Genomic DNA, 57,671 nt, shown 5'->3' with positions numbered 1-57,671 from the left:
TTCATGAACCACTAGTTCCAATTCCTTGATATATCCGTTGGAACACATATTGGCAATGGAAAGATACTGGGATAGCTTTGACTTGATTTCCAGTTTCATACAAAATCCTCCGCTTCTGTTGGTGCGCACTGGATTGTGTGAATTCCGGTGATATCAGGCACTCTTATCACTGTTACGCATACAATACAGCGCTGGATTATAGATTATGACCAGTATATCAGTGCGGAATAAAGATGACAATTTGCAAATTGAATAAAGATTAACGAGATAAACAAGGGAAGAATGTATATTAGTAATAAAAATAAATTAAAAATTTAATATTGCATTATTTCATTCTATCATCCATTCCACCGCTGACGCTGGCGGCACAAATAGTCATGAAAAAGGGGGTGCGTCTTCCACCACTTTGTTTATAATTGTTACAGGAGCTACACTACAAAGCACGGTGAGGTGAGTCGAAGGCTTTCTTTCAGGGATTAAATCAGCAATCTAATCAGTGTAAGTCATATCTTTCAAGCACAAATAAGTGGTACTTCGAGTCCGCAACCTAAGAATTGTGACCGGATCAATGTCACCATTGCCAACCCTAAGTGGGTTAAAGCCGTAAAAGGCAACAAGGATGATACCAAGGATTCCAAATGGATCGGCGATCTTTTCCGGCTCGGCCTTGTCCCCGGCAGTTTTATTCCCTGTAAGGACATCCGTATCCTCCGCGAATACACCCGCTACCGCTTTAAGCTGACCTGCTGCAAACGCAGCGAAAAGAACCGTTTCCAAAACGCTTTTACCGTCTGTAATGTTGCTCTTGATGCAGTTGTTACCGATATGTTTGGCAAATCTGCATCTGCTATTACTGATTATTTGATCACTTCTGATGAATTTGACCCTGATACGTGTAAATCTTTTCTTCAGAAATCCTTAAAGAAGAAAGCCAATGCCGTGGTCGAACCCCATTGAAGGTTACCAGATGACCCCTTCCCAAAAGGAACGTATGCTCATGGTGCGTTCTCATCTTGCTTTTGTGCAGCAGTCCATTGATTCCCTGGACTCCAAACTGGATGAGTTGGTTGCTCCTTATGAAAATGCTATTTCCTTGCTCTGTACCATTCCCGGAATTGACAGGGCTTCCGCCATTACCATCATTTCCGAGATTGGTACTGATATGACACAGTTTAACTCTTCCGAGCGGTTATGCTGCTGGGCGGGCCTGACGCCCGGCAACAATGAATCTGCCGGTAAGAAGAAGTCTGTTCGGATTACACGTGCCGGAGTCTACCTCAAACCAGCACTGGTGCAATGTGTCCATGCTGCCGTAAAATCCACGACTACTCCTTACTACAAAAACAAATGCGAACGCATTGCCAAAAGAAGAGGTAAAAAGAGAGCAAAAATCGCCATCGCAAGGATGCTCCTGACTGCTGTTTACCAGATGCTTTCAACTGGAGAAACATGGAATCCATGCGATTTATATAAAACTGATATGCCGCAGAAAATGCAGGATAAGCAGAAAGCCAAAGCTGTAAAACAAGCCCTGAAACTGCTCGTATCAGAAGGAGTGATTTCTTCTGAATCCATACCAACAGCAGTTTGAAATTTTCAGTTTGTAGGATACCTTGTATTAGTGCGCCCTTTTTTAAGAGCAAAAGTTATATTTTTCAACCTATCCTTTATAATGATAGTACGAGCAAAGGAGCTGGTGGATGACGGTACCATACAGTGCATCAAGGCAGCTCACGGCGATCCCAACAGGGTACATGAACTGAACTACCACTGCAAGGATGACCTGACTGTATTCTACGGACATGACTATGCTGCCATGGAAGGCCTCTTAGCCGGAGAAGACGGCTGGCTGTCAGGCTTCCCGGCCGTACTTCCAAAACAGTGCCGCAGACTCCAGAATGCCTGCTTCGCAAAAGATGTGGATGCAGCCATCGCAGCCCAGAACAATATTTAGCCATACATTGATTATTTCTTCTATGATAAGGTCAACGGGGTTCCCCACTGGCAGGAAATCTGCAAGTACACATTACAGGCACAGGGCCTGGATGTAGGTCTGCCCCGCAAGCCATTGGGCGAACTGGATGACGCCAATAAGAAAAAGATCGAGAAATTACTTGCAGACATGGAGTAATTGACGAAAATGTAATAGGGTACGGTCATTTATGATATCGGTGCATGTATTGGAAACAGGTGATACATGTACCGATTTTTTAAGGAGAGGGATTTACGAAATGTGAAGTGTGCGTTAAGCAGGTGCCGGATACCGCCAATGTGGAGGTGGACCCGGTGACCGGAGTGCTTAAGCGGGACGGAGCCCAGTCAAAGCTGAATCCATATGATCTTTATGCCATGGAATCTTCTCTTGGGATGAAAGAGCGCAGGATGGGGGAGTATGATCTGATTCTCTGCGGCAAACAGACCACGGATGGGGATACGGCGCGGGTTGGGCCGGAGGTGGCCCAGTGGCTGGGAATACCCCATGCATCCAATGTCCTGGAAATCAGGGAGACAGGACCTGGATGGATATGAACAGATACAGGCCATGGATTTGCCATGTCTGATTACCATGGATATGGATCTGGCCTGTACAACCCTGACACAGATAGCAGTGATGTTTGTCATTATAACTGCCGGTATCCTGTGCAGCCGCTTCGGAGTCATCCTGGAGGCGGCCTGGCTGTAGTGTCTTTGGCGGAGATGCCTTCTTTGACGGAGATGCCCTCTTTGATGGAGATATCCCCGGAGCGGTTCCGTGGGAGGATATTAGAATGGCTGATGGAACCCTATTAGTAAAATCAATGAATATTTCTCTCTGTTTTGGTTTGACAAGCCAGATAAAATTTGCTAGTATAAGATACTAATAAGAAACGGACAGTTCACGGACTATCAATATTCTGGCAAAACATATCAAACCAAACACGCAGAAAGAGAGGAAATTTATAATGGGTACAATTATCGGCGAAGGCATAACCTTTGATGATGTGCTTCTGGTACCGGCATTTTCAGAAGTGATTCCCAACCAGGTAGACCTGACCACACATTTGACCAAGAAGATTAAACTGAATATCCCGCTGATGAGCGCCGGCATGGATACGGTAACAGAGCACCGCATGGCCATCGCTATGGCCAGGCAGGGAGGTATCGGTATTATCCATAAAAATATGTCCATTGAAGCCCAGGCAGAGGAGGTGGACCGGGTAAAGCGTTCTGAGAATGGTGTTATCACAGACCCGTTTTTCCTCTCGCCGGAGCACACCCTTAAGGATGCTAACGATTTGATGGCAAAATTCCGCATATCCGGCGTGCCCATCACAGAGGGCAAGAAGCTGGTGGGCATCATTACCAACCGCGATTTAAAGTTTGAGGAGGATTTTGACCGTCCCATTAAGGAGTGCATGACCACAAAGAACCTGGTTACCGCCAGGGAGGGCGTTACCTTAAAGGAAGCAAAGGCCATTCTGGCAAAGGCAAGGGTGGAGAAGCTGCCAATTGTGGACGATGATTTTAATTTGAAAGGCCTCATTACCATCAAGGATATTGAAAAGCAGATTAAATATCCATTGTCCGCAAAGGACGCACAAGGGCGTCTTCTGTGCGGCGCTGCCGTGGGAATCACTGCCAATGTGCTGGAACGCGTGGGAGCACTGGTGGACGCAAAGGTGGACGTGGTGGTTCTGGACTCCGCCCATGGCCATTCTGCCAATGTAATCCGCTGCGTGAAAATGATTAAGGACGCATATCCGGACATTCAGGTAGTGGCCGGAAATGTTGCCACGGCAGAGGCCACCAGAGCACTGATTGAGGCTGGGGCTGATTCCGTCAAGGTAGGTATCGGACCTGGCTCCATTTGTACCACCCGCGTGGTGGCAGGCATCGGCGTGCCTCAGGTTACGGCAGTGATGAACTGCTACAGCGTTGCCAGGGAGTACGGCGTACCCATTATCGCGGACGGAGGAATCAAGTACTCCGGCGATGTGACAAAGGCCCTTGCGGCAGGCGGCAGCGTGTGTATGATGGGAAGCATTTTTGCCGGATGTGATGAGAGCCCGGGTACCTTTGAGCTGTACCAGGGACGTAAGTATAAGGTATACCGCGGCATGGGCTCCATCGCTGCCATGGAAAACGGAAGCAAGGACCGCTATTTCCAGACAGATGCAAAGAAGCTGGTTCCCGAAGGCGTGGAAGGACGCGTGGCTTATAAGGGAATGGTGGAGGATACCGTATTCCAGCTCTTAGGCGGCCTGCGCTCCGGTATGGGATACTGCGGTGCCCAGGACATCACGACCCTTCAGGAGACAGCCCGGTTTGTAAAGATTTCCGCTGCGTCCTTAAAGGAGAGCCATCCTCATGATATCCATATTACCAAGGAGGCTCCCAACTATTCAATTGAAGAATAGGGATGTGGGAATAAAGATCGAAGCGTAAGGAGAATAGGTTTATAATGATACCCGTCGAAACTGCTCCGACGGGTATTTTAGATCGCCGGTATGGGCGGACTCTAACGGGAGGACAGGCATATGGAACAAAAAAGCAGGCTGACAACGCTTTGCTATATAGAAAATGAGGGGGCATATCTGATGCTCCACAGAATCAGCAAAAAGAACGATGTGAATAAGGATAAGTGGATTGGAGTAGGCGGGCATTTTGAAGGGGACGAGAGTCCGGAGGACTGCCTGCTCAGGGAAGTGAGGGAGGAGACAGGCCTCACCCTTACCTCCTGGCGGTTCAGGGGGTTGGTAACCTTCAAGGCTGAGGGCTGGGATACAGAATACATGTGTCTGTATACAGCGGACAAATATGAGGGAGAGATGATTACCTGCAACGAGGGGACGCTGGAGTGGGTGAGGAAGGAGGATGTGCTGTCACTGAATCTGTGGGAGGGGGATAAAATCTTTTTTAAGCTGCTGAATGAGGATGCCCCCTTTTTTTCACTGAAGCTGGCTTATAAGGGAGACCGGCTGACTGAGGCTGTCCTGAACGGAAAACAGATGGAGCTGTTTGATGTTCTGGATGAGGACGGAAAGAAAACAGGAGTGGTACGGGAACGGAGCCTGGTCCACATGGACGGGGTTCCCCGCGGGACCGCCCATATATGGGTTGTGAGGAAAAATGAGGATAAAACATACGACCTTCTGTTGCAGAAGCGGAGCCGGGGAAAGGATTCCTACCCGGGATGTTATGACATTTCCTCGGCAGGCCATGTGCAGGCCGGAGATGAATTCCTGCCGTCCGCCATCAGGGAACTGAAGGAGGAGCTGGGGATTGAGGCCAGGGAGGAGGACCTGGAATTTGCGGGGTTTCACAAGGGATATATGGAAGACATGTTTTACGGAAATATGTTCAGGGACAGTGAAGTCAGTGCTGTGTATGTGTACAGGAAAACGGTGGACGCGGACCAGCTTACCCTTCAGAAGGAAGAGGTGGAGAGCGTCATGTGGATGGAACTTGGCCAGTGTGTGGAGGCGGTGAAAAATCACGGGATTCCCAATTGTATATATCTGGATGAACTGGAGATGATTGAACGGTATTTGTGCCGGAGCCAGGAGAAATAGTAGATAACAGGATACAGGGAGCGCGAATGGACATTAGGCATACCGCCGAGGGGAGTTTATTTTCACCTAAACCGTCGTATAATGAAAAAAACACAAAGGAGGTAAGTGCAGATGCGATGTCCAAAATGTTCAGGCCAGATGGAAATAAACCGAATCAGAACACACCTTGTATGGGTGGATGAACCGGACCGTATTTCCGATTCCAAAAACCAGCTGGGGCCAACAGTCGCACATGTATGCAGGGAATGCGGATACATAGACTTTTATAGAGATATGACATCCGTGAACTAAGGCATGTCTGTGCTATGCTCCGGAGCGGTTATGAAACACATTCCGGCAGGAGGGCAGGATAAGGCATAACGAAACAATGGAATGAAGACATGGGGAACCACTGTATAACGGAATGTGGGAGGATGGAAAGAAAAATATCTGCCTGTGCAATTAAAGAAAAAATATATATATCGTAAGTTTATCGTCAGAAATAGATGTTTTTTGTAACCATGAAGTATGGTATAATATCTCTAGTTTTGTTCAGAATGACCTGCTATATGGGAGAGATATTATGAGACTTAAGAAATGGAAATCATTTTTATGTATATGCACCAGCTGCACCCTGTTAATGAGTACAGCAGCTTCAGCTAATCCGGCCGCCATCACGCCTTTGGAAGAAAGTCAGGTATCTTCCTTTCAGTCCGGGAACCAGACCTATGACCAGGCAGCGGTTTCGTCCCAGGGACCGGGTTCGGAATCCGGAAGTGATGGAGGGGTCATTTCATCTGACGGGCCATCCTCGGCCGGAAGTCCGTCCCCATCCGGAAGTCCGTCCCCAACCGGAAGCCCGTCTCCGTCAGGGAGTCCGTCTTTATCCGGAAGTCCGTCGCGGAATCCGACAGCTGGCCAGGCTGCCGGGGGGAACAGCGGGGGTGCTGTATCACCTGGAGAAACGGCAGGAACAGCGTCCGGGACTTTTGACCAGACAGCCGCGGCTTCCGTGCAGAAGCCGGAGATAGCTTCGGAGGGAGCCGTGCTAATGGATGCTGCCGCGGGAACCGTCCTGTTTTCCAAGAACGGGGACAAACAGTTCTATCCCGCAAGTATCACCAAGCTGATGACAGCCCTGCTGGTGGCGGAGAACTGCAATCTGGATGACAAGGTCACATTTTCAGCAACAGCTACCACGAACCTGGAAGCGGGCGCTGTATCCATCAATATGACGGCAGGGGATGTGATGACTGTGCGCCAGTGTCTTTATGCCCTGCTTCTCAAATCAGCTAATGAAGTGGGAAATGCTCTTGCGGAACATGTGGCTGGCAGCAACGCCAAATTTGCGGAGATGATGAACGCCAAGGCAGCGGCCTTGGGATGTACCAATACACATTTTACAAATCCTCACGGCCTCAATGACTCCAACCATTACACCACACCCCATGATATGGCTCTGATTGCAAGGGCAGCGTTTCAGAATGATGTGGTGAAGACGGTGGCGTCCACGCGTACATATACGCTGCCTGCTACCATAAAGAATCCTTCCGGGCTGACCGTGACCATCGGACACAAGATGCTGAACCCCAACGACGCCAGGTATTATCCGGGCGTTATCGGAGGAAAGACCGGTTATACGTCCAAAGCGGGAAATACACTGGTGACGGCAGTGGAGAAGGACGGAGTCAGATTGATTGCCGTCATCATGAAGAGCAAATCAACTCATTATACGGATACGAAGGCATTGTTCGATTACGGATATGAACTGGTGAAGGCAGGTGCTTTAAGCGGCAGCGGAAGCAGTACAGGCAGTTCAAATAACGCGGGCACGACGGGCAGTTCTTCCGGCACGGGAAATGCCGGTCCGGGAACATCCTCAGCCAAGGGCTGGGTACAGGACAGCAACGGATGGTACTATGTGAAGGATAATGGAGCCAAGGCCGCCAATGAGTGGGTTACGGTAGACGGAGTTTCCTACTGGATTGATTCCAATACATATATGGCCAAGGGATGGCGCCAGGTAAATGGCAAATGGTATTTCCTGCGCTCCAACGGAGCCATGGCCAAGAACCAGTGGGAAAAGGTGGAAGAAAACGGCCAGTGGTTCTATCTGGGCGCGGACGGCGCCATGCTGACCAATACAACCACACCGGATGGATCGCGGGTGGATGAGAGCGGGGCGTGGGTGCAGTAGACTTTATATATTACTATGATTATATGTGCGGTAGATGGTTGAAAAGTCATCTGCCGAATTTTTCAATTATGATGTACTGAGGGAAAATCGGAAGTACAGCATCGTACAAAATATAGTTCTGCTCGGATTTATATTCCAGGAATCACGTTTTTGGACAGTGAGGAATCCGCGCCCGTCACTCTGCCTGTTCCGGAGGATTATAAAGAATTAAGCGAAACCATTCCGTGGAGAGACGGTTCTGTGCGTATACTGGGCATCACCAGATATAGGAGCCCCAGACGGCGGAAAACCGGAAGGGACAGGGAAATGCTAAAGTGGGGGACAGGCCGGCGGTATACATCGATGTGACGGCAGCGCATGAAGATAAGGAGCTTGCGTTAAAGGGTCTGCTCTGCCAGAGAAAGTTAAGCGGGGGCGGATGGGAACGTGAACGAAGATAACACTGAAATTCCATGGGGCGGCGTTTTACTGGACTCAGCCTTATGAGATGGAGATTGCAAAAGACAAAATAGTATGAAGCCGGATATTCATGTCCGCCGGCAAGCCGCCAACAAGTCAGACTCAGTCTGACTTGTTTTTCTTCCACTCCCGTTGTAGAATAACCTCAGAAGAAAAATCTCCCAAGAAAAAATCCCCTACAGAAAAGTGAGAAAAGATTCATGAAATCCATACGAAAAGAAATAACAAGGAACCATCTGATTCTGCTGCTGGTGGCCTTTATCTTCATAGCCTCCAATGCCCTTGTGAATGTGGACTCCTCCCGCCGCTACAACGGGCTTTTACAGGATTACCAGCAGGTAAACGGGCTGCTGGCAGTCAATAACAGGAGACAGACCTATTTTAAGCTGTACAGCAAGAGCCACGACGAGGGAACGCTTAAGCAGTATTACGACGAGTGCGGGTTGTTTGACAGCCAGCTGCGGGGACTGGATGATAAGATGCAGAATGACCGGAAGTGCAAGATGATGTACCGGATTGTGGGTCAGGTAGCTGAGTACAGGCGGGAGATGGCGGAGTCCTACATCCGGCCTGACGGGGACTATTATCCCAGCCTGATGGCTGATTTGGACGAGGTGGATTTGGAGATTGAGCGGTGCCTGAACCAGTTGATGAGCCAGTACCTGGAGTACCTGAACACTGCCTTTGCCAGCCACAGCAGGACGCTGGGACTTACAAACAGTATACTGATCGTGTTTTTCATGGCAGCCAGCCTCTTTGGCATGGTGCTGAACCATCAGATGAGTACCAGTATCCTGAATTCCATCAAGCGGCTGACGGACGCGGCCAGGGAAATTATGAACAATAATCTGGAGGCAGCGGATATTGAGGAGACGCCTTATGCGGAGCTGAACCAGGTATCCGCCACATTTGACCAGATGAAGCGGCAGATCAGGACCATGATTACGGAATTACATGAGACCCACCAGATGAAGGAACGGCTGGCTGAGGCGAAGATACGGGAGCTGCAGATGCAGATGAATCCCCATTTCCTGTTTAATACCCTGAGCCTGGTAATCCGCAGTATCCAGCTGGGAGAACGGGATACCTCCATCCAGCTGGTCAAGGCCATCTCCAAAATCCTGCGAAGCAGCATTGAGATCAATACGGTATCCATCCCGCTGGACGAGGAGATTGAGCTGCTTCAGTCATACCTGTATATACAGAAGCTGCATTTAAAGGGACGGGTGACCTTCTGTCTGGATGTTCGCAAGTCATTTATGGGCGAGGATGTGATGATTCCGCCGCTGACAATCCAGCCTCTGGTGGAAAACAGTATCCAGCACGGGCTGAAGGACCGGGTCAGCGGGGGGAAGGTGGATATACTGATTACTGAGAAGCCTGATTATATTGAGGCTGTGGTGGCGGACAACGGCGTGGGATTTCCGAAGAACCCGGACCAGCCCTCGCTCCGGGAGACGCCCATCCCCAAAACCTCCATCGGACTGAAAAACGTGGAGGAACGGTTAAGGTTATTTTATCGGAAAGAGGACGTGCTGCAGATTGAGAGGACGGAGGGAATTACGAAGATTACGCTGAAGCTTTATAAATCAGACAGGCATTAGGAGGAAAGGGTTATGTTGCGTGTAATATTGGCAGATGACGAGCAGTACGAGCGGAATTATCTGGAGAAGGTCATAAAGGAGAGTTATCCCGGTCTGCTGGAGATTGTCTGCAAGGCAGTGGATGGTATGGATTTGCTGGAGAAGCTGGAGGAGTGCAAGCCCCAGATTGTGCTTTTGGACATCAAGATGCCGCGGATGGACGGGCTTAAGACAGCGGAGGAGGTGCGCAAAAGGTATCCGGATATCCAGATTGTGCTGATATCCGCCTACAGTGATTTCTCCTTTGCAAAACAGGCAATCAAGCTGGGGGTGACGGATTATCTGCTGAAACCCTATTTGGACTCAGAGCTGAGAGAGACACTGGATAAGGTCATTGCACGGGTAAGGGAACGGGAGGACACCTTATCCATGCTGTCCTATTCCAATTATCTGGCGGAGGATGGAGAGGCGGCTTTTGATTTCTACCGGGATTTGGAAAAGGATTTGCTGTGGGATGTGTTCTTTGGCCGAAGGGACAGGGATAAGCTGGAAAAAGAGTTTGCCATGTGGGGGGTGGGAGCCGGGTGGTTTAAGGTAGTGCTGATTTCCAGTCCGGCCCTGATTAACATGGGAGGATTTTCCCAGGAGGTGCTGAAAAATTATTTTCACATGGCAGGGGTGACTGTGCTTAATAGCATCTGGATGGACCAGATGGTTATCTGCCTCTATTCACAGCAGCAGGATGCGTTTACGGAGCTGACCGGCTGTATTACCCGCGCCAGGGATTACCTGGCAGAGGAGAGGAAGATTCCTGTGGCCTGCGGTGTCAGCGGCGCTTATGAAGGCATGGAACGGCTGACGCAGGCTTATGGGGAGGCTGCGTCCTTTATCAGGGAATATTCCGCGCAGGAGGCGCGCCTTGCCTTTGACAGCATGACGAAGGGCATGAAACGGATCTGCGGCCTGGAGGAACGGATTATCCGGTCCCTGTCAAGGGAGAACCAGAGCCAGACCAGCGATCTTCTTACAGAGATGATTGAGGAGCTGGAGACGCTTTTAGGATATCAGGATGTTTCGGTAAAGCTGAATTTTGGCCGCAGCCTGATGACCATTATCCGGGGAATTAACCAGATACCGGGTATACGGGTCAAGACCTCAGAGGCAGCCAGACGTTTTGAAAAGCTGGGACAGCTGAATTTTAACGGGGATAATTTAAAGTATCATGTGGACTATTTTTCAGAAATGAAGATTCAGAGGGAATGATGTTTTGGAAGAATCAGGAAATGATTGGCCCGGGTCAGGAGGAACGAGTTGAAAAAACAGTTGTTGATAGGGGCCGCGGCTGCTGTGCTGATTGCAGGACTGGCGGGCGGCTATGGGATTTTGGGAAATAAGGGAGCCGCGGGAGCGGACAATGAACCGGAGATCGTGCTCTGCTACGGCGAGGTGAATCCGGAAGGCCATGTGCTGACAGATTCGGCCCAGTATTTTGCTGACAGGGTCAGTGAACTCACAGGCGGCAGGGTGATGGTTGAAATCTATCCCTCCGGCCAGCTGGGGGACGATGCGCGCTGTTACCAGTCCATGGAGATGGGAGCTTTGGATTTGTACCGGGGCAACAGCATGTCTCTGGCGGACAGCGGGAATCCCATGATGTCTGCCCTGGTGCTGCCCTATGTTTTCCGGGACAGGGACCACTTCTGGAAGGTGTGCGGCAGTGACCTGGGCAGGGAAATACTGGATAATATCCAGGACTGTACAGGAATGATTGGCCTGGCTTATCTGGATGAAGGGGCCAGGAACTTCTTTACCACCGACAGGCCGGTCCGCAGACTGGAGGATATGAAGGGACTGAAAATCCGGGTCCAGGTGGCGTCCATGATGGGCGACACCGTGGAAGCGCTGGGGGCGGAGGCAGTGCCCATTGCCTATGCGGAGCTCTATACGGCCCTGGAGTCAGGGACCATTGACGGGGCGGAGAACCCGCCGGTGAGCTATTATTATAATAAGTTTTATAAGGTTGCCCCTTATTATGTGAAGGACAGGCATACCTATACGCCCGGAGTGATTCTGGTGAGCAAAATCACCTGGAAAAATCTTAAGGAGGAATATCAGGACGCGCTGGTACAGGCTGCAAAGGAGACCCAGGAGTATAACAGGACAGCCATAGAGGAAGCGGACCGGAAGGCATATGAGGCGCTGGAGAAGGAGGGGGTCATCATTCTTGAGCCCGAGGATCCGCAGGCCTGGATCCAGGCAATGGAGCCGGTATACCGGAAATACGGAGGGGAATATCTGGACCTGATTGAAAAGATCCGGCAGATACGATAGACACATACACTATGACAGGAGGAAGGCCGCGATGGCAACAGGACTTATGAAACTGCCCGAAAACAGGGTACGGAGAAATTACACAGGGGGAGCGGGAATTGACCGGCTCCATGGAAAAGCCCGGTGGGCGGACAACAATATGCCGGAGGAATGGGTGGGCTCCATGGTGGAAGCCTCCAATCCGGGAATGGAACCCATAGCACACGAGGGACTGGCCGTGGTGGAGACCGCGGATGGACCCAGATTCCTGCGGGACATAATAGACGATGACCGGGAGTTTTACCTGGGCACTGCCGCCTGCGGGGAGGGAGGCTGGCGCCTCAGCTTCCTGTTTAAAATTCTGGATTCAGCCATGCGGCTCCACGTACAGGCCCATCCCGCCACCCGGTTTGCCAATGAAGTGATGGGAATGCCCTATGGAAAGCTTGAGTGCTACTATATTCTCAATGTAAGGGAGGGCATCAGTCCATACATCCGCCTGGGATTCCAGCATACGCCCGGAAGGGACGGCTGGAGGGAGATTGTGGAGAAACAGGACAAGGCCCGAATGGACGGCTGCTTTGAGAAGATTCCGGTACAGGTGGGGGAGGTCTGGTATATTCCGGGCGGAATGCCTCATGCCATAGGCGAGGGAATTACCATGCTGGAAATTATGGAGCCATCTGATTTGGTGGTGCGGTGCGAATTTGAACGTGAGGGAATCGTTGTGCCGGAGGACGGCCGGTTCATGGGACGGGGGCTGGATTTTTGCCTGGATATTTTTGATTATACAGAGTATTCCAAAGAAGAAATCATGGAAAAATGCAGGATAGAGCCCCGGGTACTGGAGGAAACAGACGCCTTCCGGCGGGTGCGCCTGGTGGATGAAACCCTGACCTCCTGCTTCTTTGTGGAAAAACTGGAGGTGACCGCACCGGCTTTGGTAAGATATAACCAAAAATTCAATCTGGGTGTGGTGTGTGCCGGAAGCTGCGCCATGGAACAGAATGGACAGGTGCTCAGTCTGAAGGCAGGGGACAGCTTCCTGATTGCAGCCGGGGTGGAGACATACCAAATCCGGCCGGAAGGCAGCGCCCAGCTGGTGATGGTGTATCCGGGAAAGGATATGAACACGCTCTAATCCAAATTCAGGTTGCGCACGGAATTGCGGATAATCAGGGAAGCTTTTAATATGGGAAGCTCTGCCCGGACGCCGGATTCCAGATAACCATGGATGAAGTCAATGGCGGTTCCCGCCAGCTTGCGGACAGGGACGCTGACCGTTGACAGGGGCGGCGTCACAAAATTGGCCATGATACAGTCATCGTAGCCGAATACGGACAAATGGTCCGGAATCCGCAGCCCAAGTATATAACAGGCCCGGTAGATATTGAAGGCGGTCATGTCATTGCAGGCAAAGATCCCCTCAGGGCGGTCGGGTTTTTGGAGCAGCTGCAGGATCCGGCCGGGAGTAGTCCCCATATCCTCCGGGTTAACGTCAAAGAGCATGTGGCCGGGACGGCAGTCCAGCCCGTGCTCCCGGAGGGCCTGGGCCATGCCGTCATAGCGTTCCCGGTAGGTGAGGTTGTCAAAGCTCTGGAAGATGCCGCCGATATTTTTGTGCCCCAGCTTAATCATGTAGGAAACCGCCTCGTAGGCGGCTTTTTTGTTGTCCAGGCGGAGACAGTGTTCCATGTCATCCTCGTAAGAACGGTTTAAATACACATAGGGGATGTCATACTTTGCCAGGTTCATGATATGGTCATGCTGGCTGGTGACAGGGGTAATGATGACCCCCGCTATGTCCATTCCGATTAAATTTTCTAATATCTGTTTTTCTTTTTCCAGACTGTATTCCGTGTTGTTCAGGTAAATGATATAGCCTTTTTCTGACGCGCAGGACTCCAGGTACTGTTCCAGCTTGGTGTAGTAGATATTGGTCAGGGAAGGCAGGACCAGGGCCAGGGCCTGTCGGCGTCCGGTCTTCAGGTTGACGGCCAGGGTGTTGGGGCGGTATCCCAGTTCTGCAACTGTTTCCAGTATTTTCTGTTTTGTCTCTTCTTTCAGGTATCCTTTGCCGGAAAGGGCGCGGGATACCGTGCAGACGGAATAGCCGCATTTTTTTGCCACGTCTTTGATTGTTACCATATTCCGGTCCACCTCCCTGTGATTCTCTGAAAATGTATACACAGCTATTGTAAAGGTTTCTTGAAATAATGTCAAAATGAAAGCGGAAAAAAAGCGGGAACTTTTAAAAAATAATTTGAATTGTGAATACTGCATAAAAATAACGTTAAAATTCTGTTAAACTTTTTTGCAGAAAATGCTTGATGGAAAATATGTAAACGTTTATACTAAATGAGGAAAATATGTAAACGTTTAGCGAAAGCTGTTACGCTGGACAACTTAAGGAAAGGGGATAACAATGAAAAAGATAGTATTATTAGCAGGTGTTCTTACCGCGGCAATGATGGCAATGACTGCATGCAACGGCATGCCGGGTATGGGAAATACTCAGCCAGCTGCAACACAGGCCCGGGGAGGGGACAGCAGTGAGGCTGCCGCAAGTGATGACAAGGTATATGAGTTAAAGATTTCCACTTCCCAGACAGAGCAGGCCCTGATTACCAGGAACTACCAGAAGCTGGCTGATGTGTTAAATGAGAAATCAGGCGGCAGGCTGAAGGTAACCGTGTTCCCGTCCGGTCAGCTTGGCAGTGACGAGGACGTGCTGGAGCAGGCCATCCAGGGCGCCAATGTGGCTGTTAACACCGATGCTTCCCGCATGGGACAGTATGTGAAGGATTTCTCCATTCTGATGATGGGCTACTTCGCAGATAACTACGATGAGTGCTATAAGATAACACAGACCGATACATTTAAGGGCTGGACAGATTCCCTGTCCAAGGATCACGGAATTAAAATCCTGTCCTTTACATTCTACGACGGCCCGCGTCATTTCATGACCAACAAGCCAATCAATACGCCGGATGACCTGAAGGGCATGAGAATCCGTACCATCGGACAGGAAGTATGTACCGAGACGATCCAGGCCATGGGCGCCACTCCGATTTCCATGTCATGGGGCGAGGTTTACAACGGAATCCAGTCCAAGGCATTGGAGGGCTGCGAGGCACAGAACACATCTACATATCCATCCAGACTGTATGAAGTGTGTAAGTATCAGTCCAAGACAGGACATTTCCAGCTGATGCAGGGATTAATCTGCGGCCAGAGCTGGTTTGAGAGCCTGCCGGAAGATTTACAGACACTGCTGGTTGAGACCTCCATCGAGGTTGGCCAGGAAACAGCTGCTGACGTAATGACAGAGGCTGACGAGGCTGAGAAGGCAATGGTTGAGGCAGGAATGACCATCGTAGAGCCGGACCTTGCGCCATTTAAGGCAGCCGTTGATCCTGTATATGAGAAACTTGGCTATGCTGAACTGAGAGATAAACTGTACAAGGAGATTGGTAAGACCAATTAATCCCCGGGTACTTTCCGCAATACAGAAAGGAAGCTTTTAAATGAAAAAAATTTCTGCTGTTATTTTAAAGACAGAGGAGCTTCTGGCCGGTGCAATGTTATGCATGATTGCCGTTCTGGTGTTCTGGTCCGCAGTGGCCAGAACCATCGGAATGCCGGTGAACTGGGCCCAGGATGTTTCGCTGCTGGCATTTGGATGGCTGACCTTTATCGGCTCTGATATCATCATCAAGAGCGGCGGCCTGATTCGAATCGACATGCTGTCCAACCGGTTCCCCAAGGCGGTCCAGAAGACTCTGATGCTGGTGTTTGACTTTTTCATGCTGCTGTTTTTATTGATTCTGATTGTTTACGGATTCCTGCTGGTGTCCCAGAGCTGGAACCGTACCTTTAATACCCTGAAGATGAGCTATGCCTGGTGTACCCTGGCGGTACCGGTGGGCTCCCTACTGATGTTTTTCAGCATGATAGGCAAGGTGCTCGGTGATATCAGGAAACCAATGAAAGAATGGGGGGTTAATTAGTGTTAAGTGCGGTTGGATTTTTCTTAATTCTCCTGTTCCTTGGAATGCCGGTGGCCTTTGCGATAGCGGTGTCCGGATTTTCCTTCTTCCTAATGAGGCCGGAGATTCCGTGGACCATTCTGGTGCAGAAATCCCTGTCCACCACCCAGTCCTTTACCATGCTTGCGATTCCGCTGTTCATTTTTGCCGGTAACCTGATGAACAACACCGGCATCACATCCCGTCTGGTAAAGCTGGCAAACGTGCTGACCGGCCATATGTACGGTTCCATTGGACAGGTTTCCGTGGTTCTCTCAACCCTGATGGGCGGCGTATCCGGTTCCGCGGTTGCGGATGCAGCCATGGAATGCCGTATCCTTGGGCCTGAGATGACAAAGAGAGGCTATGCACCGGGCTGGGCCGCTGCAATCAACTGTCTGTCAGGACTGATTGTAGCCACAATTCCGCCGTCCATGGGCCTGATTCTGTACGGAACCGTGGGCGAGGTTTCCATTGGACGCCTGTTCGTAGCCGGATTCCTTCCAGGTATCATTATGTGTATCTTCATGATGCTTGCCACCTCCTGGTCCGCGCGCCACTACGGATATCAGCCGGACCATGATAAGCCATCACCTCCAGGGGTTATCATCAAGTCCTGTTTTGAGAGTATATGGGCGCTTATGTTCCCAATCCTGCTGATTGTGCTGATTCGTTTCGGCGTCATGACCCCGTCGGAATCCGGTGCCTTTGCCGTGTTCTATGCACTGTTTGTAGGTATCTTCATTTATAAGGAACTGAACCTTGAGAAGTTTAAGAAGTGTATCGTGGACAGCGTAAAGGATTTATCCGTGATTACCATGATTCTGGCTTTCTCCGGCATATTCAGCTACGGCGTTGTATTTGACCAGCTGCCAAAGACTTTGACAACTCTGCTGGTAGGTCTGACCAGCAATAAATACGTGCTTCTGCTACTGATTTTAATTATGCTGACTGTGTTCGGTATGTTTATGGAGACTACGGTCATCACCCTGATCGTTACCCCGATACTGATTCCAATTATCACACAGTACGGCATTGACCCGGTTCACTTCGGCATCATCATGATGACCATTGTTACCATGGGCTGTTCCACGCCTCCGGTTGGAGTTGCACTGTACACCTGTTCCAATATCATGGACTGTTCGGTGCAGGAGACCACGAAGTATTCGCTGCCGTTGTTCATAGCTATCCTGGCAACGCTGGCTATCTGCGTATTCTTCCCGGATTTGGTGCTGTTCCTGCCGAATATGATTTATGGTACGGGTATGTAATCCGTTGTTTTATAAGTCCTGCATGGGCTGCCTTAAAAGGGCAGGCCGCGCAGGGCTTTTTGTATTATTATTTCTTGCTTGAAAGACAGGCTTTTACAGAGGTATCTTCTATTTCCACCGGTACCTGCCTGTTGACAGACTAGTACAGCATTGCCAAAATAATAATGAATAGACGTTGCTTTTTTATTGTAGTCGGTGCATAATAATTCTATCACTAAAGAATGGATGGGTTATTATGCGAAGGAAAACAATTGATACTATCCCGGTTTTATCTGATGCCATGAAAAACATATTATCTGCTTTTTCAAAAAGCCGCTCCCTTCCGTCAGGACTGGTCAAAAGAGCCAGCATTGTCCTGCTTGCGTCACAGGGGGAACTCAACCAGAATATTGCACCACAGGTCGGGCTTCATTATAATAATGTTGCCACCTGGCGCAGTCGGTTCCTCGCGGCGCTCCCAGCCTTGCGGAGGATTGAAATGGACGACCCGAAAAAGCTTGAAGATGAGATACGGGCAGTCCTGTCCGATAAAAAACGCCCCGGTGCCCCGTCTGTTTTTACGCCGGACCAGATCATGCGGATCATCGACCTTGCCTGCAGCAGCCCAAATGATTTTGGGTACGAAGTAAGCCAGTGGAGTCTCCCGCTGTTAGTGGCAGAAATTAAAAAGCAGGGGATCGCTGAACAGATTTCTGAGAAATCTGTCAGCCGTTTTTTAAAAATGAGGTAGATTTACATCCCCACAAAATCCGTTACTGGCTTCATTCTTCGGAAAAGACGGAAGCCCCGGAATCTTTTGCGCGGAAAGTAAACGAAATCTGCGGCCTGTACCAGAGTGCCCAGGAACAAAGCCGGGAAGGTGCACACATTGTTTCCACGGATGAAATGACCGGGGTACAAGCGCTGGAACATAAATATCCTGACAAGCTCCCATTACCCGGCCAGTGCGCCAAAATGGAGTTTGAGTATATCCGCCATGGCACGACCAGCCTCATCGGGTTCTTTGATGTTGCAACGGGCCGTATGGAAATGCCGTATTTAAACTCCACACGCACAGAAGAGGATTTTGTGGAAGCCGTGAAAGCATTGGTAGGGACAGACCCGCAAGCCCCATGGACATTTATATGCGATGGCCTAAACACCCATAAATCGGAAGCCCTTGTCCGCTTTGTGGCAGAAGCCTGTGCCCTTGGCGTGGAACTGGGCAAAAAAGGGAAAACAGGGATCCTTAAAAGTATGGAAAGCCGAGCGGATTTCCTGCATGACCCTTCCCACCGGATCCGCTTTGTCTATACTCCGAAACACAGTTCCTGGATGAACCAGATTGAGATATGGTTTGGCATCATTAACCGGAAGCTGCTGAAGCGGAAAAGCTACCTATCAATAGAAGAACTGGAAGCAAGCATCCTGCGCTTTATTGAACAATACAATCTTACAGCACACCCATTTAAGTGGACATATGCCGGGATACCATTAGTAATTTAATCACTGATATTTAAGCAATGCTGTACTAGGATAAGCTCTGAAGATCAAGCGGCGGATGGCCGGCATGGGCCGGTCAAAGAAATAACCCTGAAGCAGGGTAAAGGAGTGGTCAAGCTTTACGGAACCCACGGGTAGGTTTCGGATCAACAGCAGTATGGAGTAGGCAATCCCGAAATCATCCAGGGAAATGCGAAAACCAAATGACCGCAGTTTCTCAAAACACCCGGCCAGGGTGTCGAAATCGTCTGCCCTTGAACTCTTTGTCAGTTCAATGCAGAGATATCCGGGATTCAGCTCATATTCATTGGCTTTCTGAATCAGGTAATCCACAAACCCCGAATCCTTAAACTGAAGATAGGATACATTGAAACCAGCCATCAGTTCCGGAAAATCGGTCTGCCACTTTCTGGCTTTTTGGAATACCTGGTCTACGATGAAACGCCCTACCACATGTATATCTCCGCTGTATTCCAGTTGCCGGATGATTTCTTCAAAGAGGGATTCGGTGTCCTTTCTGGAACCGCCGGGAGACTGGATGATAAACTCGTCTCCCTCCAGACGGTAGACACCGCGGTCCGGTCCGCACAGGAGCTTAAGCTTCCGGCTGAAGCGGTAGAGGACATTGTCTCCAAAGCTGTAACCGAATTTATTGATAATTTCACGGAAATGGTCCAGGTCGATGAGAAGCGGGGAGCCGTATTTATTCTTGGCATCCAGGTATCATATATACTGAACCCGTATGAGGGTGCATCGTGGACATCCGTGCCGCCGGCAGTATACCAGTCATATAGTCTATGAGACAAAGATTGTTTATGAATTTACATCAGGAGGTAATCATGAAGGGAACCTTACTCGTAAAGAACGTTAAGCATCTTGTTACATGTGACGGGGATGACAGACTGCCTGACGGTGCGGGCGTATTAATCCGGGACGGAGTCATTGGCGGAATCGGACAGGAGACAGCGGAGGATGTGATTGACGCATCTAATATGGTGATATATCCCGGACTTATCAATACACACCATCATTTTTATCAGACATTCAGCCGTAATTTACCCAGGTACAGAACAAAGATATATCAGTCATTCCAGTACATAAGGGGCCGCGCTTACCGCAGGGCTCCTTTTTGGCGCGTTCGGAAGAATCATGGTTCCCATGCTTTTTCACAGTATTTTCAAACTTATTAAAGGTTGGCTAAAGGTTTCTCCGTTATGATAGCTGGTAGAAAATACAGATGCCCGTACCGGGCAAAAGGAGGAAATTATGGAGGAAGCAATGGTAATCAGAAAGGGCGGGACAGGTAAGCGGTTTGGACTTCTGGCGGTCCTCATGGCGGCTGTGTTCCTGGTATTTATGGGTGCTCATACGGTTTACGGGGCCGGCGGCCTGGACCTGAATACGGACTATCCGGGCATATCCGTGAAGCCGGGAGACAACCTGAATATTCCCATCACGCTGGAGAACCACACAGGGGCCAGTCTGGATGCGGATCTGGAGGTCTCTGCCATGCCTGAGGGATGGGAGGGTTATCTCCAGGGCGGCAGCTATCAGGTAAGCCGCATCCATGTAAAGAACGGAGACGACGGCTCCCAGGTGACCCTTCATGTAACGGTTCCAAAGGAGCTGACAGAGGGAACCTATACAGTGGAGGTGAAGGCGTCAGCGGGAGAGGGCCTTACAGCCAGTCTGCCTATCTCGTTTATGGTAAATGAGATGAATGCGGGAAAGGGAAGCTTTACTTCGGAGTACCCCCAGCAGGAGGGAACCACGGGCACTAATTTTTCTTTCAGCACCACTCTGATTAACAACGGGCTTAAGACACAGTCCTACAGCTTGTCATCCAATGCGCCGTCCGGCTGGGGAGTAAGCTTTACCCCCACCGGTGAGACTGCCAAGGTGGCTGCCCTGGAGGTGGAGTCCGGCGCCAGCAAGGGCATGACTGTGTCGGTGACGCCGCCGGAAGGGGTTGCGGCAGGGGAATATGACATATCCTGCAGCGCTGTGTCGGCAGAGGAGACATTGGACACCAGCCTGAAGGTGGTCATTACAGGCAGCTACGGCCTTAAGGTTTCCACCCCGGATGGCCGCCTGAGCTTTGACGCCTATGCGGGCCGGACCTCGGATGTGACGCTTAACATCACCAATACCGGCAACGTGGATCTGGAAAATGTGACCCTTAACTCATCCCTGCCCACTGGCTGGACCGTGACCTACAATACGGAGAACAACGTCATCACGTCCATTCCGGCCGGAAGCACCACGGAAGTCATTGCCCATGTAAAGCCCTCCTCGGAAGCAATCACGGGGGACTATGTGAACACATTTACGGCAGCCTGCGAGCAGACCCAGTCAAACGCCGACTTCAGGGTATCGGTTAAGACAAAGACGGTCTGGGGCGTGGTGGCAGTCATCATCATACTGGGTACGGCCGGAGGCCTGGGCTATGTGTTCCGCAAATATGGCAGAAGGTAGTCCTTATGGATCGTTCGCTGGAAAGGGGGCATTGTTATGGATAATGAGGAAGAAATGATGATATGGACTGAACACCTGTCCAAATCCTACGGGGAGAAGGAAGCGGTCTGTGATTTGACACTGGAAATCCGGCGGGGAGAGATATTCGGGCTGCTGGGACCAAACGGAGCCGGAAAGACCACCACCACCCTTATGCTGCTGGGGCTGACGGAGCCCACCGGCGGCAGTGCGTACATAGACGGAAAGGACTGCGCCAGGCAGGCCATCGAGGTCAAACGGATGGTGGGGTATCTGCCGGATAATGTGGGGTTTTATTCCGACATGACGGGTCGGGAGAATCTTCGGTTTACAGGCCAGCTAAACGGCCTGCCCGGCGATGTGACAGACAGGCGGATAGAGGAACTGCTGGAAAAGGTGGGGATGACGGAGGCAGCCGACCAGAAGGCGGGAACCTATTCGCGGGGCATGCGGCAGCGGCTGGGAATCGCTGATGTTCTGATGAAGGACCCGAAGGTGGTCATCATGGATGAACCTACTCTGGGAATCGACCCGGAAGGAATGAGAGAGCTTATGACCCTGATACGCGGCCTGGCGGAGGATGATAAAAGGACCATTCTCATATCATCCCACCAGCTTTATCAGATTCAGCAGATTTGCGACCGGGTGGGGCTTTTCGTGGAGGGCAGGCTCATTGCCTGCGGAAGAATTGACGAGCTGGCAGGGCAGATACGCCGTGAAGGGCATTATGCCCTGGAGGCAGCTGCCTTTCCCGATGACAGCGGATTCGAGGAGCTGTTAAGAAGCCTTGGCAATGTGGAGCAGGTGGAGCGGTCCGGCGATTTCTACGTGGTCCATTCCAGAGCAGACCTGTGCAGGGAATTAAACCGCAGGGCACTGGAGAAGGGCTACACCCTGCGCCACTTAAGACAGAGGGGGAATGACCTGGATGAAATTTACCGCAGATATTTTGAGAAAGGAGAGCAGAAAAATGGTGGTCTCAATCAAAAGAAAAATAAAGGATTCCTTTCTTTCGGAAGGGAACAGCGGTAAGAATATGTCAGATGGAGGTGCGCGGGTGAGACCATGTAAGGGTATGGGCGGCATGACGGCCCTGTACCGCAAGGAGATGTCGGACCACATACGCAGCAAGCGGTTCCTGATTGTGCTGGGACTGATTCTGCTGACCAGCTGCGCCAGCATATACGGGGCTCTGACCAGCCTTTCGGACGCCATTGCGTCTGATGCCAGCTACATTTTCCTGAAGCTGTTCACCCTGAGCGGAAGCTCCATCCCGTCTTTTACCTCCTTCATTGCTCTGCTGGGGCCTTTTGTGGGGCTGAGCCTGGGGTTTGACGCCATCAACAGCGAGCGTTCTGAGGGCACGTTAAACCGCCTGGTGGCGCAGCCCGTTTACCGGGATGCGGTTATAAACGGGAAATTCCTGGCCGGCGCCACAATCATCTTTATCATGGTCTTTTCCATGGGACTTATCGCAGGCGCCGTGGGGCTTTTGGCCACCGGGGTGCCGCCTGCTGCCGAGGAAGCGGGGCGGGTGCTGGTGCTGCTGTTTTTCACCTCTGTCTACATCTGCTTCTGGCTGGCTCTGTCCATCCTATGTTCCGTGCTGTGCCGCCATGCAGCTACCTCAGCCATGATCGTGATTGCGTTGTGGATCTTCTTTGCGCTGTTTATGACGCTGGTGGTGAGCATTGTGGCCAATGCCCTGTTTCCCATGGGGCAGACCGCGTCGGCAGGGCAGATTCTGGACAATTACAGCTGCCAGATGAGCCTGAACCGTTTGTCGCCCTATTACCTGTACAGTGAGGCGGTTTCCACCATCATGAATCCCATGGTGCGCTCCACCAACATCATCCTGCCCCAGCAGCTGTCGGGCGCCATCACCGGATATCTGTCACTGGGACAGAGCTGCCTGTTAGTGTGGCCCCATCTGACGGGCCTGCTGGCGCTGACGGCTGTGGTGTTCGCCGCTTCCTACATCAGCTTCATGAGAAGGGAGATACGCAGCAGGTAAAAGCGCATACGGGTTTGTGAATTATCTGTGAAATCCACCTCTGTTCTCTTGCGGTTCGTACCGAATTGAGAGAGAATACAGGTGGATTTTTCAGACATGACTCAAAACAGGGAGAGGATATAGATGCGGGTCTTGATTGTGGAGGATAACAGGCGGCTGGCAGAGTCCATCCGTGATATATTGAAGCACTGGTATGACTGCGATATCTGCGGGGATGGAACTACCGGCTGCTGGCTCCTAAAGGACGGCGGCTACGACGCCGCTGTCCTGGACCTGATGCTGCCGGGAATGGACGGAATTACCCTGTTAAGGGAAGCCAGAAAAATGGGATGCCAGGTTCCCGTTCTGATACTGACAGCGAAAAGCGAGCTGGAGGACAGGGTGACGGGGCTGGAAAGCGGCGCTGATTATTATTTGACAAAGCCCTTTGACATGCAGGAGCTTCTGGCTGTGATGAAGACCATCTTAAGGCGCAGGGGGGAGATGATACCCGAAAGCCTGAACCTGGGAAACATATCCTTAAGCCAGGCGGACTATACCTTAAGAGGGCCTGGAAAAAGCATACAGCTGGGAAAAAAGGAGTACGACATCATGCGTATTCTGATGGTGAACCGGGATATGGTGGTTTCCAAGGAAACCCTTCTGTCCAGGGTATGGGGAAATGACGCGGAGGCAGTGGAGAACAATGTGGAGATTTACATATCGTTTCTGAGAAAGAAGCTGGATTTCCTCAAGGCGGATGTGATGATTGTCACCATACGCAAGCTGGGATACAGGATAGTGGAAAAGAACAGCAGGGAGGTGCTGTAATGAGGGAAATAGGCAGGCTTCGGCTTAAGTTTATTATTTATAATATGCTGGTGGTGACAGCGGTCATAGGGATAACCTTCTGTGCGGTGACCTCTGTGGTGAAGCACAGGGTAAATGACCAGGGAAGCCTGGCCCTGTCCAGGGTGGTGTCCGGGGAGGAGCAGTCCCTGATATTTGCCGCCATGTCTCCGGCCAGGATTCCGTTCGTCACTGTTCTGGTGGGGGAGGACGGCGCGGTGACGCTGGGGGAAGGATACGATGCTTACTGGGAACCGGAATACCTGGAGCAGATGGCTGTGCTGGGCATGACCGGGGAGGAGGACATGGGGATACTGGACGCGTATCATCTGAGATATTTAAGGATCAGCCAGCCCGCAGGTCATATGATTGCATTTGCAGATACCACCTATGAGGATTCATTGAGAAACGGAGTCATGAAATACGGCGCCATGGCCTGTGTGGCTATCTGGCTGGGATTCTTCGCGCTGTCCTATTTCTTTTCCCGGTGGGCCGTGAAGCCGGTGGAGGAGTCTGTCCGCATGCAGAAGCAGTTCGTGGCGGACGCTTCCCACGAGCTAAAGACACCGCTGACCGTGATTACGGCCAATGCGGAGCTTTTGCAGGAGCGGTATGCCGGCATATCGGCGGAAGCGGATAAGTGGATGGAGCATGTGAACCAGGAGTGCAGGGAAATGCGATCCCTGGTGGAAAGTCTCCTGCTTCTGGCCAGGAACGATTCCTGTGTACCGGGGAAGGGGGAATTTACCCGGTTCAGCCTGAGCGATTTGGTTATGGAGAAGATACTGATCTTTGAACCTGTGTTTTATCAGGAGGAGAAGGTGCTGGAATATAAGATAGAGGATGATGTGCTGATGATGGGTAACCCATCCCGGATGGGACAGTTAATCAAGGCTCTTATGGACAACGCGGTGAAATATTCCGTGCCAAGGGGGCGGGCGGAGGTAAGGCTGGAGCCGGCCGGCCGGAACAGGGCCAGGCTGTGGGTGTGCAGCCAGGGAGAACCTATACCTGAAGATAAGCGCACGTTAATTTTCCGAAGGTTTTACAGGGACGACAGCGCCAGGAGCAGCACAAACGGTTATGGCCTGGGACTGGCCATAGCGGCAGAGACAGCCAGGAGCCACAGGGCCAGGATTGGAGTGGAGTACAGGGATGGGATGAACTGCTTTTATGTGACGGTGAAAAGGAAGAGAGCGTAAAAGAGTGGTATTAAAAAGGGGAATGGTATTCTCCTTTTTATTTTAACAGGAATGTGTTAGAATGTTTTTATATATCGGAACAATACACGCAAAGGGCTGCCTGCGGCGTCATGCAGGGCAGGCTTACTGTGGTGCGCACACTTCCCGACGGCAGGAACTTTGCCATGGGAGTGCGCTTTACATCCACCTGTGTCCGCACGTCGGAAGGGTTTAAAGTGACTTCCATTCACGCCTCCGCGCCCGCTGATTTTCAGGAGGAGGGCGAATTCTTCCCCCTTTCCTTTGCGGAGTCCGTAAGTGAGGAATATGCCCGCCGTATGGGCAGAAGCGCCCTGGAGCTGCTGGGAATGCTGGATGCCTGTCTGTAAATAGATATGGTTGTGTATATTAGATAAAAAAACAGTAGACATGTTCAGAAATCACGACAAAATTACTTGAAATGCGGTTTTTACCCTCCTTCTTTTCTGCTATGATGAAATCATCAGAAATGAGAAGGAGGGTATTATTATGAAGAAAAAACTGGCACTTTTGTTGGCATGCTCCATGGCTTTAAGCCTTACTGCCTGCGGAGGCGGTAACAAGGCGGCAGAAACCACGGCCGCGCCTGAGACCACCACGGCAGCTGCTACGGAGGCTGCAAAGGAGGAGAGCAGGGATGACGCGGCAGAAACCACGGCGGCTGAGGCTGCGGGCGGGGATATGGATGCCCTCATCAAGGCGGCCAAGGCCGAAGGCGAACTGACTGTATACGGTTCCTGCGAGGAGGAATATCTGTCTGCCGCCTGCCAGAATTTTGAGAAGCTGTACGGAATCAAGACAAAATACCAGAGACTTTCCACATCAGAGGTTTATACCAAGATATCCGAGGAAGCCGGCAAACCATCTGCCGACGTATGGTTCGGCGGAACCACAGACCCCTATAACGAGGCAGTAGCTGACGGCCTTCTGATGGAGTATGACGCCATCAATGCCAAGAACCTGATTGGCGACCAGTACAAGGATCCGACCAACTGCTGGTACGGCATCTACAAGGGCATCCTGGGCTTCATGGTCAATACGGAAGAACTGGACCGCCTGGGCCTGGAGGCGCCCAAGACATGGGATGACCTGACCAAGGAAGAGTACAAGGGACTCATCATGCTGTCCAACCCCAACACGGCCGGTACGGCAAAACTGCTCATCAACACCATGGTTCAGATGAAGGGACATGACGAGGCCATGGAGTATTTCAAGGTCCTGGACAAGAACATTTCCCAGTACACCAAGTCCGGTTCCGGCCCATCCAAGATGGTAGGCCCGGGCGAGTGCGTAATCGGTATCGGATTCCTTCATGACGGCATTTACCAGATTCTTCAGGGCTATGACAATATCCAGCTGATCGTTCCTGAGGACGGAACCTCCTTTGAGGTAGGCGCTACCGCCATCTTCAACGGATGCGCACATCCAAACGCAGCCAAGCTGTGGATTGAATATGCTTTGTCTCCTGACTGTGTGGACCACGCCAAGGAGAACGGCTCCTATCAGTTCCTGGTATTAAGCAATGCCACCCAGCCTGAGGAAGCTACGAAATTTGGTCTGGATATGAACAATACCATTGACTATGATTTTGAGGATGCAAAGGAAAACAGTGCCAAGTATGTAGAGGACTTCTTCGCAGCTCTTGGAAGCTCCTCCGACAGCGCGGACTCCAGCCGTTTCTTGACAGAATAGGCAGGGCTCCTGCCGGTGTCCGGCACTTGGAAACGTAATGTAGTGTGAGCTTGCAAACGGGTGCTGCGTAATGGTTGTCATCATTCATTACGCAGCATTTGTTACATTATGGTCCTGGCTTGGCAGAAAGGACTGTAAGAAATCAAGAGGAAAGAATTCCTCGGGAAAGGGGGCCTCATTGTGGCCAGAAAACAGAGCGCTGATCTGGAGCGCAAGAAATTTTTTTCAGACCCCATACTGGTAAGCATGATTGTGGTACTGCTGGTATTCCTGGCATTGTTCATCCTGTACCCCCTTCTGATGCTGCTGGTAGACAGCTTTTATTCGGAAGGTAAGATTACCCTGGAGGTATTCGGGAGGGTGCTGAGCCTGGAGCGGTTCCAGAAGGCTTTTAAAAACACCCTGGTGTTAGGCATGATTACGGGAATCGCATCCACTGCCATCGGTCTGCTGTTCGCCTATGTGGAGGTGTATGTAAAGCTTAAGACAAAGGTGCTTGAGAAGCTGTTTGCCATGGTTTCCATGCTTCCCGTGGTTTCCCCTCCTTTTGTGCTGTCACTGTCCATGATTATGCTGTTTGGACGAAGCGGCATCATCACCCGATCCCTGTTGGGAATCTATGATTCCAATGTATACGGGCTTAAGGGAATCGCCATTGTGCAGACGCTGACCTTTTTCCCCGTATGCTATCTGATGCTTAAGGGACTCTTAAAGAATATCGATCCCTCCCTGGAAGAGGCGACCAGGGACATGGGAGCTACCCGGTGGAAGGTGTTTACCAGCGTTACATTTCCCCTTCTTCTTCCCGGACTGGGCAATGCATTCCTGGTAACCTTTATCGAGTCTGTGGCGGATTTTGCCAACCCCATGCTGATTGGAGGTTCCTACGACACACTGGCCACCACCATCTATCTGCAGGTGACAGGAGCCTATGACTCCACCGGAGCCGCGGCCATGTCCGTAGTGCTTTTGTCCCTGACCGTGGTCCTGTTCCTGATCCAGAAGTATTATCTGGAGAAGAAAACCGCAGCCACCCTTACGGGAAAGGCTTCCCGCATGAGGATGCTCATAGAGGATAAGAGCGTAACGGTTCCCCTGACCATTTTCTGCGGCGCCGTGTCAGTCTTTGTCATGCTGATGTACATTATGGTGCCCTTTGGCGCGCTGTTCACCCTTTGGGGCAGGGATTACAGCCTGAGCCTTAAATGGTTCCAGTACATGTTTAAGACCAGCGGACTTAAGGCTTTTAAGGACTCCTTTGTCCTGTCCCTGATTGCAGCTCCCCTGACAGCCTTCCTGTCCATGGTCATCTCTTACCTGGTGGTAAAGAAACGGTTTAAGGCCAAGGGATTTATCGAATTCGTATCCATGCTGGCTATGGCGGTGCCCGGCACCGTGCTGGGTATCGGATATATCAGGGGTTATGCCAATGGCCTGTTCAGGACCGGCGTCATGAGCGGCCTCTACGGAACCGGCCTTATCCTGATTATCGTATTCATCGTGCGAAGCCTTCCCACCGGCACCAGGAGCGGTATCTCAGCCCTGCGCCAGATTGACAAGTCCATCGAGGAATCCGCCTACGATATGGGCGCTAACTCCGCCAAGGTGTTTATGACCGTAACGCTTCCTCTGATTAAGGATTCCTTTTTCAGCGGCCTGGTGACGGCCTTTGTGCGGAGCATCACGGCAATTTCGGCCATCATTCTTCTGGTGACGCCTGACTTCTTACTCATCACCTGCCAGATCAATGAGCAGGCTGAGAAGGGCAATTACGGCGTGGCATGCGCCTATGCAACCGTACTGATTATCATAACCTACGGCGCGGTACTTATCATGAATACCCTGATGAAGTTCTTCGGAGTCAGCAGGAAGATAAAGCAGGAGTAAGCGCCAGTGGCATGCATCGCACGTAAGCGTCTGAAGGACAGGCGCTAAGTGCTCATAGCGGGCCGCTGCGCTAAGCGGTCAAAGGACGCCCGCCAAGCGCCAGTGGCATGCATCGCACGTAAGCGTCTAAAAGACAGACGCTAAGTGCTCATAGCGAGGAGGAAAGTTGATATGGATAAACAGAAAAAAGGTGTTCGTCTGGAACACATTTCCAAAATATATACAGATCCAAAGACAGGGAAGGAATTCTATGCAGTGCAGGATACCACCCTGGATATTGAGCCCGGCAGCTTTGTGACACTTCTGGGGCCTTCGGGATGCGGCAAGACCACTACCCTGCGCATGATCGCGGGATTTGAGAGCCCGGATGAGGGGGATATTTACCTGGGGGATGAGGCCATCAATGCTCTGACGCCCAATAAGAGGGATACGGCCATGGTGTTTCAGAGCTACGCCCTTCTGCCCCATTATAATGTATTTGACAATGTGGCCTATGGCCTTAAGATACGCAAGCTCCCCAAGGAGGAGATTTATGAGAGGGTCATGAGCATCCTCAAGCTGGTGGAGATGGAGGGCATGGAGTCCCGCATGACCAACCAGCTCTCCGGCGGCCAGCAGCAGCGCGTGGCACTGGCCAGGGCCCTTGTCATCGAGCCCAGCGTACTGCTCTTTGACGAGCCCTTAAGCAACCTGGACGCCAAGCTGAGGGTCACTATGAGGACGGAAATCCGTAAAATCCAGCAGAAGGTGGGCATTACGGCCATCTATGTGACACATGACCAGTCCGAGGCCATGAGCATTTCCGATAAAATCATTATCATGAGCAAGGGAAAGGTGGAGCAGATTGGGACGCCCAGGGAGATTTACTACCATCCCAATTCCAGGTTCGTGGCAGACTTCATCGGTGAGGCCAATTTTCTGGAGGCTAAGGTCAGGTCCGCAAGCGGTGAAAAGGCGGTTATCGACGTTGTGGGACAGGAGCTTACGGTCAACAATTTTGCAAAGGCGGGGCCGGGGGATGACGCCGTGCTGGTTATCCGGCCCGAGGGGGCAACCCTGGCGGAGCAGGGGCTTTTGGAAGGCACTGTCACCCTGTCCACCTTCATGGGATCCTATCAGTACTATCAGGTCATGGTGGGGAACATGGAGATTCAGATTACGGATTACAATCCCGTGAACCGCAGGATATACGAGGTGGGGGAGAAGGCATACCTGGATTTCGATCCCAAGGGGGTTTACATCCTGTAGACACATTGGTATAATGTCGAAAGGTATAATGCCCGGGCCGGTTTGGTTCCGGATGGCCGGAAGAAGGTCGGCTGCCGGGCCATGCGCCCCCCGGACAGCATGGCCGGAGGATGTGGTTTGGCAGGCAGTATGAGGAATCAGATGGGTATGAAGAAGAGTTGGAACAAATATATTACAGTGATAGGGATGTCCCTCTGCCTGGCCGGCTGCGCAGGCAGCGGGACTTCTGCGGCTGCGGGCCATGCGGCAGGCGGGGACCATGTGACAGGTGCGGATTATGCGGCAGGCGGGGACCATGCAGGGGATGAGGAGCTGGTGATTTACTGCCCTCATCCCCTTGAGTTCATCAACCCCATTGTGTCGGAATTTGAGGGACGGACCGGAATACGGGTCTTTGTCCAGACCGGAGGCACGGGGGAGCTACTTAAGATGGCGGAGGAGGGGAGCGATCCTCCCTGCGACATCTTCTGGGGCGGTTCCCTTTCCACTACCAGTCCCAAGAGGGAGCTGTTTGAGCCCTACATAAGCCGCAATGAGGATATGGTGCGGGATGAGTTTAAGAACAGGGAAGGCAATATGAGCCGGTTCACGGATATTCCCAGCGTAATCATGGTGAATACAAACCTGATTGGTGATGTGGAGGTGGAGGGCTACGGGGATCTGTTAAAGCCGGAGCTGAAAGGCAGAATTGCCATGTGCGACCCTGCCACGTCGTCCTCGGCCTACGAACATCTCATCAATATGCTTTATGCCATGGGGGACGGGGAGCCGGAGCAGGGCTGGGATTACGTGGAGGACTTCTGCCGGAATCTGGACGGTATCCTGTTAGGCGGATCCGGGGAGGTGTACCAGGGGGTGGCCCGTGGAAAATACGCCGTGGGCCTTACCTTTGAGGAGGCGGCCGCCCACTATGTGGCGGACAAGGGGCCGGTAAAGCTGGTGTATATGAAGGAGGGGGTTATCTCCACGCCGGACAGCGTCTGTATCGTAAAGGGCAGCCGCCATGTGGAGGAGGCCAGGGATTTTGTGGACTTTGTAACGGGTAAGGACGCCCAGACCGTTATCTCCATGAGGCTGGACCGCCGTTCCGTGAGAAAGGATGTGGAGGAACCTTCCTACCTGCCGGATAAGGAGGATATCCACATCATATACAGCAGGGAGGAGGAGGTGAATTCCAGAAAGGGGACGTGGCTGGAGCATTTTGCCTCTATTTACAACAGGGTGCTTGAGGAGGACGCAGGCATATCCGGGGAGGTGGGGAGCCAGTGAAGAAAGAACGGTATTTCCGCCATGAACTGGAGCGCATGTTTATCGCCTACGCCATTGTCCCGGCGGTTGTATTTACCCTGGTGTGCGGCCTGCTCTTTATGACGGTGCTGCTCCACGGGAAAAAGAGCGGCAATATTGAGCACAACCGGTATGTGGCCGGTCTGCTGGACAACGTGCTGGCGCGGTATGAGGATGGTGTGGAGGAAATGGCTTCCCAGCCCGGCCTCTTTGACAGAGTCCGCGACCAGGACGGAAAGGCTGAGCTGTCTGGGAAATTTTACGGCATCACCAACAGTCTGGGACTGGAGGGTGATTTGTTTGTCATGGACAGCAGCAGGAGCATCCTTCTGTCCAGCCGCAGTGACCTCCCTCCGTTCCTGGATGTGCCGGAGGGCGTGTCCTGGGGCATATTTGACGATATGGACCGGGAGCCCAACAGGACGGCTCTTAAGCTGGCGGAAGGATGGAAAAACGGCGGCAGTACGATTGTCATAGGGCGGAGCGTGATGGATGGGAACAAAAAGCAGGGCTATATACTGTGTTCCATTCCCAGCAGCCAGTTTAAGGCACTTGTGGACAAGCCGGATATCCAGACCATTATCGCGGATCCCTTTGGCTGGGCCTATGTCAGCAGTAATTACAGCTTCTTAAACAGCAGCAACCAGGTCATGAAGGTCCTCATGGAGTCGGGCAGGTATTTGAGCCAAAAGAAACAGATGTATCTGGTCTCCAGGCAGCGGGTTTCCAGGGGAGGGTTTGCCGTGTATTCCATCTCCGATATCCAGAACATTGTCATTTCACTGGGCCTGGGCAGCGGCCTGGTCATCACGGCCCTGGTGCTCATGACCCTGTGGATGCTTCTCAACTCCAGGAAGGTGACGGAGAAAAAAACAGAGGATTTCTATAAAATTCTGGATGTGATGGAGAATGCCAGGGACGGAGACCTGGAAGGTGTCATACGGATACAGAGCGACAATGAATTCAAAATCATTGCCGACGCCTATAACGAGACCATACAGAGCCTGAGAATCCAGATGGAGAACAACCGGAAGATGGCGGAGCTGGTGTCCATGGCCCAGAACAAGCAGCTGGAATCCCAGTTCAATCCCCATTTCCTGTACAATACCCTGGAGAACATCCGGTACATGTGCAAGCTGGAGCCTGCAACAGCGGAGAGGATGGTGTTCAGCCTGTCCAATCTTCTGCGCTACAGCCTGGACGGCAGCAAGGCAGAGGTGACGTTAAAGGAGGACTTAGAGCATCTGGAATCCTATCTGACCATATTAAAGCGCAGGTTTGGGGAACGGTTCCGGTGCAGGATTGACGTGGAGCCGGAGACCATGGACCTGCGGATTCCCAAGCTGGTGCTCCAGCCCATGATTGAGAATGCAGTGAAATACGGGTTTGGAAAGCAGCTTAACCTGACCGTGGAGCTGAAAGCCTATATCCATAAGGGAAAATTAATCATGATATGCCGGGACGACGGGGTGGGAATCCCACAGTGCACCTTAAGCGAGCTGACAGCCCTGCTGGAACAGAAGGAAAATCCCAGAAGGCATTCGGGACTGTATAATATTCACAGAAGAATCGATATCCTGTACGGACGCCCCTACGGGGTGGAGATCAGAAGCGCGGAGGGGCACGGCACCACCCTGGTGGTGACCCTGCCGGTGAAAAGAGAGGAATCAGACGGATGTTGCGTGTGTTGATTGCGGAAGACGAAGAGATGATACGAAAGGGGCTGGTCTATACCACGGACTGGCTGTCCATGGACTGCGTGGTGGTGGCGGAGGCCGCCGACGGCCGGGACGGATATGAAAAGATTCTGGAATACAGGCCGGATGTGGTCATAACGGATATCTGCATGCCCTTTATGGACGGCATAGAGATGATAAAGAAAGCCTCGGAGCAGGTAAGGTTTAAGAGCATCCTCCTGACCAGCTACGCGGATTTTGAGTATGCCAGGCGCGCCATCGAGGCCAGGGTCTGCGAGTACCTGCTAAAACCTGTGGACGAGGAAGCCCTGGCAGATATCATGGAACGGCTGGGGGAGGAAATCGTGAACAGCCGCCAGGTGGAGCATGTGATGGAGCAGGCGGAGATAGAGGGGGGCAACCTGAACCTGGAGTACTACATGCAGCTGGATTTGTCGGAGAACCAGTATGTATCCAGGGCCATAAAGGCCATACGGGAGGATTTTGCCAGGAAGCTGAGCATAGAATCCATCTCAGATGACCTGGGGGTCAGCGCCAGCTATCTGAGCAGGAAATTCAAGGAGGTCACGGGGCAGACCTTCCTGGACTTTCTCAATAAATACAGGGTACAGCAGGCCATCGTGATGCTGGGCACCAGACAGTACAGAATCAGTGAGATATCAGAGGCCACCGGATTTACGGACTACAAGCATTTTTGCTCCGTGTTCAAAAAATATACCTCCAAATCTCCCACCAAGTTTATCAAAGGAGTGTCGTGAAATTTCGTAAGAAACCTTACAATTATCTCCATGGATGAAATTGCCTTGACCTTAGAGCGGCTCCATGGTTTATGCTGGATATGTCAGAAATGACGCTGGCCCGGACTGCTTTGTATCAAAGCGCCGGGCCAACCACTTTTTTACGGGGCAGTTAAACCATCAGGCATAGTGATATCTGGTCTTGTATTTGCGCAGAAAATAAAGGCACAGCAGGATACCGCCGAATTCTGCTATGGGAATGGCCAGCCACACGCCGTCCATCCCGATGATGAAGGGCAGCACCAGCAGGCTGGTGATAATCAGGCCAAAGGTGCGCACGAAGGAGATGATAGCGGATATCCGTCCGTCGGACAGGGCCGTGAACAGGGCGGAGGAAAAGATGGTGAAGCCGGAAAAGAGGAAGCTGCATGCAAATATCATGAATCCGTGCCTTGCCAGTTCATAGACCGGCGTTCCCCTGCGGGCGAAAATTTCCACCACCAGACTGCCGCCCAGCTGGGCCATGAGGAAAACAGCCAGGGATGAGGCTGCCGTGAAAATGAGGGAGGTTTTAAATACCTGCCTGAGCTGTTTATGGTTCCGGCTTCCGTAGTTAAAGCTTATGACCGGAGACACGCCCTGGGAAAATCCCATAAACAATGCGTTTAACAGGAACTGGGAATACTGGATGATGGTGATGGCAGCCACCCCGTCCTCACCTGCAAAATGCATCATCAGCAGATTGAACAGGAAGGTGATGACGCCGGAGGAAAGGTTCGTCACCATCTCGGAGGAGCCGTTGAGACAGGCTTCTCCCAGCTCCTTTTTTACGAAGCGGGGCCGTACGAACCACAGGCTCTGTCTGGCGGCGGCAAAGTAGATGAGGCCGATTAGGGCCGGTATGGTGTAGCCGGTGACCGTGGCAATGGCTGCCCCGGCAATCCCCATTCCCATGGGTACAATCAGCACATAATCCAGCGCTGCGTTGGCAATGCCTGCCAGAAGGGTGAGGAACAGTCCGATGCCTGGCTTCCCCTCCGTGACAAAATACATCTGAAATTGGATCTGAAGCATGAGGGAGGGAGCAAAAGCCAGCTGCCAGCGCAGGTAGGTGACGCAGTCCTCTAGGAGCAGGTCGCTGGCTCCCAGCATACGGGAAAGGGGCACTGCCGTCAGGTTCCCGATGATTGCAAAGGCCAGTCCGATTATGATATTCAGCAGAATAATGGCGGTGAAGGTTTCCCTGGCGCTGTCAGGCCGGCCTTCTCCCATTTTTTTTGCCACAATGGCATTGCTTCCCATGGACAGCATGACGGAGATGCCCAGCACGATGTTAATCACAGGGTAGACGATATTGACGGATGAAAGAGCGTTGGTGCTGACGAACCGGGATACGAAAACCCCGTCCACAATGGTGTACAGGGACATCACCACCATCATGACAGTGGTGGGCAGCGCAAACAGCAGCAGAGACCCGAATGTAAATTTTTTGGATAATGAATGACTCATGTTAACACTCCTGTTTTAATTCAATAAGTTAAGTATGGTTGGAACTTGATAATTTCAGCTGCAGGTATTATCATATGCTATAGGGTAACCCGATAGTCAAGAGGAGATTAGCGAAAATGGAAAAACAGTCGGAACTATATTTTACCACCGGGGAATTCGCCAGAATACTGGGGGTCGGGAAGCACACTTTATTTCACTACGACGAAATAGGCCTTTTTTCCCCGGCCATCAAGGAGGAGAACGGATACAGGTATTATTTTGTATGGCAGATGGACACGTTCGAGGTCATTCGCGCCCTGCAGAAATTGGGAATGTCCCTGGGGGAAATCAAGGAGTATATGGAAAACCGTTCCCCGGAGCGGTTCATGTCCATGATAGACGGAAAGAAGCGCCAGATTGACGAGGAGATACGGCGTCTGAAGAATATGAAGCGCTTTATCCTTCATGAGGAAGAGTCGGTGAGGCTGGCCATGAACACCGCGTTGGACGAGCCAAGGCTGGTGGAGAGGGACAGGGAATATCTGCTGGTGTCGGACATCAGCGCGGGATCGGAGCGGAAGGCCGCGGTGGAGATTGCGGAGCATGTCAGAATGCAGGAAAAGTACAACGGCGCAGTGGGCGCAGTGGGATCCATTTATCTGGGAGAGGACCTGGAACGTGGCATATATGACCGCTGCGTGAAGGTGTATACCAGGCTGGACAAGAAAACTGTCTCCCACCGGGTTCAGAATCGGCCGGAGGGAACCTACGTGGAGTTGTACAGCAGGGGCCATCTGTGGAACATGGAAAAGTCCTACCGTCTCATCACCGCCTTTGCAGGGGAGCGGGGAATCCGGCTGGGGAAGATATGGTATGAGGATTTGATGCTGGACGAGCTGACGGTGAAGGCGTATGAACAGTATATAGTCAAGGTTATGGTGCCGGTAGGGAATAAAGTAATAAATCCTTAAATAGACAATGGATTTACCAGATAATATAATGTAAGCCAGCTCAACAGCGGTATTCTGGAAGAGGAATACCGGCCCATTCGCCTGATTACCAGCCTCCGGCGCCGCCGCCCTCCATGAACTTGACCGGAGAGCATCCCACATATTTTTTAAACACTTTGATGAAATATTTATAATCCGAGAAGCCCACAAGGTCTGCAATTTCGTAGACCTTGTATTTATTTTCCTTCAGCAGGTCCACGGCCTTCTGCATCCGGTAGCGGTTCAGATAGTCGTTGAAGGTATAGCCGGTGAAGCTTTTAAACTTGGAGTTCAGATAGGTGCAGGACATGCCGCACTGTTCGCTGATATCCGTAAGAGACAGGTGGGAGCTGTAGTGGTTTCGGATGCAGTCCATCATGTGATCCACATGGCGGTTTCCTTCGGGGCTGTCCCCTGTTTCCGGCTCGTCCAGTATGCCTAACTTCCGTTTTTCCATGTCCAGCTGCTTCATCTCATGCCTGAGCCTGGCCGCTGCCAGCTGCTTGGCTTTAATCTTTCCGAGAGCGTCATAGAGCTCGTTAAAATTCACAGGCTTAAGTAGGTATTCCGTGACTCCCAGGCGGATAGCCTTCCTGGCGTACTCAAAATCGCTGTAGCCGGACACGATGATGGCGTCATAGCCGTATTCTTCTATGCTGTCCTCCAGCATGGAAAGGCCGTCCTTTACAGGCATGTTGATGTCCACCACCACGATATCCGGGCTGGTATCCCGGATTTTTTCCAGTCCCTCCAGTCCGTCCGCTGCCTCCCCTACCACCACGCAGTCCGCGTCCTGCCAGTTTACCATGAACAGCAGGCCTTTGCGTATGATGTCCTCGTCCTCCACAATCAGGACTTTATACATATGTATCCTCCTCCATATCCGCGGGAAGTGTGACGCTCACCCGCGTTCCGTTTCCGGGGGAGCTCTCAATGGTCAGGCCGTAGGAAGGGCCGTAGAGGAGCCGCACCACCCGGTGGGAATTATATAATCCGATATGTTCCCTGTAAATATCCTCCTGCTCCAGGGCTTCCCGCAGCTCCGTCAGTTTTTCCCGGCTGATGCCGCTGCCGTTGTCCTCCACGCACAGCACCAGGGTACTGTCCTCCATACGGGCCGTGATGGTAACGGATACACTGTGCTTATCCTTCATTCCGTGGACCAGGGAATTCTCCACCACCGGCTGAAGGAGCAGCTTTGGAATCCTTAAATCCATCAGCTCCTCAGGGATGTCGATATGGTAATTCAGCCTGCGGTTATAGCGCATCTTCTGGAGCAGGAGATAGTCGTTGATGTATTCGACGTCGGTCTGCAGGGGCACGATGGTGCTCCCGTAATATATGCTGTAGCGCATCAGGTTGGCAAAGGCCATGACCATTTCCGAGGCCTTCTGAGAGTCAATGGCAATCTCATAGCGGAGTGTTTCCAATACATTGAAAATAAAATGAGGGTTAAACTGTTCCTCCAGCTGTTTGATTTCCATGATGCGCTTGCGCTCCGCCAGCTCGTTGTTGTGAAGCATCAGCTCCTCGCGCTGAATCACCATGTTGCGGAACGCGTCGTTGAGCATCTGGAATTCGTCGAAAACCTGGCTCTTTAAGCGGTAGTCCATATTTCCCCGCCCCATTTCCTCCACCGAGGACTGGAGTTCGTCAATGGCCTGCAGGTTCTTTTTTGTGATGCGCAGGGTCAGGGGCGGAATCATGATGACCATTAGAATTCCGGCCAGCCCCAGAAACAGAATGCCGTAGGTCACAAGGCTGCGCTGGAATTCCATGGATACCAGTGTGTATAGAATCAGGGAGCTCTCAGGAAGGGCTTCCTTGTGTATATGGTAATGCTTGTTGTTGACCTTCACAATATTACCCTTCTGCCAGTCCATCCTGTATTTGCCGGCAGGATATTTCTCCATGGGATCTGCGTTCTGCCTTCCCACTGCAAAAATCAGGTTGTCGTACCGGTCTGTGATGACCACGTCGTCCAGGGGGTATTCCCGCACCGCCTCATAAATCTGTTCGTCCATCAGATCGAAAAACAGGTATCCGCAGATACCGTCCGCGTCCGCGAGGGAGTGGGCCAAAAGCAGATCCCCGGCCTGTCCGTGGGCAAAATTCAGGCGGCTGGGCATGGTGTGGGTCAGGGCAGGCGCTTCCTGCATTTTTTCCACCAGGCTCTTATAGACAGCGCTGTTCAGGAAGATAGCGCGGTTGCCCTCGAAAAGGCTGGAGCTCACTATGCGTCCCTCTGTATCCGTAAGGGCAAAGGTACTCCGTATGGGCTGGGACGTGGTAAAGCCGTAGAGCAGCCGGTTGACCTGGGTGGCTGCATCTGTATTTTCCTGCTTCAGGGCATCCCAAAAGCGGTAATCCGTGGAAAAGTGTTCCAAACCTTCCTTATATGATGTCACCTGGCTGTCCAGGATGGATGCCAGGAGGGCGTTGTTCTTACGGTTACTTCCCACGCTGATCCACTGGACATTGATGAACAGAAACAGCCCCATCAGCACAAAGAGCAGTGAGATGATGGAGATTGCGTATTTAAAGAAAGAACGCTTGATATAATCCCTGTACTGGTTGCCTGCCATGGCGGGTACCTCCCGGAAGTAGTGAAGTACAGTGCCCTTTGGACACTGTACCTCCTATTATATCATAGATAGAGACTAAATGCTGATGTCGTTGCTGCCGGTAACTTTAAAGAACACCAGAAGGGACAGGATACTGGTCAGGGTCAGGATGGTGGAGTAGGCTGCGGCATTGCCGAAGTTGCTCCGGATGACCTCCGCGTAGATGGCCACTGTCAGGGTTTGGGTTCTGCTGGTATACAGGATAATGGAGGAACTGAGCTCGCTGATCAGGGTAATCCAGCTCATGATGGCCCCGGAGAGCACGCCGGACATCATCATGGGCACCGTCACCTTCACAAAGGATTTGGTCTCGGTGCATCCCAGGCTTATGGCTGCCTCCTCCACGCTGGGACTGATCTGGCCGATGATTGCGGTGCTGGAACGTATGGTGTAGGGCATCCGCCGTATGGACAGGGATATGATGATGATAATGGCAGTGCCGCTGAGCAGCAGGGGCTTGCTGTTAAACGCATACAGGAAGGAGATACCCAGGACAGAGCCGGGGATGATGTAGGGGAACATGGTCACCGTGTCCAGGATGCCCGTGAGGAAGGATCTCTTCCTGACGGTCAGATAGGATATGAGGATACCAAACACCACCACGATGGCGATGGCGCATATTCCGAACAGGTACGTGTTGAAGATAGCTGTGTTATTGTTCTTGGAGAACAGGGTGTTTCTGTAGTTTTCCAGGGAAAAGCCCCCGGTGTATACCGTTCCGCCGCCTGTTGCCAGGAAGGATGTGACAATGACCGTAATCTGTGGCAGGATGGCGATGAGCACCACCGCATACACGAACAGGTGGGACAGGATGTTGCGGGTGCCGGTGCATTTTTCCGCCGCCATGGGCTTTAAGGCAGTCATGGAATAGGTGAAGCGGCTGCCCAGATAGCGCTGGAGGAAGAACAGGACCAGAGTAATGCCGATGACAATGACGCAGAGTGCGGCGGCAAAATGGTCGTCCGTGCTGACCTCCCCCATGAACTGACTGTAAATCAGCACCGGAAAGGTCTTATAGCCCTCTCCGATGAGCATGGGAGTACCAAAGTCAGAGAACACGCGCATGAACACCAGCAGGGAGCTGGCCAGCATAGTGGGCATCACCAGCGGGACGATGATCCGCGTCACCCTCTGGAATGCGGTACAGCCAAGGCTTTCGGCTGCCTCGTTCAGGGAATTGTCCAGGTTCTTCAGGGCGCCGGATATGTACATGTACACCAGAGGGAAGGACTGGAGGGAGAATACCAGCACGATGCCCGCAAAACCATAGATGCCGCCCAGCTTTATGTGAAAGAGGCTGTTGAGTATTTTGGTGAAGAATCCGTTCCGCCCTAACAGCTGAATCCAGGCATAGGCCCCGATGAAAGGCGGAGACAGGTAGGAAATGACAATCAGGATGTTCAGGTATTTGCTTCCCTTAATCTGCACGCTCCTCAGCACATAGGCCATGGCCAGTCCCAGAACGGCGGCCACCAGGGTGGAGACAATGGTGACCTTGAAGCTGTTCACCAGGGTGCTCCAGTAGTATTTTCTTGCGAAGAATTTGGTGAAATAGGCAAAGCTTAAGTTTCCGTCCTCAGAAAGGACGCTTTTATAGAGCACCAGCACCAGGGGATAGACCACGAAGAGAAGGAACAGGGCCAGGATTCCCAGTGCCATTGCAACCCATATATTTAATTTTTTCTCTCCCGCATATCTCATGAATGGTCCCTCCTGACAATAAGGCTATGACTTCCGTCCTCAGTGAACACGTTGATTTTATGGGGCTGTACGCCCAGACGAATGGGGGTGTGGTCCGGGATGATATCCCAGATATCGGAGTTTTGTATAACCTCCATCTCCCTGCCGTCTGCGGTCTCCACAAAGTAGTGGGTGGTGATGCCGAGGAATACGCTGCTTCGCACAACGGCAGGTATGCCGTCGCTGCCCTCCCGGTTGATGATGAATTCCTCCGGCCGGATGGACACCTTCACGGCCTGGCCGTCGTCCGCGCTGCGGGAAAGGTTCTCCATGGGCACGCTGTAATCCCCGATGTGAAGAAATGTCTGTCCGTCCTTTGCCTCAATGCGCCCGTCCATGATGTTGGACAGTCCGATGAAGGTGGACACGAAGATGTTGGAGGGCCGCTGGTATACGTTTTTGGGGGTGTCAATCTGCTGTATGACGCCGCCGTTCATGACCGCGATGCGGTCCGACACAGCCAGGGCCTCCTCCTGGTCATGGGTCACATATATGGTGGTGATGCCCACCTGCTGCTGGATGCGCTTGATGGCGTTCCTCATCTCAACCCTCAGCTTTGCGTCCAGGTTGGACAGGGGTTCGTCCATGAGCAGCACCTCCGGGTGGATGACAATGGCTCTGGCCAGGGCCACACGCTGCTGCTGGCCGCCGGACAGCTTGGAGGGCATTCGCTTTTTCAGGTGGTCAATCTTTACCACCTTCAGGATTTCGTCCACCTGGGACTCGATCTGGTCCTGGGGAACCTTGCGGTTCTTAAGGCCGAAGGCTACATTGTCCCGGACTGACATGTGGGGGAAAATGGCGTAGTTCTGGAACACCATGCCCATGTTTCTCTTGTTGGTGGGGATGTTGTTGATGACCTTGCCGTCAATCTTGATTTCACCGCCCTCAATGGAATTGAATCCGATAATCATGCGCAGCAGGGTGGTTTTGCCGCATCCGGAAGGCCCTAAGAGGGTGAAGAATTCACCGGGCCTTATGTCTAAGGACAGGCCGTTTATAATGGTATCCTTTCCGAACCGTTTGATTACATTTTCAATGCTGATAGCTACACTCATGGTTTGTAACCCTCCTTGTTTTTTTGTTTTTGCGAAGAAAAAAGGACTGCCGTATCTGACCGTTTCAGACCGCCAAGAGGTGATGCGCGGTGATGGAATCATGTGGTCAGCGTAATGGGCAGTCCTTTGGAGGCATGGTCATGCCGGTGCCGTGTGTTCTGTCAGATGGGCGGGCAAAGAGTTAGTCCATGGATGTCTCCATATGCTCGCTGAAGAGGTTGGTAATTTCCGTCTTGTGCTCAGCCACCCAGCCCTCGTCGTAGCTATCAAACAGTTTGATTTCAGACTGAGGCGTCATGTAGTCAGCCAGCTTGGCATCCTTTCTGAGGGGCCTTACAGTCAGGTTGGAGCCCACTGCGTTCTGAATCTTCTCGGAGAGCATATAGTCCACAAATTTCTTTGCATTTTCAGGATGCTTGCAGTCCTTTAAAATTTGTACGGACTCGCCGGGGAATATGGCGCCCTCTTTGGGGAATACCACCTCAACCGCGGCGCCTTCCTTCACATAGTTGGCAGCCGGATCTTCCCAGGTCAGGCCCACCACATACTCGCCCTCCGCAACGCCCTTATATACCTGGCTGGAGCTGTTGGCCATCTTGCCGTCCAGGTTTGCGATGAACTGGTCCACATAATCCCATGCCTGGTCAGATAACGGGTCTCCGTCCTTGCCCATGCCATAGAGCATGGCTAACAGGGACTGGAAGGCGGAACTGGAGTTTACAGGGTCGCCGAATGCAATCTTGCCCTTTAACTCAGGGTTCAGCAAATCCTCAAAGCCGTCAATTTTCATGTCACCCTTTAAGTCCTTATTGACAATCATGACCGTTGGGTCTGCAAATGCAGGGGTGAAATAGCCGGTGGTATTGCGGAACGCATCCAGCATGTTTTCATCCTCAGGGGAAAAATACTCCATAAACAGTTCTTTGGAGGAGGAGAGCATGGTCTGGTCAGCTACCCAGAAGATATCGCCCAGGGGGTTATCCTTTTCAGACTGGGCTCTCTTTAACAGCTCGCCGGTGCCTGCCACCACCACCTCTACCTTGATTCCCGTATCCTTCTCAAATTCAGGAATCACGGCGTTGTTCAGGGCCTCGCTTCTGGCTGTATAGACCACCAGCACAGGCTCCTCTTCACCGGAAGCAGTATCCTTGGCAGCCTCTGTCTTATCAGCGCCGGCTGCTGCCTCTGTCTTGGCTGCCTCTGTGCCGGAAGGCTGCTGCGGGGCGCTGGTCTTTGTTCCGCCTGCGCTGCAGCCGGTGGCTGCCAGGGCTGCTGCCATGATGACTGCGGTTGCCTTTTGAAATTTTCTCATATGAACATTCCTCCCTTAAACATATTTTTTTGCTGCGCCACGTTTTTCATAACTTAATTTTAGCATTTGGGTGGGGAAAGTAAATCCGACAATCTCACAAAAAGGTGGAAAATAAATAACAGACGGAGTGAAATGATTGAAAATTTCCGCTCCATCTGTTGATATAGCTGAATGTTTACTTGTTTTTCTTGCCTTCCTTCCCCTTCTTGCCCTCTTTCCCGTCTTTTGCAGCCTTTTTATCGCTCTTTTTTGATTTTGAGGATTTTTTTGGTTCGGATTTCTTGGGTTTATCGCCTTTGGGAGAGTCTGATTTCCTGGATTTGGAGGAAGCTTCCTTTTCTGCGGAGGCAACTTCGGAGACTGGCTGTTCCTCCGGGGCGGGCTGCCCCTCCGGGATGTACTCTATGATATCGCTGATATCACAGCCCAGCAGTGTGCAGAGGGTATCCAGGGTGTGGGTGGATACATGCATGTTTTTTTTCAGCCGTCCTATCTGGCCCGCACTGAAATTGTAGTGTTTGATCAGTCTGTACTGTGTCATGCCCTGGGCCTGCATGGTTGCCCACAGCCGGTCATAGCGTATCATGGCTTATCCTCCTTTTGGCTTTTAGAGTCCGTAAAACCGGGCTTTTTGATGGATATTATCAGTAAATGGATTATACCATGAAGCAGGCATAAATACAAGGACTATTGGCAGAAATGGGAATAAAAGAGAGGAAAATGGGAATAGTAGGAATGACCATATGTCACACTGTTTTCATATATAATTTAGGAGGAGAATCCATGACTGATTTTAAAACCAGCGAGACAGCTAAAAACCTTATGAGAGCCTTTGCCGGAGAGAGCCAGGCCAGAAACCGCTATACCTTTGCGGCGGGGCTGGCAAAGGAGCAGAAGATGCCCATGGTGGAGGCGGTATTTTCCTACACCGCGGACCAGGAAAAGGAGCATGCGGAAATATTTTATGATTATCTGAAGCCGCTGGATAAGGAAACCATATTCATAGACGGAGGTTATCCGGTGGATTTGGAAAAGAACACCCTGGCCCAGCTGAATGCGGCGGCCCACAACGAATACGAGGAGCATGACGTGGTGTACAAATCCTTTGGGGACATTGCGCAGAAGGAAGGATTTTCCCAGATTGCAGCCACCTTCCGTATGATTGCGGAGATTGAGAAGACCCACGGAGAGCGTTTCCGGTATCTGGCAGACCTGCTGGGAGCCGGGAACCTGTATGTCAGCCAGCAGAAGGAGACCTGGATCTGCACCAACTGCGGATATATATATGAAGGAGAAGAACCCCCTCAGTACTGTCCGGTCTGCCGCCACGACCAGGGCTATTTTGCCCGCAGGGAGCTGGCGCCATGGTATTTGAAGGAGAATAATCGGTCAAAGTAGGGGGACAGGCAAAATAAGATTTTACAAAGAGGGTGAGTGGGTGGTATAATGTCCACGCAGGCAAAGCCCGGGGCCCTGATGGAACACAGCCAAATCAGGGCCGGCCGCGCCTTGGCAAATGAGACGGAAGACTGATTATCACCTATTAAGGAGAACAGATAAATGCCAAAACCAATTCAAGCAGTCATTTTCGACCAGGACGGACTTATGTTTGACACGGAAAGTCTGGCCGCCACCTCCTGGTTTGAGGTAGGACCTAAATACGGAATCCATGTGGACGGCAATTTCCTTCGGGGAATCCGGGGATGCAAACCAGACAAGGTAAAACAGGTCTGCACGCAGCAGTTCGGTGAGGACGCCATGAAGGACTATGACCGTTTCCGGGAAGAAAAGCGCCAATACTCCTACCGCTGGATTGCACAGCACGGTGTCCCGGTAAAAAAGGGCCTTAAGGAACTGCTTATATACCTGAAGGGCCACAACATTAAGACGGCCGTGGCCACGGCCAGCAGTGAAAGCTGGACCCAGGGCAATGTCAGGGGAGCCGGGGTGGAAAACTATTTCGACGATTACATATACGGGGACATGGTAAAGGAAGCAAAGCCAAACCCGGCCATCTTCCTGCTGGCAGCCCGGCGGCTGGGGGTGGAGCCGGAGGCATGCGTTGTCCTGGAAGACAGCTTTAACGGAATCAAAGCGGCCGCGGCAGGCGGTTTTAATCCTGTGATGATTCCTGACCAGGACCAGCCGGATGAAGAAATCCGCAAGCTGCTCACTGCCTGCTGTGACAGTCTTACAGATGTCATCGGCCTCTTTGAGACCGGAAGGCTTTCATTGCAACAGCCGTAGCAGCCCTATGAAAGAAGCTGTCATCTGATAAAGGAATGAACGATATGTGGAAAGAAGCTGTTTCCCTGGCCGCGGCGGCAGGCGCTGCCTGTGTGCTGCGGTCTGAGTACGAAAAAAAACATTTTTCAGTGGAAGTGACAGAAATCATTTCCCCTAAACTGGAAAAGGACAGGAACCTGGTATTCCTGTCCGACCTTCACAACAACGAGTTCGGCCGGGACAACGGGGAATTGGTGGCGGCGATTCACCGTCTGCATCCGGACGCGGTATTATCCGGCGGAGACATGATGGTCTGCAAGGGAAAGCGGGACATAAAGGTCCCGCTAAAGCTGTTCCGTCAGCTGGCGGCCAGCTATCCGGTTTACTGCGGCAACGGAAACCATGAGAACCGCATGGTGTGGGAGCGCAGCTTATACGGGGACCTTTACGAGGAGTACAGGGATGCCATGACTGCCATGGGCGTTCATTATCTGGAGGACAGTTTCGCCTTCCTGGGAAGGGACCTGAGGATTGCCGGTCTGGATCTGTCGCCCTGTTTCTACCGGAAGGCCCTGTACCAGAAGGCGCCTCTCATGCCTGAGGGCTATATGGAACGGAAACTGGGCAAAGGACCTTCTGTCTGCAAAGAGGAGCCCTTTACCATACTTCTGGCCCATTCCCCCCTGTATTTTGATTCCTATGTCCGCTGGGGAGCGGATTTGACCCTGGCCGGGCATTTTCACGGAGGCACTATCCGCATACCGGGGCTGGGGGGAGTCATGACGCCCCAGTACCAGTTCTTTTTACCCTGGTGCGCCGGGGATTTTGAACGGAACGGGAAGCGGATGATTGTCAGCCGGGGACTGGGAACCCACTCCATCAACATCCGCCTGAACAACAGGCCCCAGCTGGTGTTAATCCGTTTGAGAAGGGCGTGACAGGCATAATACCATAAAATGAATACCACTGACAGGTGAAAGAATGGAAACCATATCCTATAAGCTGGAGCATTTTGAAGGTCCTCTGGACCTGCTGCTCCATCTCATTGAGAAAAATAAGATAAACATATACGATATTCCTATTGTGGAAATCACGGCCCAGTATCTGGATTATGTGCGCCATATGGAGCGAGAGGACTTAAACATTGTCAGCGAGTTCCTGGTGATGGCGGCCACTCTGCTTGACATCAAGGCCAAGATGCTCCTTCCCAAGGAAGTGGATGAGGAAGGAGAGGAAATAGATCCCAGGGCAGAGCTGGTTATGCGCCTGCTGGAATATAAGAAATACAGGCTGATGGCAGATGAACTGGCTGACCGGGAGGATGGGGCCCTGAAGCATCTCTACAAGCCATCCACCCTGCCGCCTGAGGTGGCGAAATACGAGCCTCCGGTGGACCTGGACAAGCTTTTGGACGGGCTTACGCTGGCTAAGCTTCAGAGAATCTTTGAGCAGGTAATGAAGCGCAAGGAGGATAAGATAGACCCTATCCGAAGCAATTTCGGAACCATACACAGGGAACCCGTAAGCCTGGAACAGAAGATAGGCAACGTACTGAGCTACGCCAGGAGGAAGCGCAGATTCAGCTTCAGGGAACTCATGGAGGGCCAGCCGGACAAGCTGGAGGTGGTGGTCACCTTCCTGGCAGTGCTGGAGCTGATGAAGATAGGAAAGATTCATCTGAGCCAGGAGGAGACCTTTGGGGATATGGACATAGAGACGCTGGAGCAGGAAGGCGAGGAAGAGGAGCTGGATTTGGCCCAGCTGGGTGATTTTGAAGGATGATGGATGGAAGCGTATGAGAGGTCAAGACAGAATAGAGGCACTGGAGGCCGGGGCCGGTGTGGTTGAAACCCGAACCGGAAAGCTGGCCGGAAGTGAGAAAAGAGAAGCAAAGGAGAAGGAAGGGAAGATGGAGCTTGCCTTTCCCCCCACAGAGGATGAAAAAGAGCAGGAGGCAGTCATAGAGGCTGTGCTCTTTACCATGGGAAGGTCGGTGGAGCTTCGTCAGCTGGCCGCAGCCATCGGCCAGCCGGAGGAAGTGGCCAGGAAGGCGGTGGAACGCCTGATAAAACGGTACCGGTCAGCCAGAAGCGGCATGGAGATAACCCAGCTGGAGGACAGCTACCAGATGTGTACCAAGGCAGCCTACTATGAAAACCTGATACGGGTGGCGTCCGCCCCTAAGAAGCAGGTGTTGACGGAAGTGGTGCTGGAGACCCTGTCCATCATTGCTTATAAGCAGCCTGTAACCAAGATGGAGATTGAGAAGATACGCGGCGTCAAGTCTGACCATGCGGTAAACCGTTTGGTGGAATATAATCTGGTCTACGAGGCGGGCCGTCTGGACGCGCCGGGCCGGCCGGCCCTTTTTGCCACCACAGAGGAATTTCTGCGCAGGTTCGGCGTGGGATCGGTCCAGGATTTGCCGGACCTGGGTCCTGAGCAGGAAGCGGAAATCAAGGCAGAGGTGGAAGAGGAGTTGCAGCTTAAGCTGGAGGAGCTGACGGCTGAGGCTGCAAAAGGATTGGAGGGAGCGTCAGGGGAAGCGTCAGAGGAGGCTGCCGTGACAGCAGAGGAAGTCTGAAGTCTGAATGTATGATACCCCGTGTTTGTACACGGAGGAGATTCCCAAAGCAGTACATGAGGAATATACTAAAATAAAAAGAAAAAGTTGATATCATGCTTGGAAGTCTGATTTTAGTATTTGCTCTCTGTACAGATACCTGTGTGGCCAGCCTCGCATATGGAGCCAACCGGGTCCATGTGGGCTGGGGAAAGGTAGTTTTGTTAAATGGTATATGCAGCGGATGCCTGGGCCTGGCTCTGGGGCTGGGCAGCGTTATAAGTTCTGTCCTTCCGGGGGATGTGACCAGGATCATCTGCTTTGTAAGCCTGTTTCTGCTGGGATTCATCAAGTTCCTGGATTACAGCATCAAGGCCTATATCAACCGCCATTGCTGTATCCGCCGTAATCTCAGCTTTTCCCTGTCAGGACTGAAGGTTATAGTAAATATTTACGGAGACCCCATGGCAGCGGACGTGGACGGCTCCCAGTCCCTTGGGTGGAAGGAGACCGTATTCCTGGCTCTGGCCATGTCCATTGACAGTCTGGTGGCCGGAACCATGGCGGCTCTGTTGGATATTCCCGTGGCCGCAACCCTGGCTCTGTCCTTTGCCGTGGGAGTTTGTATGATGTACGGCGGCCTGTGGCTGGGGCGCAAGGTGGCTTCACGTTTCCGGTGCGACCTGTCATGGATTAGCGGCGTTCTGCTGATGGCCCTGGCTCTGATGAAGGTCCTTCCTTGACGCGGCGGGATGGCTGAGGATGTTTTTGGACCGTGCCCCATGATGTGTTTTATCCTGATTATTTGCCGATTTATGGATATATTACCATGATTTTACCAGTGAGAAAGACAGGTAAGGAAAACAGAAAAACGAAGCTAAAGTGCAAAAAAACATATAAAACACGAAAAAAGCAGCCCAGCCGGCATGGGGGAATTCCCATACGCCGGTCCGGGGCTGCTTTTGACTGCCGTTTTACCGCTATATATCCTTTGCCTTGGCCGACAGTCCTTCCATGTAGGCTTCTGCCTTTGATTTATCCAAAGGGTCCAATTTATCATACAGGTCCATAATCCGCCTCTGCTGTTCGTTCAGGGTAACCTGTACGCCATCGGTGCTGTAGAACTGGGCCATGGTTATCCCCATGACTTCGCAGATACGCCGTATGGTCGGTATACTGGGAACCGTGGTACGTCTGAACAGGTTGCCTATATTGTTAGGGGAAGTATCCATCTCCAGTGCCAGGCGGTAATGACTCCACCCACGCTCTCTGCAAAGTTCTTCTATGCGCTCCAGTTCATAACTCATCATGTTTTCACCACCATTGTCTATTATCTACAAAATCTTTTGTATTATTGTATCCCAGAGGTAAAAAAAACATTAGGCTGAAATGTAGTAGTGGGGGAATTCACTATATAATGCATAAATACACGTACAGTGCATTGCTATACCAGACGGCCGTCATCTCCGTATCCCAGCAGGTCGTTGGGGGTGATATGGAAATAGTCGCAAAGTATCTTGAGCTCAATGTCCGTCACAAGGCGTTTGCCTTTCTCAATTCTGAGGATGGTCAGTTCGCTGAAATAATAGCCCTGCACCTGGAGCTGGGCAGCCATTTCCTTCTGGGATAGTTTTTTGCTCTTGCGCAGCTTAAAAATCTGATTGCCAATCAGATTTCTCTGTGGCTGGGAATTGTAGGAAATTTTCATAGATGTCCCTCTGTTCGGTGTAATACTTCTAAAAGTGAAGTTCCTATATGATTGTAATGAAAATGAATATATCAAAGTTTCTAATAAAGAAGGAATAAAAAATAAAGTAGAAAATTCCATGGGATTATGATAGACTTGTAAAAGTATGAAAGAGACAGGAGAAAATTATGCAGAGAATCGCGAAATTTCATAAAGTTAGTTTTGAACAGTTTAAGGCAGATTGGGCCGATACCTTCCCGGATACGCCGGAGGAAGAGATAATACATATTTATGAAGGAATCCGGCTTCCGGCCAGGGCCACGTCCGGCTCCGCCGGATATGATTTCTTTACCCCGGTCCCCCTTACCCTGGCTCCTGGTGAGAACATGAAGGTCCCCACCGGCATCAGGGCAGAGATTGACGCGGGCTGGGTGCTTCAGATTTTTCCCCGCAGCAGCCTGGGATTTAAATTCAGGCTCCAGCTGAACAACACGGTGGGAATCATTGACAGCGACTATTTTTATTCAGATAATGAAGGTCATATGTTCATTAAGGTAACCAATGATTCCAGGGAGGGAAAGACCGTGGAATTGGGACAGGGCGTGGGATTCGCCCAGGGAATTTTCATTCCCTACGGCATCACCGTGGACGATGAATGCAGTGATGTGCGCAACGGCGGTTTTGGAAGTACGGATGCAAGGTAGGTAGAATATATGGGAAGTCGTGGACAGAGGTCATACAGCAGCGGGCGAAAGCCCCAGCCAAAGGGGCAGCACCCTGGATACGGAGGCAAAAGGCCGGTCTCTAACGCAGCCCGCAGGCGCCGCAGGAAAAACCGGATTATCAGGGCAGTCATTGCATGGGCAATCTGCATCTTTCTCGTGGGGCTGATTGCAGTGGGAACATTCCGGCTGGTGGCACACATGACCACCTCCAGGAAACGCCAGTTCCGCGCAGAGGGCATAGAGAAGCTGGATGCAGGGGACTATGCAGGTGCCATCGGATCCTTTGATACGGCCCTTGAAAAGTCCGGCAAGGGAGCAGAGGAGTTTAACCGGGATGTGCTCTTATACAGGGCGGACGCAGAGTTCCTGTTAAAGGATTATAATGCGGCTATCCACACCTATGATCTTCTCCTGGAGATGAGGCCGGACACACCGGAGTATATGTACAGGCAGAGCAGCTGCCATGCCCGGCTGGGAGATACGGATAATGCCATTAAGCGCTATCAGGAGGCGGAAGCGCTGGATAAGAAGGACAAGCCGGTGCCCGGCAGGCAGGAGGCCCTTCTGGCCGCCGGAAGCGCCTGCGTGGATGCGAAGGAATACGATAAGGCCATGGCGCTTTATGAAAATGCACTTAAGGATGGGATGGAACATGGTGAAATCTATAATCAAATGGGTCTATGCCAGATGGCTGCGCAGGATTACCAGAGTGCTTATGATTCATTTGACAAAGGGTACCAGGTAGCGGCTGCTGCCCAGGCTTCGGCTCTCCAGGAGAAAGACCGGAAAACAGGCAAAGAGACTGACAAAAAAGAAACAAAGGATGGGGACGCCGGGACAACGCAAAGCGGAGAAACGGTAAACGGGGAAAGCGCGCCGGCAGGAGTGGCGCAGGCGGACGGTTCCAGGGAACTTTTGAAGGAGCTTTCGTATAACCGGGCCGTTGCCTGCGAACACTTACAGCAGTATGATAAAGCCCTGGCAATGTTTGAGGACTTTGTGAAGGAGTTTGGTTCCGATGAAGACGCGGAGCATGAGATTGCATTTTTGAAGACGAGGTAGGAATGGCGGAATTAATTGATTTGAGTGAATTTCAGGAAAAGGTAATACTGGTGGCGGTGAGCACTGCTGAGGAGGAGGACACGCCTGCTTCCCTGGACGAGCTGGAGGAGCTGGCCTCCACGGCCGGAGCCGTGACTGTGGCCAGAATCATCCAGAACCGGGAAAAGGTCCATCCGGGTACTTACCTGGGGAAGGGAAAGATAGACGAGGTGAGAGAGCTGTTATGGGATACCCGGGCCACAGGCGTCATCTGCGACGATGAGTTGTCACCGGCCCAGCTCAGGAACCTGGAAGATGCCCTGGACACCAAGGTTATGGACAGGACCATGGTCATACTGGATATCTTTGCTTCCCGGGCCAGTACAAGGGAGGGTAAGATTCAGGTGGAGCTGGCCCAGTTAAAATACAGAGCCGTGCGTCTGGTGGGCATGCGTAATTCCCTGTCCCGTCTGGGAGGCGGCATAGGCACCAGAGGGCCCGGCGAGAAAAAACTGGAAACAGACCGCAGGCTTATCCACCAGCGAATCGGGCAGCTTAAGGAAGAGCTGGCGGACGTGAAGCGCCACCGGGAGGTGACCAGGCAGCAGAGAGAGAAGAATTTTGCTCTTTCCGCAGCGATTGTGGGCTATACCAATGCGGGAAAGTCCACCCTGCTCAACCGTCTGACCGGAGCGGGAATCCTGGCGGAGGATAAGCTTTTCGCCACGCTGGACCCCACGACCAGAAGCTATACCCTGGAGGATGGACAGCAGATACTGCTTACAGACACCGTAGGATTTATCCGCAAGCTTCCCCATCATCTGATTGAGGCCTTTAAGAGTACATTGGAGGAGGCGCGCTACAGCGATATCGTCCTGCATGTGGTGGATTGCTCCAATCCCCAGATGGACATGCAGATGCATGTGGTGAAGGAGACGCTGAAGGAACTGGAGATTGTGGATAAGACCATAGTCACTGTGTTCAACAAGGTGGACCGGTTCCGTGAGCTGGAGGCCATGGGGGACAGCAGTGTCATGCAGATACCCAGGGATTTCTTATCGGACTACCAGGTGCGGATTTCAGCCAGGACCGGAGAGGGGATGGAAGAGCTGCAGAAGGTGCTCCAGGCCATTATACGCAGCAGACGGATTCTGCTGGAAAAGGTATTCCCATACAGCCGGGCCGGACGCATTCAGACCATCCGTAAGTATGGCCAGCTTCTGGAGGAGGAATACCAGGAGGACGGAATCGCGGTAAAGGCATATGTGCCGGCAGAGCTTTTTGGAAAGCTTTATTCCGACTGAATTGAGTGGAATTTAATTAAAATGCCCCCTGTCCGGAAAACCACGCAGGTATGCGACTTTGCGGGGATCTGGGAAAAGTGGTTATAAGTACAGTTAATAAGACACAATATCTGGGATAATATAAAATGTTATTCATAGATATTGTGTTTTGCATTTCCATCTGCTATAATGAGTGCGTAGCTCGCTCCATATGGGGCGGGCCCTGCGTTTTCACAGCCGTGAGACAGCTGTGTCATTCCGGGTTTAAGAGACGCGGAAAAAGAGTTGAATAAAGTGTACGTGGGTTGAAAGGAGCAAGTGGCATGATTCAGGTAGTTAAAAGGGATGGGGAAGTTGCCGAGTTTAGTCTGAATAAGATAACAGAGGCCATCAAGAAGGCATTCAGGGCAACCTCCAAAGATTACAACAATGAGATTCTGGAGTTATTATCCTTGAGGGTGACTGCGGATTTTCAGAATAAGATGAAGGATGGAAAGATTTCTGTGGAAGAAATCCAGGACAGCGTGGAGCACGTTCTTGAACAGACCGGATATACAGATGTGGCGAAGGCCTACATTTTATATAGGAAGCAGCGGGAAAAGATACGGAACATGAACAGCACGATTCTGGATTACAAGGATGTGGTGAACAGCTATGTGAAGGTGGAGGACTGGCGCGTGAAGGAGAATTCCACGGTTACCTATTCTGTGGGAGGGCTGATTCTCAGCAACTCAGGCGCCGTGACAGCCAACTATTGGCTCAGCGAGATTTACGACCAGGAGATAGCGGAGGCACACCGCAACGCGGACATCCACATCCACGATTTGTCCATGCTCACAGGATACTGTGCGGGCTGGTCCTTAAAGCAGCTCCTTATGGAGGGCCTGGGAGGCATCACGGGAAAGATCACCTCCTCGCCGGCAAAGCACCTGTCCGTACTCTGTAACCAGATGGTTAACTTCCTGGGAATCATGCAGAATGAATGGGCCGGAGCCCAGGCATTTTCTTCCTTTGATACATACCTTGCTCCCTTTGTGAAGGCAGATAATTTAACCTACCCGGAGGTAAAAAAGTGCATTGAGTCCTTTATCTACGGAGTGAACACCCCCAGCCGCTGGGGCACCCAGGCGCCCTTCTCAAATATCACCCTGGACTGGACTGTTCCAAATGACATGGCAGAGATGAATGCCATTGTAGGCGGCAGGGAGATGGACTTCAAGTATAAAGACTGCAAGAAGGAAATGGACATGATTAACAAGGCGTTCATCGAGACCATGATTGAAGGCGATGCCAATGGACGGGGATTCCAGTACCCCATCCCCACGTATTCCATTACCAATGAGTTTGACTGGTCAGATACAGAGAACAACCGGCTTTTGTTTGAGATGACATCCAAGTACGGAACGCCCTACTTCTCCAACTATATCAACAGCGATATGCAGCCCAGCGATGTCCGCAGCATGTGCTGCCGTCTCCGTCTGGACCTCAGAGAGCTGCGCAAGAAGACAGGCGGATTCTTCGGCTCCGGCGAGAGCACCGGTTCCGTGGGCGTCGTGACCATCAACATGCCGAGAATCGCTTACCAGGCCAAGGACGAGGCTGACTTCTATGCAAAGCTGGATCACATGATGGATGTGTCTGCCCGTTCCTTAAAGACCAAGCGCCAGGTCATAACAAAGCTTTTGAACCAGGGCCTGTATCCTTACACCAAGAGATATCTGGGTACCTTTGAGAATCATTTTTCCACCATCGGCCTCATAGGCATGAACGAGGCAGGCCTTAATGCCAGATGGGTCGGAAAGGACTTGACCCACAGGGAATGCCAGGAGTTCACCAAGAACGTGCTGAACCATATGAGGGAACGGCTGTCGGATTACCAGGAGCTGTACGGCGACCTTTACAACCTGGAGGCTACGCCGGCTGAGTCCACCACCTACCGTCTGGCCAAGCATGACAAGCAGCGCTATCCCGACATTATCACTGCCGGGGCAGAGGGGGATACGCCGTATTACACCAACAGCTCCCATCTTCCCGTGGATTATACGGAGGATGTATTTGACGCTCTGGACATCCAGGATGAGCTTCAGACCCTGTACACATCGGGAACCGTGTTCCACGCGTTCCTGGGTGAGAAGATGCCTGACTGGAAGGCCGCGGCCAACCTGGTGCGCACGGTGGCTGAGAACTATAAGCTGCCTTACTATACGCTGTCGCCTACATATTCCATCTGCAAGTGCCACGGATACCTGATTGGGGAGCATTTCACCTGTCCTATCTGCGGGGAGAAGGCAGAGGTCTACAGCCGTATTACCGGCTACTACCGTCCGGTTCAGAACTGGAACGAAGGCAAGACCCAGGAGTACAAGAACCGTACCAACTACAACATAGGCCGATCCCAGTTAAAGCATGGCGTGTCCAGAATCGTGGCAGATACCAGGGAACGGGCCAACAGTGCCAGAACAGAGGTTTCCCACCAGGGGAAGGAAAAGGGAGGCGCCTCAGCCCGCCTGTATCTCTTTACCACCAAAACCTGCCCCAACTGTGTATCGGCCAAGGAGTTCCTGAAGGGACAGGATTACCAGATTATCGACGCGGAGGAGCGTCCTGACCTGGCAGAAAAATTCGGCATCATGCAGGCGCCTACCCTGGTGATTGTCAGCGACGGCATCGTACAAAAGTTTGCCAATGCTTCCAACATCCGCAGGTTTGTGGAGCAGAACCATACAAGTACAGTAAAGGCATAAGGGCTGGAAGATGGATGTATTGCTCCACCAAAAAGGAGGACTTCGACCTGAAGAAGGTGTTCCAGATGGAGAAATGGATCTTCCTTGTGGACGCTGCCTGCAGCTTCGGAGTGGGATTTAACCGGTTTCCGGATGGGGTGGAAACCATTTTGCTGGTTGTGTTCGGAGCCACATTGGCTGCCCATGTGTATGTGTTTAAAAGTAAGAAATTCCGAAAGGAAAGATAATAGGAATTCCTGATAAGACATCTTTGGTGAGAGGATGGGGATTTGTCGGGAATGACGCGGACCGCCGCTCCCTTATCTGCATAGCCGAGGCAAACGGGAATCCGCTGCTGATTTGTTTCATTAAATCCATGGTGAGTCTTTGGAAGACAATCCTGCTCAGAGGGATTGTGACGCAGCAGGAGGGGCACCAGGATGGAATTGACACAGTAAGAAAGTTTCTTATTTTAATGCAAATAGGTAAAAGATGTAAAAAAGGACGGCCCGCAGGGTATTTTTACCGCGCGGCTGTCCTTTTGCTATATCGGATGCTCAGGCCGTCTCTTCTTGGATGCTGCCCCTGAGCTTATCCACTGCAGCCTGGAACCGTTCATCATTCAGAAACTGTTTATAGTACTCATCCTCCAGCAGACCCTTAAGGAGCAGTTCACGCATTTCCTTTGTGGCGGCAGGATGTTCCCCATCTATCTTTACCGCAGGAGAGAACAGGATGGGATTAGGCTTCTGGACCGTGCCGGTGATGGCGTCCACAAACTGAATCATGCTGTCCAATGCCTGTTGGTCTTTTCCGGCCCGCTGGTAAGCCTGGGCAAAGAAGCCCGGGCTCATGCCATTTCCCACGCCCAGCAGTTCTTCCAGCTGGCGGTAAATGACGCACAGTTCCAGTGTCCTTGCGGTGTCAGGGGTCATTTCCGGGTTCATCATCTGAGTCAGGAAGCTCTGTACCTGGCGTGTCAGCACATACAGGCGTTTCTGTATGACCTCCAAGGCCTGGGGTGCTTCTCCTTTTTTCAGGTACAGCATTGCCCAGATAGAGGTGGAGTCAGTGCTGTGCTGGGGCAGTTCCTTTAAAAGGCTCTCTGCCTTCTCCAGCTCGCCTTCCACTATGGTGATGGAAGCCAGGTGGGATACCGCTGCCTGCCAGAAGGCCGCGGCACCGCTTGCACGCACGTCCTCCAGAAGCTGTTTCTTCTGCTTAATCCAGCCATCCTTAATCTGCTGGGGCTGGGCGGGAAACAGCATCGCGAACAGGTCAAACAAGGTAACTGCCCTGGATTTTAAGGGGATGCTTGAGGGATAGGTATGCAGAAGCGATTGTACCATGCCGTCCGCGGCTTCATACCCTTGATTCCGGGCTGTCTCAACGATTTCATTCAGCCGGGCATCAATCTGTTCTTCTGTAAGGGTTTCCTCGAACTGCAGCAGGGTATCCACATTGGTTCCCAGGGCGCGGGCCAGAGGGCATAAAAGAGCAATGTCCGGACAGGAGGCACCTGTCTCCCATTTGCTGACAGCAGGAGGCGACACGCCCAGGGCAAGGGCTAACTGTTCCTGCGTCATAGATTTGGATTTGCGCAGTGATGCAATGCGCGGGCCTAATTTAATTTCCATATAATAATCTCCTCTGTATAACATAATTGTCCGGCCGGATATAGTTAGTATAGACCATAGAAAGGCGCTGCGCAATGGAGGAGCCGTTAAACAGCGGGAGGATTTTCTTAACTGACGGTTATGTATGGAAGCCTGTCTGCCTGGCATAGGGCAGGAAGAGGAAGCTGTTTTTGCCAAAGAATCTCCCAGGCTTATGGGCGTGCGCATAAAGGACGGAACCATGTACCCCTATATCTATCTGGGTCCAGGGGCTTAAACGTCCCTGCACGGCTGGGAAAGGGACTAAACGTGTGTTTGCTAACTTGACACAGGTCGGGAAACATGGTACGATAAAACATATTCTTTTGCAGGATAAGACGGTAGAGCAATCTGCCGTTTTTTTACATTTTGGTACGTCAGAAAAGCCCCCGCCTTCATGATATGGGGCAGGAGCTTTAAGACGTGCCGGAGTGCTTTGGGATACATCCGCCCGCTTTTATTAATCCACTTTTGCTTTGTCCAGCGCCGTATTGATGGCATTTAACAGGGCCGTGGAGGTATAGCGGGAGGTGCTGGGATATGTAAGGTTCTCCGTGGACTGATTGCTTATAATCTGGCCGGCCAGGTCATTC

The 57,671-nt window shown here is 51.8% G+C and carries 53 protein-coding genes and 6 pseudogenes (2 of these 59 cut by a window edge); 44 read left to right on the top strand and 15 right to left on the bottom strand.

Annotated elements, in window-relative coordinates; all coding sequences use genetic code 11:
* Positions 1 to 99, bottom strand: partial view of a hypothetical protein gene (locus tag LA360_RS12715; RefSeq protein ID WP_022201405.1) — the 5' portion only. 57 nt of this gene lie to the left of the window's left edge; the window shows 99 of its 156 coding nt (coding positions 1–99); it begins with the start codon at positions 97 to 99; the stop codon falls past the left edge of the window.
* A 459-nt stretch (positions 100 to 558) separates the two neighbouring features.
* Here LA360_RS12715 and LA360_RS31900 point away from each other — a divergent pair.
* The 13 genes and pseudogenes from LA360_RS31900 to LA360_RS12660 form a co-directional block, all read left to right on the top strand.
* Positions 559 to 1,013 (top strand): annotated as a pseudogene (locus LA360_RS31900) (IS110 family transposase); the annotation flags it as partial.
* Positions 1,014 to 1,075: 62 nt separating this feature from the next.
* Positions 1,076 to 1,591, top strand: a pseudogene (locus LA360_RS31895) (transposase); the annotation flags it as partial.
* A 93-nt stretch (positions 1,592 to 1,684) separates the two neighbouring features.
* A pseudogene (locus LA360_RS31280) lies at positions 1,685 to 2,131 on the top strand (dihydrodipicolinate synthase family protein); the annotation flags it as partial.
* A 107-nt stretch (positions 2,132 to 2,238) separates the two neighbouring features.
* Positions 2,239 to 2,581 (top strand): annotated as a pseudogene (locus LA360_RS12700) (electron transfer flavoprotein subunit beta/FixA family protein); the annotation flags it as partial.
* 361 nt (positions 2,582 to 2,942) lie between these two features.
* Positions 2,943 to 4,397, top strand: a complete 1,455-nt coding sequence (gene guaB, locus LA360_RS12695; protein ID WP_022201408.1) for an IMP dehydrogenase — start codon at positions 2,943 to 2,945, stop codon at positions 4,395 to 4,397.
* A gap of 120 nt (positions 4,398 to 4,517) precedes the next feature.
* The gene (locus LA360_RS12690; RefSeq protein WP_112482049.1) at positions 4,518 to 5,552 is read left to right on the top strand and encodes an NUDIX domain-containing protein; all 1,035 of its coding nucleotides are present in this window, start codon (positions 4,518 to 4,520) and stop codon (positions 5,550 to 5,552) included.
* A 111-nt stretch (positions 5,553 to 5,663) separates the two neighbouring features.
* On the top strand, positions 5,664 to 5,843 hold the full coding sequence (locus LA360_RS12685; RefSeq protein ID WP_112482048.1) for a hypothetical protein: 180 nt from the start codon (positions 5,664 to 5,666) through the stop codon (positions 5,841 to 5,843).
* Positions 5,844 to 6,114: 271 nt separating this feature from the next.
* Positions 6,115 to 7,728, top strand: a complete 1,614-nt coding sequence (locus tag LA360_RS12680; RefSeq protein ID WP_112482046.1) for a serine hydrolase — start codon at positions 6,115 to 6,117, stop codon at positions 7,726 to 7,728.
* Between the two features lie 314 nt (positions 7,729 to 8,042).
* A complete protein-coding gene (locus LA360_RS29680) occupies positions 8,043 to 8,168 on the top strand; it encodes a hypothetical protein (RefSeq protein ID WP_263870229.1) in 126 nt (41 codons plus the stop codon).
* Positions 8,169 to 8,387: 219 nt separating this feature from the next.
* On the top strand, positions 8,388 to 9,791 hold the full coding sequence (locus LA360_RS12675) for a sensor histidine kinase (protein WP_089776546.1): 1,404 nt from the start codon (positions 8,388 to 8,390) through the stop codon (positions 9,789 to 9,791).
* 12 nt (positions 9,792 to 9,803) lie between these two features.
* Complete coding sequence (locus tag LA360_RS12670) at positions 9,804 to 11,033, top strand: response regulator (protein ID WP_022201412.1); 1,230 nt, start codon at positions 9,804 to 9,806, stop codon at positions 11,031 to 11,033.
* A 48-nt stretch (positions 11,034 to 11,081) separates the two neighbouring features.
* Entirely contained in the window at positions 11,082 to 12,101 is a 1,020-nt protein-coding gene (locus tag LA360_RS12665; protein WP_022201413.1) for a TRAP transporter substrate-binding protein, read from the top strand.
* Between the two features lie 31 nt (positions 12,102 to 12,132).
* Positions 12,133 to 13,221: a type I phosphomannose isomerase catalytic subunit gene (locus LA360_RS12660; RefSeq protein WP_112482044.1), complete on the top strand. Its 1,089-nt coding sequence runs from the start codon at positions 12,133 to 12,135 to the stop codon at positions 13,219 to 13,221.
* Here the strand turns inward: LA360_RS12660 and LA360_RS12655 are convergent.
* On the bottom strand, positions 13,218 to 14,228 hold the full coding sequence (locus LA360_RS12655) for a LacI family DNA-binding transcriptional regulator (protein ID WP_022201415.1): 1,011 nt from the start codon (positions 14,226 to 14,228) through the stop codon (positions 13,218 to 13,220). The two genes, LA360_RS12660 and LA360_RS12655, sit on opposite strands and share 4 nt — an antisense overlap.
* A 277-nt stretch (positions 14,229 to 14,505) precedes the next feature.
* Between LA360_RS12655 and LA360_RS12650 the strand changes: the two genes are divergently transcribed.
* From LA360_RS12650 to LA360_RS12630, 5 genes are all read left to right on the top strand, one after another.
* Positions 14,506 to 15,567, top strand: coding sequence for a C4-dicarboxylate TRAP transporter substrate-binding protein (locus tag LA360_RS12650; protein ID WP_112482042.1), 1,062 nt, complete (start codon positions 14,506 to 14,508; stop codon positions 15,565 to 15,567).
* A 40-nt stretch (positions 15,568 to 15,607) separates the two neighbouring features.
* Positions 15,608 to 16,090 carry a TRAP transporter small permease gene (locus LA360_RS12645; protein ID WP_022201417.1) on the top strand — a complete coding sequence of 161 codons (483 nt, stop codon included), beginning with the start codon at positions 15,608 to 15,610 and terminating at the stop codon, positions 16,088 to 16,090.
* Positions 16,090 to 17,379 (top strand): TRAP transporter large permease, encoded by a 1,290-nt coding sequence (locus LA360_RS12640; protein WP_022201418.1) that lies wholly within the window; start codon positions 16,090 to 16,092, stop codon positions 17,377 to 17,379. Before LA360_RS12645 ends, LA360_RS12640 begins: the two co-directional genes overlap by 1 nt.
* A gap of 235 nt (positions 17,380 to 17,614) precedes the next feature.
* Positions 17,615 to 18,109, top strand: coding sequence for a helix-turn-helix domain-containing protein (locus LA360_RS12635; protein ID WP_089776580.1), 495 nt, complete (start codon positions 17,615 to 17,617; stop codon positions 18,107 to 18,109).
* Positions 18,079 to 18,864 carry a transposase gene (locus tag LA360_RS12630; protein WP_112481403.1) on the top strand — a complete coding sequence of 262 codons (786 nt, stop codon included), beginning with the start codon at positions 18,079 to 18,081 and terminating at the stop codon, positions 18,862 to 18,864. The genes LA360_RS12635 and LA360_RS12630 overlap by 31 nt, the downstream gene beginning before the upstream one ends.
* Here LA360_RS12630 and LA360_RS12625 read toward each other — a convergent pair whose 3' ends face one another.
* On the bottom strand, positions 18,865 to 19,314 hold the full coding sequence (locus tag LA360_RS12625) for an EAL domain-containing protein (RefSeq protein ID WP_242997679.1): 450 nt from the start codon (positions 19,312 to 19,314) through the stop codon (positions 18,865 to 18,867).
* Between the two features lie 81 nt (positions 19,315 to 19,395).
* Positions 19,396 to 19,518 (bottom strand): annotated as a pseudogene (locus LA360_RS31890) (diguanylate cyclase domain-containing protein); the annotation flags it as partial.
* Between the two features lie 182 nt (positions 19,519 to 19,700).
* Between LA360_RS31890 and LA360_RS12620 the strand changes: the two are divergent.
* The 13 genes and pseudogenes from LA360_RS12620 to LA360_RS12560 form a co-directional block, all read left to right on the top strand.
* Positions 19,701 to 19,925, top strand: a pseudogene (locus LA360_RS12620) (hypothetical protein); the annotation flags it as partial.
* A 202-nt stretch (positions 19,926 to 20,127) separates the two neighbouring features.
* Positions 20,128 to 21,336, top strand: a complete 1,209-nt coding sequence (locus LA360_RS12615; protein WP_022200861.1) for a COG1470 family protein — start codon at positions 20,128 to 20,130, stop codon at positions 21,334 to 21,336.
* 36 nt (positions 21,337 to 21,372) lie between these two features.
* Positions 21,373 to 22,386: an ABC transporter ATP-binding protein gene (locus LA360_RS12610; RefSeq protein ID WP_057571728.1), complete on the top strand. Its 1,014-nt coding sequence runs from the start codon at positions 21,373 to 21,375 to the stop codon at positions 22,384 to 22,386.
* Positions 22,325 to 23,368 (top strand): ABC transporter permease, encoded by a 1,044-nt coding sequence (locus LA360_RS12605; RefSeq protein ID WP_022200863.1) that lies wholly within the window; start codon positions 22,325 to 22,327, stop codon positions 23,366 to 23,368. The genes LA360_RS12610 and LA360_RS12605 overlap by 62 nt, the downstream gene beginning before the upstream one ends.
* Positions 23,369 to 23,491: 123 nt before the next feature.
* Entirely contained in the window at positions 23,492 to 24,178 is a 687-nt protein-coding gene (locus LA360_RS12600; RefSeq protein ID WP_002586973.1) for a response regulator transcription factor, read from the top strand.
* Complete coding sequence (locus tag LA360_RS12595; protein ID WP_112482038.1) at positions 24,178 to 25,398, top strand: sensor histidine kinase; 1,221 nt, start codon at positions 24,178 to 24,180, stop codon at positions 25,396 to 25,398. The genes LA360_RS12600 and LA360_RS12595 overlap by 1 nt, the downstream gene beginning before the upstream one ends.
* Positions 25,399 to 25,451: 53 nt before the next feature.
* Positions 25,452 to 25,766: a hypothetical protein gene (locus LA360_RS12590; RefSeq protein ID WP_057571729.1), complete on the top strand. Its 315-nt coding sequence runs from the start codon at positions 25,452 to 25,454 to the stop codon at positions 25,764 to 25,766.
* A 139-nt stretch (positions 25,767 to 25,905) separates the two neighbouring features.
* Positions 25,906 to 27,108: an ABC transporter substrate-binding protein gene (locus tag LA360_RS12585; protein ID WP_022200866.1), complete on the top strand. Its 1,203-nt coding sequence runs from the start codon at positions 25,906 to 25,908 to the stop codon at positions 27,106 to 27,108.
* Between the two features lie 180 nt (positions 27,109 to 27,288).
* A complete protein-coding gene (locus LA360_RS12580) occupies positions 27,289 to 28,995 on the top strand; it encodes an ABC transporter permease (protein WP_112482036.1) in 1,707 nt (568 codons plus the stop codon).
* 171 nt (positions 28,996 to 29,166) lie between these two features.
* On the top strand, positions 29,167 to 30,243 hold the full coding sequence (locus LA360_RS12575) for an ABC transporter ATP-binding protein (protein WP_022200868.1): 1,077 nt from the start codon (positions 29,167 to 29,169) through the stop codon (positions 30,241 to 30,243).
* A 141-nt stretch (positions 30,244 to 30,384) separates the two neighbouring features.
* On the top strand, positions 30,385 to 31,512 hold the full coding sequence (locus tag LA360_RS12570) for an extracellular solute-binding protein (protein WP_002586979.1): 1,128 nt from the start codon (positions 30,385 to 30,387) through the stop codon (positions 31,510 to 31,512).
* On the top strand, positions 31,509 to 33,221 hold the full coding sequence (locus LA360_RS12565) for a sensor histidine kinase (RefSeq protein WP_112482034.1): 1,713 nt from the start codon (positions 31,509 to 31,511) through the stop codon (positions 33,219 to 33,221). The genes LA360_RS12570 and LA360_RS12565 overlap by 4 nt, the downstream gene beginning before the upstream one ends.
* The gene (locus LA360_RS12560; protein ID WP_002586981.1) at positions 33,206 to 33,985 is read left to right on the top strand and encodes a response regulator transcription factor; all 780 of its coding nucleotides are present in this window, start codon (positions 33,206 to 33,208) and stop codon (positions 33,983 to 33,985) included. The genes LA360_RS12565 and LA360_RS12560 overlap by 16 nt, the downstream gene beginning before the upstream one ends.
* 159 nt (positions 33,986 to 34,144) lie before the next feature.
* On the opposite strand, the gene LA360_RS12555 is transcribed toward LA360_RS12560, so the two are convergent.
* A complete protein-coding gene (locus tag LA360_RS12555; protein ID WP_022200871.1) occupies positions 34,145 to 35,473 on the bottom strand; it encodes an MATE family efflux transporter in 1,329 nt (442 codons plus the stop codon).
* 116 nt (positions 35,474 to 35,589) lie between these two features.
* On the opposite strand from LA360_RS12555, the gene LA360_RS12550 reads away from it, so the two are divergent.
* Positions 35,590 to 36,423, top strand: coding sequence for a MerR family transcriptional regulator (locus LA360_RS12550; RefSeq protein ID WP_022200872.1), 834 nt, complete (start codon positions 35,590 to 35,592; stop codon positions 36,421 to 36,423).
* 85 nt (positions 36,424 to 36,508) lie between these two features.
* On the opposite strand, the gene LA360_RS12545 is transcribed toward LA360_RS12550, so the two are convergent.
* From LA360_RS12545 to LA360_RS12520, 6 genes are all read right to left on the bottom strand, one after another.
* Positions 36,509 to 37,306 carry a response regulator transcription factor gene (locus LA360_RS12545; RefSeq protein WP_057571732.1) on the bottom strand — a complete coding sequence of 266 codons (798 nt, stop codon included), beginning with the start codon at positions 37,304 to 37,306 and terminating at the stop codon, positions 36,509 to 36,511.
* On the bottom strand, positions 37,299 to 39,026 hold the full coding sequence (locus LA360_RS12540; protein WP_057571733.1) for a sensor histidine kinase: 1,728 nt from the start codon (positions 39,024 to 39,026) through the stop codon (positions 37,299 to 37,301). The genes LA360_RS12545 and LA360_RS12540 overlap by 8 nt, the downstream gene beginning before the upstream one ends.
* Before the next feature lie 75 nt (positions 39,027 to 39,101).
* Positions 39,102 to 40,766 (bottom strand): ABC transporter permease, encoded by a 1,665-nt coding sequence (locus LA360_RS12535; protein WP_002586987.1) that lies wholly within the window; start codon positions 40,764 to 40,766, stop codon positions 39,102 to 39,104.
* Positions 40,763 to 41,863 (bottom strand): ABC transporter ATP-binding protein, encoded by a 1,101-nt coding sequence (locus LA360_RS12530; protein WP_022200874.1) that lies wholly within the window; start codon positions 41,861 to 41,863, stop codon positions 40,763 to 40,765. Before LA360_RS12530 ends, LA360_RS12535 begins: the two co-directional genes overlap by 4 nt.
* 181 nt (positions 41,864 to 42,044) lie before the next feature.
* Positions 42,045 to 43,175, bottom strand: coding sequence for an extracellular solute-binding protein (locus LA360_RS12525; protein ID WP_112482032.1), 1,131 nt, complete (start codon positions 43,173 to 43,175; stop codon positions 42,045 to 42,047).
* Between the two features lie 175 nt (positions 43,176 to 43,350).
* Positions 43,351 to 43,761: a helix-turn-helix domain-containing protein gene (locus LA360_RS12520; protein WP_022200876.1), complete on the bottom strand. Its 411-nt coding sequence runs from the start codon at positions 43,759 to 43,761 to the stop codon at positions 43,351 to 43,353.
* 197 nt (positions 43,762 to 43,958) lie between these two features.
* Between LA360_RS12520 and rbr the strand changes: the two genes are divergently transcribed.
* From rbr to LA360_RS12490, 6 genes are all read left to right on the top strand, one after another.
* Positions 43,959 to 44,573, top strand: coding sequence for a rubrerythrin (gene rbr, locus LA360_RS12515; RefSeq protein WP_002586991.1), 615 nt, complete (start codon positions 43,959 to 43,961; stop codon positions 44,571 to 44,573).
* Between the two features lie 162 nt (positions 44,574 to 44,735).
* Positions 44,736 to 45,422: an HAD family hydrolase gene (locus LA360_RS12510; RefSeq protein ID WP_022200877.1), complete on the top strand. Its 687-nt coding sequence runs from the start codon at positions 44,736 to 44,738 to the stop codon at positions 45,420 to 45,422.
* Between the two features lie 44 nt (positions 45,423 to 45,466).
* Positions 45,467 to 46,339: a metallophosphoesterase gene (locus LA360_RS12505; RefSeq protein WP_022200878.1), complete on the top strand. Its 873-nt coding sequence runs from the start codon at positions 45,467 to 45,469 to the stop codon at positions 46,337 to 46,339.
* A gap of 43 nt (positions 46,340 to 46,382) precedes the next feature.
* Positions 46,383 to 47,183 (top strand): segregation and condensation protein A, encoded by an 801-nt coding sequence (locus tag LA360_RS12500; RefSeq protein ID WP_089776543.1) that lies wholly within the window; start codon positions 46,383 to 46,385, stop codon positions 47,181 to 47,183.
* Between the two features lie 13 nt (positions 47,184 to 47,196).
* The gene (gene scpB / locus LA360_RS12495) at positions 47,197 to 47,985 is read left to right on the top strand and encodes an SMC-Scp complex subunit ScpB (protein WP_089776560.1); all 789 of its coding nucleotides are present in this window, start codon (positions 47,197 to 47,199) and stop codon (positions 47,983 to 47,985) included.
* 95 nt (positions 47,986 to 48,080) lie between these two features.
* Positions 48,081 to 48,707 carry a manganese efflux pump gene (locus LA360_RS12490; protein WP_022200881.1) on the top strand — a complete coding sequence of 209 codons (627 nt, stop codon included), beginning with the start codon at positions 48,081 to 48,083 and terminating at the stop codon, positions 48,705 to 48,707.
* Positions 48,708 to 48,944: 237 nt separating this feature from the next.
* On the opposite strand, the gene LA360_RS12485 is transcribed toward LA360_RS12490, so the two are convergent.
* Both LA360_RS12485 and LA360_RS12480 read right to left on the bottom strand, forming a co-directional pair.
* Positions 48,945 to 49,274 (bottom strand): helix-turn-helix domain-containing protein, encoded by a 330-nt coding sequence (locus LA360_RS12485; RefSeq protein ID WP_002586997.1) that lies wholly within the window; start codon positions 49,272 to 49,274, stop codon positions 48,945 to 48,947.
* Positions 49,275 to 49,408: 134 nt separating this feature from the next.
* Positions 49,409 to 49,672, bottom strand: a complete 264-nt coding sequence (locus tag LA360_RS12480; protein WP_057571735.1) for a helix-turn-helix transcriptional regulator — start codon at positions 49,670 to 49,672, stop codon at positions 49,409 to 49,411.
* A 167-nt stretch (positions 49,673 to 49,839) separates the two neighbouring features.
* On the opposite strand from LA360_RS12480, the gene LA360_RS12475 reads away from it, so the two are divergent.
* From LA360_RS12475 to LA360_RS12455, 5 genes are all read left to right on the top strand, one after another.
* Positions 49,840 to 50,355, top strand: coding sequence for a dUTP diphosphatase (locus LA360_RS12475; protein ID WP_002586999.1), 516 nt, complete (start codon positions 49,840 to 49,842; stop codon positions 50,353 to 50,355).
* A gap of 9 nt (positions 50,356 to 50,364) precedes the next feature.
* Complete coding sequence (locus LA360_RS12470) at positions 50,365 to 51,438, top strand: tetratricopeptide repeat protein (protein WP_089776542.1); 1,074 nt, start codon at positions 50,365 to 50,367, stop codon at positions 51,436 to 51,438.
* 2 nt (positions 51,439 to 51,440) lie between these two features.
* Entirely contained in the window at positions 51,441 to 52,721 is a 1,281-nt protein-coding gene (gene hflX, locus LA360_RS12465; RefSeq protein WP_112482030.1) for a GTPase HflX, read from the top strand.
* Positions 52,722 to 53,023: 302 nt separating this feature from the next.
* A complete protein-coding gene (locus LA360_RS12460) occupies positions 53,024 to 55,444 on the top strand; it encodes a ribonucleoside triphosphate reductase (protein ID WP_022200884.1) in 2,421 nt (806 codons plus the stop codon).
* Between the two features lie 14 nt (positions 55,445 to 55,458).
* Positions 55,459 to 55,671, top strand: coding sequence for a hypothetical protein (locus LA360_RS12455; RefSeq protein WP_022200885.1), 213 nt, complete (start codon positions 55,459 to 55,461; stop codon positions 55,669 to 55,671).
* Positions 55,672 to 55,980: 309 nt separating this feature from the next.
* Here LA360_RS12455 and LA360_RS12450 read toward each other — a convergent pair whose 3' ends face one another.
* Positions 55,981 to 57,060, bottom strand: a complete 1,080-nt coding sequence (locus LA360_RS12450; RefSeq protein ID WP_112482029.1) for a helix-turn-helix domain-containing protein — start codon at positions 57,058 to 57,060, stop codon at positions 55,981 to 55,983.
* 124 nt (positions 57,061 to 57,184) lie between these two features.
* On the opposite strand from LA360_RS12450, the gene LA360_RS29670 reads away from it, so the two are divergent.
* The gene (locus LA360_RS29670; RefSeq protein WP_263870227.1) at positions 57,185 to 57,316 is read left to right on the top strand and encodes a hypothetical protein; all 132 of its coding nucleotides are present in this window, start codon (positions 57,185 to 57,187) and stop codon (positions 57,314 to 57,316) included.
* Positions 57,317 to 57,538: 222 nt separating this feature from the next.
* Here LA360_RS29670 and LA360_RS12445 read toward each other — a convergent pair whose 3' ends face one another.
* Positions 57,539 to 57,671, bottom strand: the final stretch of a protein-coding gene (locus LA360_RS12445) for an FMN-binding protein (protein ID WP_022200995.1). The gene runs 305 nt beyond the window's last position; only the last 133 of its 438 coding nucleotides appear in the window; its start codon lies off the right edge, out of view — the gene reads right to left on this strand; it ends in the stop codon at positions 57,539 to 57,541.

The organism is Enterocloster clostridioformis (assembly GCF_020297485.1).
In the GTDB taxonomy this organism is placed as follows: Bacteria; Bacillota; Clostridia; order Lachnospirales; family Lachnospiraceae; genus Enterocloster; species Enterocloster clostridioformis.
Note: the sequence above shows the minus strand (reverse complement) of the source record. Positions and strands in the feature narration are given on the sequence as shown.

Bases quoted from the DNA above. Each gene is read 5' to 3' on its own strand.
- guaB (WP_022201408.1), top strand. From the start codon at position 2,943: ATGGGTACAATTATCGGCGAAGGCATAACCTTTGATGATGTGCTTCTG.
- LA360_RS12455 (WP_022200885.1), top strand. From the start codon at position 55,459: ATGTATTGCTCCACCAAAAAGGAGGACTTCGACCTGAAGAAGGTGTTC.
- LA360_RS12575 (WP_022200868.1), top strand. From the start codon at position 29,167: ATGGATAAACAGAAAAAAGGTGTTCGTCTGGAACACATTTCCAAAATA.
- LA360_RS12650 (WP_112482042.1), top strand. From the start codon at position 14,506: ATGAAAAAGATAGTATTATTAGCAGGTGTTCTTACCGCGGCAATGATG.
- LA360_RS12600 (WP_002586973.1), top strand. From the start codon at position 23,492: ATGCGGGTCTTGATTGTGGAGGATAACAGGCGGCTGGCAGAGTCCATC.
- LA360_RS12510 (WP_022200877.1), top strand. From the start codon at position 44,736: ATGCCAAAACCAATTCAAGCAGTCATTTTCGACCAGGACGGACTTATG.
- LA360_RS12560 (WP_002586981.1), top strand. From the start codon at position 33,206: ATGTTGCGTGTGTTGATTGCGGAAGACGAAGAGATGATACGAAAGGGG.
- LA360_RS12605 (WP_022200863.1), top strand. From the start codon at position 22,325: ATGGTGGTCTCAATCAAAAGAAAAATAAAGGATTCCTTTCTTTCGGAA.
- LA360_RS12645 (WP_022201417.1), top strand. From the start codon at position 15,608: ATGAAAAAAATTTCTGCTGTTATTTTAAAGACAGAGGAGCTTCTGGCC.
- LA360_RS12520 (WP_022200876.1), bottom strand. From the start codon at position 43,761: ATGATACGCTATGACCGGCTGTGGGCAACCATGCAGGCCCAGGGCATG.
- LA360_RS12480 (WP_057571735.1), bottom strand. From the start codon at position 49,672: ATGAAAATTTCCTACAATTCCCAGCCACAGAGAAATCTGATTGGCAAT.
- LA360_RS12470 (WP_089776542.1), top strand. From the start codon at position 50,365: ATGGGAAGTCGTGGACAGAGGTCATACAGCAGCGGGCGAAAGCCCCAG.
- LA360_RS12685 (WP_112482048.1), top strand. From the start codon at position 5,664: ATGCGATGTCCAAAATGTTCAGGCCAGATGGAAATAAACCGAATCAGA.
- LA360_RS12490 (WP_022200881.1), top strand. From the start codon at position 48,081: ATGCTTGGAAGTCTGATTTTAGTATTTGCTCTCTGTACAGATACCTGT.
- hflX (WP_112482030.1), top strand. From the start codon at position 51,441: ATGGCGGAATTAATTGATTTGAGTGAATTTCAGGAAAAGGTAATACTG.
- LA360_RS12675 (WP_089776546.1), top strand. From the start codon at position 8,388: ATGAAATCCATACGAAAAGAAATAACAAGGAACCATCTGATTCTGCTG.
- LA360_RS12545 (WP_057571732.1), bottom strand. From the start codon at position 37,306: ATGTATAAAGTCCTGATTGTGGAGGACGAGGACATCATACGCAAAGGC.
- LA360_RS12670 (WP_022201412.1), top strand. From the start codon at position 9,804: ATGTTGCGTGTAATATTGGCAGATGACGAGCAGTACGAGCGGAATTAT.
- LA360_RS12595 (WP_112482038.1), top strand. From the start codon at position 24,178: ATGAGGGAAATAGGCAGGCTTCGGCTTAAGTTTATTATTTATAATATG.
- LA360_RS12635 (WP_089776580.1), top strand. From the start codon at position 17,615: ATGCGAAGGAAAACAATTGATACTATCCCGGTTTTATCTGATGCCATG.
- rbr (WP_002586991.1), top strand. From the start codon at position 43,959: ATGACTGATTTTAAAACCAGCGAGACAGCTAAAAACCTTATGAGAGCC.
- LA360_RS12530 (WP_022200874.1), bottom strand. From the start codon at position 41,863: ATGAGTGTAGCTATCAGCATTGAAAATGTAATCAAACGGTTCGGAAAG.
- LA360_RS12680 (WP_112482046.1), top strand. From the start codon at position 6,115: ATGAGACTTAAGAAATGGAAATCATTTTTATGTATATGCACCAGCTGC.
- LA360_RS12690 (WP_112482049.1), top strand. From the start codon at position 4,518: ATGGAACAAAAAAGCAGGCTGACAACGCTTTGCTATATAGAAAATGAG.
- LA360_RS12555 (WP_022200871.1), bottom strand. From the start codon at position 35,473: ATGAGTCATTCATTATCCAAAAAATTTACATTCGGGTCTCTGCTGCTG.
- LA360_RS12500 (WP_089776543.1), top strand. From the start codon at position 46,383: ATGGAAACCATATCCTATAAGCTGGAGCATTTTGAAGGTCCTCTGGAC.
- LA360_RS12505 (WP_022200878.1), top strand. From the start codon at position 45,467: ATGTGGAAAGAAGCTGTTTCCCTGGCCGCGGCGGCAGGCGCTGCCTGT.
- LA360_RS12475 (WP_002586999.1), top strand. From the start codon at position 49,840: ATGCAGAGAATCGCGAAATTTCATAAAGTTAGTTTTGAACAGTTTAAG.
- LA360_RS12655 (WP_022201415.1), bottom strand. From the start codon at position 14,228: ATGGTAACAATCAAAGACGTGGCAAAAAAATGCGGCTATTCCGTCTGC.
- LA360_RS12570 (WP_002586979.1), top strand. From the start codon at position 30,385: ATGGGTATGAAGAAGAGTTGGAACAAATATATTACAGTGATAGGGATG.
- LA360_RS12615 (WP_022200861.1), top strand. From the start codon at position 20,128: ATGGAGGAAGCAATGGTAATCAGAAAGGGCGGGACAGGTAAGCGGTTT.
- LA360_RS12610 (WP_057571728.1), top strand. From the start codon at position 21,373: ATGGATAATGAGGAAGAAATGATGATATGGACTGAACACCTGTCCAAA.
- LA360_RS12550 (WP_022200872.1), top strand. From the start codon at position 35,590: ATGGAAAAACAGTCGGAACTATATTTTACCACCGGGGAATTCGCCAGA.
- LA360_RS12660 (WP_112482044.1), top strand. From the start codon at position 12,133: ATGGCAACAGGACTTATGAAACTGCCCGAAAACAGGGTACGGAGAAAT.
- LA360_RS12485 (WP_002586997.1), bottom strand. From the start codon at position 49,274: ATGATGAGTTATGAACTGGAGCGCATAGAAGAACTTTGCAGAGAGCGT.
- LA360_RS12525 (WP_112482032.1), bottom strand. From the start codon at position 43,175: ATGAGAAAATTTCAAAAGGCAACCGCAGTCATCATGGCAGCAGCCCTG.
- LA360_RS12585 (WP_022200866.1), top strand. From the start codon at position 25,906: ATGAAGAAAAAACTGGCACTTTTGTTGGCATGCTCCATGGCTTTAAGC.
- LA360_RS12450 (WP_112482029.1), bottom strand. From the start codon at position 57,060: ATGGAAATTAAATTAGGCCCGCGCATTGCATCACTGCGCAAATCCAAA.
- LA360_RS12535 (WP_002586987.1), bottom strand. From the start codon at position 40,766: ATGAGATATGCGGGAGAGAAAAAATTAAATATATGGGTTGCAATGGCA.
- scpB (WP_089776560.1), top strand. From the start codon at position 47,197: ATGAGAGGTCAAGACAGAATAGAGGCACTGGAGGCCGGGGCCGGTGTG.
- LA360_RS12460 (WP_022200884.1), top strand. From the start codon at position 53,024: ATGATTCAGGTAGTTAAAAGGGATGGGGAAGTTGCCGAGTTTAGTCTG.
- LA360_RS29670 (WP_263870227.1), top strand. From the start codon at position 57,185: ATGGAAGCCTGTCTGCCTGGCATAGGGCAGGAAGAGGAAGCTGTTTTT.
- LA360_RS12540 (WP_057571733.1), bottom strand. From the start codon at position 39,026: ATGGCAGGCAACCAGTACAGGGATTATATCAAGCGTTCTTTCTTTAAA.